The sequence below is a fragment of the Oscillatoria sp. FACHB-1406 genome, assembly GCF_014698145.1.
Taxonomy (GTDB): domain Bacteria; phylum Cyanobacteriota; class Cyanobacteriia; order Cyanobacteriales; family Spirulinaceae; genus FACHB-1406.
Genome location: NZ_JACJSM010000015.1, coordinates 57,672 through 115,342, shown reverse-complemented (window position 1 = coordinate 115,342; position 57,671 = coordinate 57,672). Strand labels below are relative to the sequence as shown.

At 47.0% G+C, this 57,671-nt stretch carries 53 protein-coding genes and 1 CRISPR repeat array (2 of these 54 cut by a window edge); of the genes, 23 read left to right on the top strand and 30 right to left on the bottom strand.

Going from position 1 to position 57,671, the window contains the following annotated elements:
- The 7 genes from H6G50_RS15525 to H6G50_RS15495 form a co-directional block, all read right to left on the bottom strand.
- Positions 1-163: the 5' portion of a cofactor assembly of complex C subunit B gene (locus H6G50_RS15525; protein WP_190717854.1), read on the bottom strand. 374 nt of this gene lie to the left of the window's left edge; only the first 163 of its 537 coding nucleotides appear in the window; the start codon lies at positions 161-163; its stop codon lies off the left edge, out of view.
- A gap of 396 nt (positions 164-559) precedes the next feature.
- A complete protein-coding gene (locus H6G50_RS15520; RefSeq protein WP_190717925.1) occupies positions 560-913 on the bottom strand; it encodes a PadR family transcriptional regulator in 354 nt (117 codons plus the stop codon).
- A 300-nt stretch (positions 914-1,213) separates the two neighbouring features.
- A complete protein-coding gene (locus tag H6G50_RS15515) occupies positions 1,214-1,462 on the bottom strand; it encodes a hypothetical protein (RefSeq protein ID WP_190717844.1) in 249 nt (82 codons plus the stop codon).
- A gap of 176 nt (positions 1,463-1,638) precedes the next feature.
- Positions 1,639-2,070: a hypothetical protein gene (locus H6G50_RS15510; protein ID WP_190717842.1), complete on the bottom strand. Its 432-nt coding sequence runs from the start codon at positions 2,068-2,070 to the stop codon at positions 1,639-1,641.
- Positions 2,071-2,335: 265 nt separating this feature from the next.
- Positions 2,336-2,746, bottom strand: a complete 411-nt coding sequence (locus H6G50_RS15505) for a hypothetical protein (protein ID WP_190717840.1) — start codon at positions 2,744-2,746, stop codon at positions 2,336-2,338.
- Positions 2,747-2,903: 157 nt separating this feature from the next.
- Entirely contained in the window at positions 2,904-3,215 is a 312-nt protein-coding gene (locus H6G50_RS15500) for a BMC domain-containing protein (RefSeq protein WP_190717838.1), read from the bottom strand.
- 210 nt (positions 3,216-3,425) lie between these two features.
- The gene (locus tag H6G50_RS15495; RefSeq protein ID WP_199303018.1) at positions 3,426-3,761 is read right to left on the bottom strand and encodes a hypothetical protein; all 336 of its coding nucleotides are present in this window, start codon (positions 3,759-3,761) and stop codon (positions 3,426-3,428) included.
- A gap of 138 nt (positions 3,762-3,899) precedes the next feature.
- Between H6G50_RS15495 and H6G50_RS15490 the strand changes: the two genes are divergently transcribed.
- Positions 3,900-4,283 (top strand): hypothetical protein, encoded by a 384-nt coding sequence (locus H6G50_RS15490; protein ID WP_190717836.1) that lies wholly within the window; start codon positions 3,900-3,902, stop codon positions 4,281-4,283.
- A gap of 224 nt (positions 4,284-4,507) precedes the next feature.
- On the opposite strand, the gene H6G50_RS15485 is transcribed toward H6G50_RS15490, so the two are convergent.
- From H6G50_RS15485 to H6G50_RS15475, 3 genes are all read right to left on the bottom strand, one after another.
- Positions 4,508-4,927 (bottom strand): hypothetical protein, encoded by a 420-nt coding sequence (locus tag H6G50_RS15485; protein WP_190717834.1) that lies wholly within the window; start codon positions 4,925-4,927, stop codon positions 4,508-4,510.
- A 125-nt stretch (positions 4,928-5,052) separates the two neighbouring features.
- Positions 5,053-5,646, bottom strand: coding sequence for a Uma2 family endonuclease (locus tag H6G50_RS15480; protein ID WP_190717832.1), 594 nt, complete (start codon positions 5,644-5,646; stop codon positions 5,053-5,055).
- 172 nt (positions 5,647-5,818) lie between these two features.
- Positions 5,819-6,412 carry a Uma2 family endonuclease gene (locus H6G50_RS15475; RefSeq protein WP_190717830.1) on the bottom strand — a complete coding sequence of 198 codons (594 nt, stop codon included), beginning with the start codon at positions 6,410-6,412 and terminating at the stop codon, positions 5,819-5,821.
- Positions 6,413-6,626: 214 nt separating this feature from the next.
- Between H6G50_RS15475 and glyS the strand changes: the two genes are divergently transcribed.
- From glyS to H6G50_RS15435, 8 genes are all read left to right on the top strand, one after another.
- The gene (gene glyS / locus H6G50_RS15470; protein WP_190717828.1) at positions 6,627-8,771 is read left to right on the top strand and encodes a glycine--tRNA ligase subunit beta; all 2,145 of its coding nucleotides are present in this window, start codon (positions 6,627-6,629) and stop codon (positions 8,769-8,771) included.
- A 298-nt stretch (positions 8,772-9,069) separates the two neighbouring features.
- A complete protein-coding gene (aroB, locus tag H6G50_RS15465; protein ID WP_190717826.1) occupies positions 9,070-10,176 on the top strand; it encodes a 3-dehydroquinate synthase in 1,107 nt (368 codons plus the stop codon).
- A 287-nt stretch (positions 10,177-10,463) separates the two neighbouring features.
- The gene (locus H6G50_RS15460; RefSeq protein ID WP_199303016.1) at positions 10,464-11,000 is read left to right on the top strand and encodes an NADAR family protein; all 537 of its coding nucleotides are present in this window, start codon (positions 10,464-10,466) and stop codon (positions 10,998-11,000) included.
- A gap of 118 nt (positions 11,001-11,118) precedes the next feature.
- Positions 11,119-11,406 (top strand): hypothetical protein, encoded by a 288-nt coding sequence (locus H6G50_RS15455; RefSeq protein WP_190717825.1) that lies wholly within the window; start codon positions 11,119-11,121, stop codon positions 11,404-11,406.
- An 86-nt stretch (positions 11,407-11,492) separates the two neighbouring features.
- Positions 11,493-12,830: an AAA family ATPase gene (locus H6G50_RS15450; RefSeq protein ID WP_190717822.1), complete on the top strand. Its 1,338-nt coding sequence runs from the start codon at positions 11,493-11,495 to the stop codon at positions 12,828-12,830.
- On the top strand, positions 12,827-13,531 hold the full coding sequence (locus H6G50_RS15445) for a Rho termination factor N-terminal domain-containing protein (RefSeq protein WP_190717820.1): 705 nt from the start codon (positions 12,827-12,829) through the stop codon (positions 13,529-13,531). The genes H6G50_RS15450 and H6G50_RS15445 overlap by 4 nt, the downstream gene beginning before the upstream one ends.
- A 61-nt stretch (positions 13,532-13,592) precedes the next feature.
- Positions 13,593-14,243 carry a Uma2 family endonuclease gene (locus tag H6G50_RS15440; RefSeq protein WP_190717819.1) on the top strand — a complete coding sequence of 217 codons (651 nt, stop codon included), beginning with the start codon at positions 13,593-13,595 and terminating at the stop codon, positions 14,241-14,243.
- 337 nt (positions 14,244-14,580) lie between these two features.
- Positions 14,581-14,799: a DUF4327 family protein gene (locus H6G50_RS15435; protein WP_190717817.1), complete on the top strand. Its 219-nt coding sequence runs from the start codon at positions 14,581-14,583 to the stop codon at positions 14,797-14,799.
- A 74-nt stretch (positions 14,800-14,873) separates the two neighbouring features.
- Here the strand turns inward: H6G50_RS15435 and H6G50_RS15430 are convergent, their stop codons facing one another.
- Entirely contained in the window at positions 14,874-16,079 is a 1,206-nt protein-coding gene (locus tag H6G50_RS15430; protein WP_190717814.1) for a protein kinase, read from the bottom strand.
- Positions 16,080-16,122: 43 nt separating this feature from the next.
- Positions 16,123-18,153, bottom strand: a complete 2,031-nt coding sequence (locus tag H6G50_RS15425) for a serine/threonine phosphatase (protein WP_190717812.1) — start codon at positions 18,151-18,153, stop codon at positions 16,123-16,125.
- A gap of 140 nt (positions 18,154-18,293) precedes the next feature.
- Between H6G50_RS15425 and H6G50_RS15420 the strand changes: the two genes are divergently transcribed.
- Positions 18,294-18,443 carry a hypothetical protein gene (locus H6G50_RS15420; protein ID WP_190717810.1) on the top strand — a complete coding sequence of 50 codons (150 nt, stop codon included), beginning with the start codon at positions 18,294-18,296 and terminating at the stop codon, positions 18,441-18,443.
- 156 nt (positions 18,444-18,599) lie between these two features.
- Here the strand turns inward: H6G50_RS15420 and H6G50_RS15415 are convergent, their stop codons facing one another.
- Together H6G50_RS15415 and H6G50_RS15410 are read right to left on the bottom strand one after the other, a co-directional pair.
- Positions 18,600-19,664, bottom strand: coding sequence for a fatty acid desaturase (locus H6G50_RS15415; RefSeq protein WP_347239943.1), 1,065 nt, complete (start codon positions 19,662-19,664; stop codon positions 18,600-18,602).
- 150 nt (positions 19,665-19,814) lie between these two features.
- Entirely contained in the window at positions 19,815-20,846 is a 1,032-nt protein-coding gene (locus tag H6G50_RS15410) for a fatty acid desaturase (RefSeq protein WP_190717808.1), read from the bottom strand.
- A gap of 388 nt (positions 20,847-21,234) precedes the next feature.
- Between H6G50_RS15410 and H6G50_RS15405 the strand changes: the two genes are divergently transcribed.
- Entirely contained in the window at positions 21,235-21,921 is a 687-nt protein-coding gene (locus H6G50_RS15405) for a Crp/Fnr family transcriptional regulator (RefSeq protein WP_190717806.1), read from the top strand.
- A gap of 156 nt (positions 21,922-22,077) precedes the next feature.
- On the top strand, positions 22,078-23,814 hold the full coding sequence (locus H6G50_RS15400; protein ID WP_190717804.1) for a M61 family metallopeptidase: 1,737 nt from the start codon (positions 22,078-22,080) through the stop codon (positions 23,812-23,814).
- A 96-nt stretch (positions 23,815-23,910) separates the two neighbouring features.
- Here the strand turns inward: H6G50_RS15400 and nadA are convergent, their stop codons facing one another.
- Positions 23,911-24,876 (bottom strand): quinolinate synthase NadA, encoded by a 966-nt coding sequence (gene nadA / locus H6G50_RS15395; protein ID WP_190717803.1) that lies wholly within the window; start codon positions 24,874-24,876, stop codon positions 23,911-23,913.
- A gap of 174 nt (positions 24,877-25,050) precedes the next feature.
- Here nadA and crtI point away from each other — a divergent pair, with 174 nt between their 5' ends.
- Positions 25,051-26,577: a phytoene desaturase family protein gene (crtI, locus tag H6G50_RS15390; RefSeq protein WP_190717801.1), complete on the top strand. Its 1,527-nt coding sequence runs from the start codon at positions 25,051-25,053 to the stop codon at positions 26,575-26,577.
- A 99-nt stretch (positions 26,578-26,676) separates the two neighbouring features.
- Here the strand turns inward: crtI and H6G50_RS15385 are convergent, their stop codons facing one another.
- The 3 genes from H6G50_RS15385 to H6G50_RS15375 form a co-directional block, all read right to left on the bottom strand.
- Positions 26,677-27,777 carry a DUF2278 family protein gene (locus tag H6G50_RS15385; protein ID WP_190717799.1) on the bottom strand — a complete coding sequence of 367 codons (1,101 nt, stop codon included), beginning with the start codon at positions 27,775-27,777 and terminating at the stop codon, positions 26,677-26,679.
- A gap of 90 nt (positions 27,778-27,867) precedes the next feature.
- Positions 27,868-28,761 (bottom strand): DMT family transporter, encoded by an 894-nt coding sequence (locus H6G50_RS15380; protein ID WP_190717797.1) that lies wholly within the window; start codon positions 28,759-28,761, stop codon positions 27,868-27,870.
- A 6-nt stretch (positions 28,762-28,767) separates the two neighbouring features.
- Positions 28,768-29,430 (bottom strand): Uma2 family endonuclease, encoded by a 663-nt coding sequence (locus tag H6G50_RS15375; protein ID WP_190717794.1) that lies wholly within the window; start codon positions 29,428-29,430, stop codon positions 28,768-28,770.
- A gap of 305 nt (positions 29,431-29,735) precedes the next feature.
- Between H6G50_RS15375 and H6G50_RS15370 the strand changes: the two genes are divergently transcribed.
- Positions 29,736-31,985, top strand: a complete 2,250-nt coding sequence (locus tag H6G50_RS15370; RefSeq protein ID WP_190717792.1) for an ATP-binding protein — start codon at positions 29,736-29,738, stop codon at positions 31,983-31,985.
- Positions 31,986-32,066: 81 nt separating this feature from the next.
- Here H6G50_RS15370 and H6G50_RS15365 read toward each other — a convergent pair whose 3' ends face one another.
- Together H6G50_RS15365 and H6G50_RS15360 are read right to left on the bottom strand one after the other, a co-directional pair.
- Entirely contained in the window at positions 32,067-32,441 is a 375-nt protein-coding gene (locus H6G50_RS15365) for a hypothetical protein (RefSeq protein WP_190717790.1), read from the bottom strand.
- Positions 32,413-32,997, bottom strand: a complete 585-nt coding sequence (locus H6G50_RS15360; protein ID WP_190717788.1) for a type II toxin-antitoxin system antitoxin SocA domain-containing protein — start codon at positions 32,995-32,997, stop codon at positions 32,413-32,415. The genes H6G50_RS15365 and H6G50_RS15360 overlap by 29 nt, the downstream gene beginning before the upstream one ends.
- Before the next feature lie 228 nt (positions 32,998-33,225).
- On the opposite strand from H6G50_RS15360, the gene typA reads away from it, so the two are divergent.
- On the top strand, positions 33,226-35,016 hold the full coding sequence (typA, locus tag H6G50_RS15355; protein WP_190717786.1) for a translational GTPase TypA: 1,791 nt from the start codon (positions 33,226-33,228) through the stop codon (positions 35,014-35,016).
- A 249-nt stretch (positions 35,017-35,265) separates the two neighbouring features.
- Here typA and H6G50_RS15350 read toward each other — a convergent pair whose 3' ends face one another.
- Entirely contained in the window at positions 35,266-36,582 is a 1,317-nt protein-coding gene (locus tag H6G50_RS15350; RefSeq protein WP_190717785.1) for a pitrilysin family protein, read from the bottom strand.
- Positions 36,583-36,672: 90 nt separating this feature from the next.
- Positions 36,673-37,317: an ATP-dependent Clp endopeptidase proteolytic subunit ClpP gene (gene clpP / locus H6G50_RS15345; RefSeq protein WP_190717783.1), complete on the bottom strand. Its 645-nt coding sequence runs from the start codon at positions 37,315-37,317 to the stop codon at positions 36,673-36,675.
- Between the two features lie 149 nt (positions 37,318-37,466).
- On the opposite strand from clpP, the gene H6G50_RS15340 reads away from it, so the two are divergent.
- Positions 37,467-38,204 (top strand): response regulator, encoded by a 738-nt coding sequence (locus H6G50_RS15340; RefSeq protein WP_190717780.1) that lies wholly within the window; start codon positions 37,467-37,469, stop codon positions 38,202-38,204.
- A 118-nt stretch (positions 38,205-38,322) separates the two neighbouring features.
- Here H6G50_RS15340 and H6G50_RS15335 read toward each other — a convergent pair whose 3' ends face one another.
- Together H6G50_RS15335 and H6G50_RS15330 are read right to left on the bottom strand one after the other, a co-directional pair.
- Positions 38,323-39,321, bottom strand: coding sequence for a saccharopine dehydrogenase-like oxidoreductase (locus H6G50_RS15335; RefSeq protein WP_190717778.1), 999 nt, complete (start codon positions 39,319-39,321; stop codon positions 38,323-38,325).
- A gap of 359 nt (positions 39,322-39,680) precedes the next feature.
- The gene (locus tag H6G50_RS15330) at positions 39,681-42,131 is read right to left on the bottom strand and encodes a sucrose synthase (protein ID WP_190717776.1); all 2,451 of its coding nucleotides are present in this window, start codon (positions 42,129-42,131) and stop codon (positions 39,681-39,683) included.
- Between the two features lie 300 nt (positions 42,132-42,431).
- Between H6G50_RS15330 and H6G50_RS15325 the strand changes: the two genes are divergently transcribed.
- The gene (locus tag H6G50_RS15325; RefSeq protein ID WP_347239942.1) at positions 42,432-43,643 is read left to right on the top strand and encodes an esterase-like activity of phytase family protein; all 1,212 of its coding nucleotides are present in this window, start codon (positions 42,432-42,434) and stop codon (positions 43,641-43,643) included.
- A 50-nt stretch (positions 43,644-43,693) separates the two neighbouring features.
- Here the strand turns inward: H6G50_RS15325 and cysE are convergent, their stop codons facing one another.
- The 4 genes from cysE to H6G50_RS15305 all read right to left on the bottom strand — a co-directional run bounded on the left by cysE (position 43,694) and on the right by H6G50_RS15305 (position 46,523).
- Complete coding sequence (gene cysE / locus H6G50_RS15320; RefSeq protein WP_190717774.1) at positions 43,694-44,449, bottom strand: serine O-acetyltransferase; 756 nt, start codon at positions 44,447-44,449, stop codon at positions 43,694-43,696.
- Positions 44,450-44,602: 153 nt separating this feature from the next.
- Positions 44,603-45,475, bottom strand: coding sequence for an ABC transporter ATP-binding protein (locus tag H6G50_RS15315; RefSeq protein WP_190717772.1), 873 nt, complete (start codon positions 45,473-45,475; stop codon positions 44,603-44,605).
- Positions 45,476-45,639: 164 nt separating this feature from the next.
- The gene (locus H6G50_RS15310) at positions 45,640-45,894 is read right to left on the bottom strand and encodes a TIGR02450 family Trp-rich protein (protein WP_190717770.1); all 255 of its coding nucleotides are present in this window, start codon (positions 45,892-45,894) and stop codon (positions 45,640-45,642) included.
- 8 nt (positions 45,895-45,902) lie between these two features.
- Complete coding sequence (locus H6G50_RS15305) at positions 45,903-46,523, bottom strand: rhomboid family intramembrane serine protease (protein ID WP_190717768.1); 621 nt, start codon at positions 46,521-46,523, stop codon at positions 45,903-45,905.
- 614 nt (positions 46,524-47,137) lie between these two features.
- On the opposite strand from H6G50_RS15305, the gene H6G50_RS15300 reads away from it, so the two are divergent.
- From H6G50_RS15300 to H6G50_RS15290, 3 genes are all read left to right on the top strand, one after another.
- Complete coding sequence (locus tag H6G50_RS15300) at positions 47,138-48,028, top strand: MBL fold metallo-hydrolase (RefSeq protein WP_190717766.1); 891 nt, start codon at positions 47,138-47,140, stop codon at positions 48,026-48,028.
- Positions 48,029-48,074: 46 nt separating this feature from the next.
- The gene (locus H6G50_RS15295) at positions 48,075-49,028 is read left to right on the top strand and encodes a bifunctional riboflavin kinase/FAD synthetase (protein WP_190717764.1); all 954 of its coding nucleotides are present in this window, start codon (positions 48,075-48,077) and stop codon (positions 49,026-49,028) included.
- 120 nt (positions 49,029-49,148) lie between these two features.
- The gene (locus H6G50_RS15290; protein WP_190717762.1) at positions 49,149-50,063 is read left to right on the top strand and encodes a MoxR family ATPase; all 915 of its coding nucleotides are present in this window, start codon (positions 49,149-49,151) and stop codon (positions 50,061-50,063) included.
- A gap of 127 nt (positions 50,064-50,190) precedes the next feature.
- On the opposite strand, the gene fetB is transcribed toward H6G50_RS15290, so the two are convergent.
- Complete coding sequence (gene fetB, locus H6G50_RS15285) at positions 50,191-50,970, bottom strand: iron export ABC transporter permease subunit FetB (protein WP_190717760.1); 780 nt, start codon at positions 50,968-50,970, stop codon at positions 50,191-50,193.
- A 97-nt stretch (positions 50,971-51,067) separates the two neighbouring features.
- Between fetB and H6G50_RS15280 the strand changes: the two genes are divergently transcribed.
- Together H6G50_RS15280 and c2c8 are read left to right on the top strand one after the other, a co-directional pair.
- A complete protein-coding gene (locus H6G50_RS15280; RefSeq protein WP_190717758.1) occupies positions 51,068-52,234 on the top strand; it encodes an aminotransferase class I/II-fold pyridoxal phosphate-dependent enzyme in 1,167 nt (388 codons plus the stop codon).
- 782 nt (positions 52,235-53,016) lie between these two features.
- The gene (gene c2c8, locus H6G50_RS15275) at positions 53,017-55,167 is read left to right on the top strand and encodes a type V CRISPR-associated protein C2c8 (RefSeq protein ID WP_190717757.1); all 2,151 of its coding nucleotides are present in this window, start codon (positions 53,017-53,019) and stop codon (positions 55,165-55,167) included.
- Positions 55,168-55,305: 138 nt separating this feature from the next.
- Positions 55,306-55,908: a CRISPR direct-repeat array (repeat unit 37 nt; unit sequence GTTACAATCAATTCCAATACCTCTTAGGAATTGAAAC).
- A 369-nt stretch (positions 55,909-56,277) separates the two neighbouring features.
- On the opposite strand, the gene H6G50_RS15270 is transcribed toward c2c8, so the two are convergent.
- Entirely contained in the window at positions 56,278-57,030 is a 753-nt protein-coding gene (locus H6G50_RS15270) for a DUF561 domain-containing protein (RefSeq protein ID WP_190717755.1), read from the bottom strand.
- 440 nt (positions 57,031-57,470) lie between these two features.
- On the opposite strand from H6G50_RS15270, the gene H6G50_RS15265 reads away from it, so the two are divergent.
- A protein-coding gene (locus H6G50_RS15265) for a serine/threonine-protein kinase (protein ID WP_190717753.1) crosses the window boundary here: on the top strand, positions 57,471-57,671 show its start. The gene runs 891 nt beyond the window's last position; 201 of the gene's 1,092 nt are visible here — the first part of the coding sequence; its start codon is at positions 57,471-57,473; its stop codon lies off the right edge, out of view.

Here is a 57,671-nt window from a genome sequence, read left to right as displayed (position 1 = left end):
CGAAATAAGCTTGCAATTGAGAGAGAAAAACGTCCTCCGGAAGTTCTGCCGCCAATTGAATTTGCTCGGTGCGGGGTTTAACAGAGGCGCGAATGAAGAAGAATAGCCCCACGAGCAATAAAATTGTCAGGAAGAACGTTGAAGAAAGAATGGGAGAGTTCACAGCGGTTTTATGGAAATACTGGGTTTAAAACTTCGCCCTTATCGGGCGACTTTGTAATCTAATGCTAACAGGTTGCCGACCGCGAGAGCGAGAGGCAATTGGTTTAACGTTTTCCTCCGGGATTTAGGAATTTTTAGCATTTAAGATTGTAAAACTCAATATCAATTATCGCCTTTAGGCAAAATTCAGCCCGATAATTATTGCAATTTTATGGCAGTAAGGCTTAAAAAAGAAAAGAAATAAAAAAGGCGATCGCGGGTTTCCCAATTGGCAACGCGGATCGCTTCGCTCTCTTAAAAATCAATATTTTTTTCCTTCCGGTAGCTGGTTAGCTTTCAACAGCCCAGAGGGTTCAGATAGGCGAAATGTTTGCAGAACCTAGCCGCAGGAAAAGCCCTACATTGCTTTGCTCTCAGTGGTGATGTACTCTTGCCACAAACGAGCCAATTCTTCGGCTTGTCGGAGCGCCCGTTCGTCAACGCGATACATCCGGCGGGGTCGTCCTCGCCCTTCGACTTTCTTCCAATATCCCGCGATCGTTCCTTCTTCTTCTAAAAATTTCAGCGCGCCGTATAAGACCGTATCCGAAAGTCGGTAGGTCGAATAATCTTGTTCGAGTTGTTCGATCAGTTCGGTTCCGTAAGACTCTCCTTGCAGAAGAATGTAAAGAATATAACAAACTGCCAACTCTTTATTGAGATAATGAGGCGGCGGACTGTGGAAAAACTTATAGATATCTTCAAACTTCATTGTGTGACCCATCCATCATATTTCCCATAACGAGCAGAGCCAAGGTTATCTGCATTTTAATAGGGATGCACCAAATTAAGGGCGAGTGGGTTGCCCCCCTCTTGTTCTACCTTAGCTTACAAAGGTCAATCGGGTCGAGCAATTAGAAAATATACAGATCGCGATTCTACTGTTTAAATCCGATCGCTCCTTAAATACCGAAATAGACTCCTCCGAAGTGCAACAATTTGCCGAATCCATACTAACCCTCGAGCGCGAGTGAATACCGAACTTGTCGGCGGCGGTCAAAATCAGTAGCAACTAGCGCCAATAATCGCCCGCTCGAGAGCGGGGTGCGCTGAAATCGCGCTCGGCAGACACTTTCTCGCGCAGTCGCTTGACCGAACGACGCAAGGTCAACAAAGCGATCGTGTCTTGAGACTGCACTCTCGAAGTGGCGCTTTGAGAGAGGTTGACTTTTTGGTAAGCAGCAGAACTCAAAGCTAGCGCGATCGCGCAACTGAGGTAAGCGAGGTGCTGTCTCCAGGTCAATCGATTAAAATGTGCCATAGCTGTTAATAGACCGCAGCTAAATTTTGGGGGGCCATTCAAGCTACCGAGCAAGCGCTCAATACCATCTACAACCCTTTCCCCCTTGACTCCCGATTTCCCGAAAAAGTTCTTGAAGTAGAATAATAATCGCGATCGCGCCTAAGCGAGCGGTTTTCCAAATCTTGCACCTTCAATCAAAACACTTCTACTTGTCCGTCGTCTCTGAGATAAACTGCGTTATTCCCCCTCGCTCGACTGGCGCGAATTTCAATTCTTAGAACTTGCGCGGCGGGTTGGCTGACGCTCGCTTGCAGCGTACCGCCCTCTCCCGTCCAAAAGATCAGCGAAAAATTCGGGCTGAGGGTACTGCCGCGCAGGACGTAAAGCGACTGTCTGGAGGCGATACTCAAAAAATTTGTCTTGCCCACCTGCTGAATGAAAATGGGAATATAGGTGAGGTTGACAACTTCAATGGAAACGGGCTGTCCGGGAACAAACTGCATCGGAGCCGGACCGCAACTGGTAAGGGCAACACAAGTCCCAGCCAGCAAGGTAGGCGGCGGCGCTGCTAAGAGGAGCGATAAAGTTAAGAGGGGGGTTGTCAAAGGCAGTCGAGAGAGAGTCATGTCGCTTCGCTCCAATTCGTAATTGTTAATTCGTAATTCGTAATTAATATCCGATCGATAAATTAAGGGGCTTGGAATACGATGCGACGCATTTTTTTGTTTTCCATAACTGAAGTTAGTGGCTCTGAAACCCGAATGAATTAATTGTCAGTTTTGCCCGTAATTACGAGTTACGAACTACGAATTATTTTGTCTAAAGAGCGATCGCATATCGGCGTAAATCTTCAGAATTAAATTCTAATCCCTCATCTGTTGAATTGCGCTCTTATTTCAGCAATCTAGAGACTTCCGCGTGCATCAATGCAATATCCGGGTCGCGTTGAATGGCTTGATAGTATCGTTTTTCGAGAGAGGTTCCTTCGCGATTCGGTCGTAGGAGAGTCTTTGCTTTTTCAAGAAATCCTTCAGCTTTTTCGACGGTCATCGGTTCTTTAGCTTTAGGATCGAAGGCTTCATCAATTTCGACAATAAACTGCGAAATCGGGCGCAACCAACTAAACCAGTCGTGATTGACGACTAATTGAAAGAACTCACCGCTACTGCGAATCCGACCGAAAAATTGTTCGTAAACCACCCGCTCGGAGTTGAGTAAGGCTTTGTGTAAGCGCAGAATCGCAAGGCGGACTTCGCGGAGGCGTTGAAAGGTGAAATCGAGGGATGTATTTATTTCAGTCATCAGTTATCAGTTATCAGTTATCCGGGAGTGACAATATCTTTAATTGATAGCCAAATCAAAACCCCCGGCGAGCGACAGAAAAAAGAACTTGAGATTTTCAATCTTTCAATCTTTGGGCATCGGGCAATTTATCAACGCTCGACTATCTATTGATTACTTATCCCCAACGGAATCGTTCGAGGTCTTCGGTATATTCAATGGGGAGGACGGCAACGACATTTTCAGGGGGGTTGGGGACGATGTAGTGCGTAATGACTTCGCCGCCGTAAGTCGCTTCTCCGGCTGCAATTCCCGCTGCTTGCGCTCGCGTTACTTCAGAAACATGACCGCGAATCGCGATCGCGAAACGGCCGCTTTCGCTTTTATCGCAAAAGACGAGGGTAACGCTGGCTGCTTTCACGCAAGCATCGGCGGCGGCAAGAACGGCAGGAAAACCTAAAGTTTCGATGATACCAACAGCGTCTGGCATTGCGGGGTGTTTGAAGAGAATAACGTGCAATCTCCATTTTACCGCTATGCCGCCCTAATTCGGTCGAACCGTTACCCTCCACTGGCTGAAAAAGAGCGATTATACCAATTAAAAATTAAAAATTAAAAATTAAAAATGAAGAATTCTAGATATATTAAGGGTTTCAGCCTCAAAATGTGTCGTCCGAACTCGGAGAATTGGTATTAGGGGTTAAGGAATTCCTGGAGAAGAACCGACCAGTTGAATTTTGAGGTCGGGAAAGAGATTGACAAATTGAACTTTGAGGTCGGGAAAAATATCGACGATTTGCCATTCACCGCATTCATTGGGAAAATTTTCGACAAATTTTACCTTTAAGTCCGGTGCTGAAGGGACGACCTGAACTTTTACATCGGGAAAAGCTTGCACGACTTGCACTTTTCCGTAAAGATCGGCACCCTTGAAGCTACAGCGATTGGGGTTAATTTGCGAGATTGCGGGGAGGGCGAGTAAAATCATAGCCGCGATCGCAACGCCCCAGAAAACAAATTTGCGCTCCAGTAACATGACCGTTCGGAGGTAAGGGTTCTTTTAGCTTATCTTAACAAAGCCTCTCGAGCCGGGGATCGCGCTTCTAGAAGAGCGACGGGCTTGCGCTACACTTAAGAGAATACGAACAGAGGCTCCCTAGGAAAGGAGGCAGGGATGGATCGAGACTTTCGGAGGTTTTCACAATTTAACGGCTCGGGGATTGGTTGTTGGCTGACCCTATTGCTGGTGTGTTGGGCATTAGGCGCGATTGGTTTGGGTTGGTTGGTCAATAGCTTTTTTATTATCTTTGGCCTCCTGCTGATTTCCCCTGTTATCGCTTGGTTTATTTTTCGGTGGTGGGTTCAGCGCAACCTCATCGAAGATGAATGTCCTGTCTGTAACTTTCAATTTTCGGGCTTTAATGGGGTGGACTGCCGCTGTCCGAGTTGCGGGGAACCCTTAAAGGTGGAAGGCGGGCATTTTAAGCGTTTGACTCCGCCCGGTACGATTGATGTCGAAGCGATCGAAGTTTCTGCCCAATCGCTGGAAGATTCTTAAATAGCTATCGTTAAGGCAGTGAGGACAAATTTGGGTAGGGGCGAATGCCATTTCGCCCGGTTTTCGATCGCTGGCCTTGTCCTCGTCGATGTGTCTGTTGCGATCGCTTACAAACATCGTGAATTGAGAAGGGAAAAGCTCCACACTTTGCCCCTCTCTTCAAAGTTTTTGCTGTAGCCCGAAGGAAGCATTAAAAGCTCTAAATCTACCGTTCTCACCAAGATTTATTGCGAGATGGAAATCGTGTAACCATTCGAGCTACCACTAAGATCGCCAACATAGATTCTATATTGTCCCGGCATCCATAATCCGGGAATTGTTGGGGCTTGTCCGCCTGCTGTCACTGCACAAAAGCGCCCGTCGGGTCCGTCTATCAATAAGGTTGGTTGTCCGCCAGAAGACTGAACCTTAATGTTCATCGAGTTGATGCGTTGGGTAACGTTAAGGACGTGGTTGGGGGTTGCGGCAATTTTACCGCAGTCTGGCGTACTCACTGTTCCGCCGGATTGTCCGGAAAGAACGACCGAGGGATTGGGACTGGTGGCTAAGGCGACAGTTTCCGCAGCGCTGGGAAGTGCTGTCGATCCTAGCACGAGGGTGGCTAGGGCAGCAGGTACAAAGCGTGCATTGAGCTTGAGTTTCATAATGCCTTTCCCTCCCTAGACATCAGTGTTTTTACACTTTCAGTATGGACGGGAATCTAGGGGAAATTGGCAGCGAGTGTACTGTTTGTGAAGTGTCCCTTCGGAATCTACGGCCAATCCCTTCACTATTTTTGCAGAGTTTGTTGAAAAGTCTTAATTGCTTCAACATGATTCGCCATGTTAATGCAGCGCAAGAATAGATCGAGGTCGATTCCCTTCACGGCTTCACTCTTGGAAATCTTTTCGTAATGCAGCCCGTCGTCCTCTCTCCGCAGATGATAAATTTCCAATAATCCATCTTCCCAAAACCAAACTTCTGATATTTTCAAACGTTTGTAAGCTTCCAATTTATCGATGCCGCCGCTCGAAAACACGACCTCAATGACTAAATCGGGTAGCTTGCGATCGGGCGCAAGTTTATAAGATTTATCAGCTTCTCGCTTGACAGCAACGCCTTCGCTTTCTAAAGTCATTGAGCCGGTGGGTGTAAAATCAAATCCTCCCATTAGCAGAAAGAGTTCTAGCAATGCACCAAGTCTTTCTTTAATTGTTTCGTGGGGTTCTCCCGGCATTTTGACAATCTCCAGAGTTCCATCTAGAAAAGAAATTCGATATCCCGGACGGTCTAATAATTGTTCGACAGCTTTGAACTCTCTCCAAGTCAGTTTTGCAAACAGGAGAGGAGATTCTTTTTGAGGAGTTGCGATCGCGGCTACCATTAGGAGTCTCCAATAATGTCACTTCTGTTGAGAATTGAAGTCAAGCCTTGCAATCTTTGATTATAACATTTATAAATTTTAAAAAGCACAGAATGGATGGGAATCTAGGGGAAATTGGCAGCGAGTGTACTGTTTGTGAAGTGTCCCTTCGGAATCTACGGCAAATCCTTCACTATTTTTGCAGAGCTTGTTGAAAAGTCTTAATCGCTTCAACATGATTCGCCATGTTAATGCAGCGTAAGAATAGATCTAGGTCGATTCCCTTCACGGCTTCACTCTCAGAAATCTTTTCGTAGTGCAGCCCGTCGCCCTCTCCCCGCAGATGATAAATTTCCAATAATCCGTCTTCCCAAAACCAAACTTCTGGTATTTTTAAACGCTTGTAAGCTTCTAATTTGTCGATGCCGCCGCTCGAAAACACGACCTCAATGACTAAATCGGGTAGCTTGCGATCGGGCGCAAGTTTATAAGATTCATCTGCCTCTCGTTTGACAGCAACGCCTTCGCTTTCTAAAGTCATTGAGCCGGTGGGTGTAAAATCAAATCCTGCCATTAAAAGGTATAACTCTAGCAGGGCAGCGATTCTCTTTTTAACAGTTTCGTGGGGTTCTCCCGGCATTTTGACAATCTCCAGAGTTCCATCTAGAAAAGAAATTCGATATCCCGGACGGTCTAATAATTGTTCGACCGCTTTGAACTCTCTCCAAGTCAGTTTTGCAAACAGGAGAGGAGATTCTTTTTGAGGAGTTGCGATCGCGGCTATCATTAGGAGTTTCCAATAATGTCACTTTTGTTGAGAATTGAAGTCGAGCCTTGCAATCTTTAATTATAACATTTCTTGATTTCAAAAAGACCCTATATATAGCGATCTAAAAATATCTTTTCATTGAAAGTTACGAAATTATTAGATTTTGTCTCGTGAGTTGCTGCCATTCTTGGTAAACTAATCTAGCCCGCGTGTTTGTTGAAACGGTTCGCCCATGCCTACGTTGTTATTAGAAGTCGGTACTGAAGAGTTACCCGCAGATTTTGTTGCCAGCGCGATCGCGCAATGGCAAAAGCGCATCCCCAAAAGCTTAGAGGAACAGTCCCTCGTCCCGGACGCGATCGCGGTTTACGCAACACCCCGCCGTCTCAGCGTTCTCCTCGAAGGACTTCCCGCCCAACAAAGCGATCGCGCCGAGGACATTAAGGGGCCGCCCGCTGCTGCTGCGTTTAAGGATGGCAAACCAACTCCCGCTGCTGAGGGGTTTGCGCGCAAACAAGGCGTTTCTTTAGAGGCGTTGGAAGTACGCCCGACGGAGAAAGGCGAGTTTGTTTTCGCGCGCAAGGAAACGCCGGGACAGCCTGCGACGGAGATTTTACAGCGCCTAATTCCGCAATGGATTGCCAGCTTGGAAGGGCGCAGGTTTATGCGTTGGGGTGATGGGGATTTGCGCTTTCCTCGCCCAATTCGCTGGTTGGTGACACTGTTGGATGAGGAAGTGTTACCCCTGACTCTCGTAAACGGTTCGGACAAGATTGAAAGCGATCGCGTTTCGCGGGGACATCGCGTGCTACATCCGGAACCTGTCGTCATCTCCAACGCGGCGGATTACCTCGAAACCCTGAGAGGGGCAGGTGTTGAAGTCGATCCGGCGGTACGGCGTAGCGCGATCGAACAGCAGATTGCAGCGGCGGCACAGCAGTTGCACGGTTATGCGGAAGTGTACCCAGAATTGTTGGATGAAGTCGTTAATTTAGTCGAATGGCCGACGGCGGTGGCTGGGAAATTTGATGAAGAATTTTCGAGCTTGCCAACCGAAGCGATCGCAACCGTGATGGTGACGCATCAACGCTATTTTCCCGTTAAAGAAACGGCGGATAAAAATAGCGTGCTACTGCCTAACTTTATTGCAATTTCTAACGGCGACCCGGCTAAATCCGATATCATAACAGCCGGAAACGAACGAGTCATTCGCGCGCGTTTAGCTGATGCGCGATTTTTCTACGATGCTGACTGTTCGGAACCGTTTGAAACTTACCTTCCTCAACTCGATACCGTGACGTTCCAAGAAGATCTAGGAACGATGCACGATAAAGTCGAGCGCTTAATTGAAATTGCCGAAGAAATTTGCAAGCAACTCGATCTGCCACAACAAGAACGGGAATGGGTAGAACGGGCAGCGCTGTTGTGTAAAGTCGATCTCGTTTCGCAGATGGTCTATGAATTCCCTGAATTGCAGGGGGTAATGGGACAAAAATACGCCCTAGCTAGCGGCGAACCGGAAGCAGTGGCTACTGCAATTTTCGAGCATTATTTACCGCGTGGTGCGGACGATGTGCTGCCAGAGTCCGCGATCGGTCAAATTGTGGGTATTGCCGATCGCTTGGATACTTTGATTTCAATCTTTGGCTTGGGAATGCTGCCGACGGGTTCTTCCGATCCGTTTGCCCTGCGGCGCGCTGCAAATGCGATTATTAATATTATTTGGCACGCAAACTTAGGGATTAATTTAGATGAATTGCTGGCTCAATTTGGTAAGGATTTTGCGAGCAATCATGAGGACAAAGAATCGCCTTATCCTGCATTGCAGGAGTTTTTCGTGCAGCGCATTCGCACGCTATTGCAAGATGAGTTAGGAATTGATTATGACTTAGTGAATGCGGCGATCGCGGAGGAAGATGCGGAATATTGCGATCGCGCCTTAAACGATCTCCTAGACGTTCGCGATCGCGCCGTTTTCTTACAAACCATTCGGGATAATAAAACCCTCGATAACATCTACGAAACCGTCAATCGTTCGACGCGCCTTGCTGTTAAAGGCGACCTCGATACGGAAACCCTAGAACCCGAAAATCTTATCGATCCGAGTTTGTTTGAAAAAGGCTGCGAGCGCGATTTTTACGAAGCACTCGTTCAACTTGTTCCTAAAACTAAAGCAGCCCGAGACGAACGCAACTATCAACTTTTAGTTGATAATTTGGCACAAATTGCACCTGTCGTCAGCAACTTTTTTGATGGCGAAGATAGCGTATTAGTGATGGCAGAAAACCCCGACGTTCAAAAAAATCGATTGAATTTGCTCGGATTGCTACGAAATCACGCTCGCGTTCTTGCCGATTTTGGGCGAATTGTCAAGTAAATAGATGAAGGGTGAATGATGAAAGGAGAGAAGGATATTGAGTCTACCCGATTTAAATTGCGATTTAGCTTAATTCATTATTCATGAATGGCACTGACTTAAGGCTGGTGGGCGCTGCCCACCCTACGAAATATCAATAACGACGTTGTATACAACGTCTCTACGGCTATTTTTCAACTCTTATTTCAGTGCCATTTCATTATTCATAACTCTCAATTCATAATTCACCACTCATCGCTTATAATTTCCCATTCATCACTCCTAATTCATAACTCATAACTCATAACTCATAATTCAAATGTCTTCGACCATTCGCGTTGCACTACCTGATAATTCCTACGATCTTACGATCGCGCCCGGTCTTTTAGATCGCATCGGCGCAGAAATGAGTCAGCTTAAACTCGGCAAAAAAGTTTTACTGGTTTCCAATCCTGCTATTTTTAAACTATACGGCGATCGCGCCCTTAAATCGCTAAAGGAAGCCGGATTTGACACCAGCTATCATTTAATTCCCCCTGGAGAACGCTACAAAACCCTAAATTCGATTCAGAAAGTCTACGATACCGCGATCGAAAAACGCTTGGAACGTTCCTCAACCTTAGTCGCATTAGGGGGTGGCGTAATTGGAGATATGACAGGATTTGCAGCAGCAACTTGGTTGCGAGGGATTAATTTCGTTCAAGTTCCGACTTCGCTCTTAGCGATGGTAGATGCTTCGATTGGCGGTAAAACGGGAGTCAATCACCCCCAAGGAAAAAACTTGATTGGTGCATTTTATCAACCCAAGTGGGTTGCGATCGATCCCAATGTTTTGGAAACGTTGCCATCGCGAGAATTCCGCGCGGGGATGGCAGAAGTTATTAAATATGGGGTGATTTGGGATGTGGAATTGTTCGAGAAACTCGAGGCTGCAAAACATCTCGATCGCTTCCGAACATTTGACCCAGAACTGCTAAATTTTATCTTACTACGCTCTTGTCAAGCGAAGGCAGATGTGGTCGGGAAAGATGAAAAAGAAGCGGGGTTGCGCGCGATTCTCAACTACGGTCATACGATTGGTCACGCGATCGAAAGTTTAACGGGATATCGTAGCATCAATCACGGCGAAGCAGTCGGAATTGGTATGGTTGCGGCTGGAGAAATTGCCCTCGCATTGGAAATTTGGACTGAAACAGAAGCGCAACGGCAGCAAGAACTAATTATTAAAGCAGGACTTCCGGTAAAAATTCCCGCCAATGTAGAAGTTTCTAGCATTTTAACAGCTTTGGAACTCGATAAGAAAGTTAAAGGCGGTCGCGTTCGATTCATTTTGCCAACGCGCTTAGGAGAAGTGACAATGAGCGATCGCGTTTCGCCAGAGATTCTACTTCCGATTTTACAACACTCGAACAACGCTTTTTCATAAAAATGAGAAGAAGTTTTACGAAATTGAGCTAACTGACCCGATATTGACGATACTAAAGGTGGGGACTTCTGCACTTTCTTAGGGAATTGCGTCGGGTCTCTTATTGAAGACGTTGGGTGTTATGTGCTTCAATCGCATTTGTATGAAATTCGTCAATTAAAGCAAATAGCCGGTTTAGAAAGTGGATTTCTTGAGACAAAATATCTTCATTAGTCAAAAACTGATAGTCTAAATATTTTATCAATAAAAATATGAATAATGTTAAACAATAAATTGATACTTGTAAATTGATTCCTGAAGAAGCTATGAATATAAAAAATGCTTCAATTGTCGATAAAGTTGAACTTTATTTTTATAAACAATTTACTTTTTTTGTGGACTATACCTCGCCTTTTTCGCAGTGGTATATTGTGCCTTTCACTTTAAATGGCATTACCTATAACTGTGCCGAGCAATTTATGATGTACCAGAAAGCTTTATTGTTTGGCGACCTTCAAACCGCTAAAAAGATAATCGCTGCTAAGCATCCTCAACAACATCAGGAATTAGGGAGAATGGTTCAAAACTTTGACAGCACTATCTGGAGTCAATACTGTCAACAAATTGTTTATCGAGGAAATAAAGAGAAATTTTCACAGCACGAACATTTATTAGATCTGTTACTGAAGACTCGTGGAACTCTACTGGTAGAAGCTTACCGTCACGATCGAAAGTGGAGCGTGGGATTGGATCGAAACGATCCTAAAATTTTTGATATCAGTCAGTGGCCGGGTAAAAATTGGATGGGGTTGATACTGACTAAGCTTAGGGAAGACTTAATGTGAGATATTGTTGATAAGCACCTAAGCAAAATAAATTACTCACTTGCAAATCCTGAAACCCTTGGCTTTCCTGCTTTTTGGCTCATGGTTATGTGTAAATAATTTTGCATACCTGCTTATTATGCTAGCTATTGTTTCGCCCGAAAAAATTCAAAGAAGCGGATTGACTGGAAAAAAGTGGACGGAAACAGAAGTGCAACGGCAGCAAGAACTAATTATTAAAACAGGACTTCCGGTAAAAACTCCCGCCAATGTAGAAGTTTTTAGCATTTTAACGGCTTTGGAACTCGATAAGAAAGTTAAAGCCGGTCGCGTTCGATTCATTTTGCCGACGCGCTTGGGAGAAGTGACAACGAGCGATCGCGTTTCGCCAGAGATTCTACTGCCGATTTTACAACACCAGCAGTAAATTAAAAATCTTTTCTTTTTGGGAATAAGTTTTGAGAAGTGGGCATAATAGAAGGAGCCACGACCGGAAGCTAATCCACTTCAAACATGACTTCTATCAGTCTTCAGCCTGTCCTGCACAATCTTCCTGCTAATGCTCCAGAAGCTATCGTTGCTTCTAACTTTTCCTACGAGCTACTAAAAGCATTAGGTTTTGAATCCAACGAAATTTATCCAGAATATCAGACAGGAGACGGAAAATCGGCTGTCGATCTAGCAGTTAGAAAAAATAACGGAAACAATATATTCTTGCATACCAAATCTAATCCTTATCTCCTTGTAGAGTTAAAGGGAAGAGATGTAAACTTAGCGAGTGGTAGCCCGCAATATAAAAGCACTGTTGCTCAAATAAAACGCTACCTTCTCGGCGCAAGCTGTAAAAGCGCTCAGTGGGGAATTATTACCAATGCAGACCACATTCAATTGTTTCGTAAACACGGCAAAGTTATTTATCCTGCCACGCCTTGTTACGTTTTAGACACAAATAATATTGACAATAGAATTGCTGAAATACGCCACAAAATTGAGAGTGCTAGCCGAGCGCTGACTGTCACAGTGTATAATAATAAAGGTGGCGTTGGAAAAACAACAACTACCATTAATTTAGCAGGGATACTGACCTTAGCCGGAAAAAAAGTATTGGTAATTGACTTCGATCCAAACCAACACGACTTAACTCGTGCATTAGGAATTTCGTTAAGTCAAGGGAGCGTATATGATTTTCTCACCGAACGCAATATTCCGGTAGACAGCGCTCTTTGCTCTTATGAATTTTTCTTCAAAACCAAAAAATTGCAAGTTGCATTTGATGTCATTCCGGCGGATGAGAAGTTTTCTAATACTACCGATGACCAACTGCTGAAACTGATGACGCGCCATCGTTTACATCAAGTGTTAGAATCAGTAAGAAATGAATACGACTATATTTTAATCGATTCACCTCCTAACTGGAGAATTTTGAGTCAACTGGCAGTTTTTGCAGCAGACGTAATTTTGATTCCCACAAAACATAATAGTCTCTTCTCCTTGCAGAATGCTGCTGTTGCTATTAAAAAGTTTATTCCTGAAATTCAGGCTGAAAAAAAAGATGGAAGTCCAATTGCCTTGCCAATCTTTTTTAATGGAGAGAAGATTACAAATCCTCAATTAGAAGCGGCTCAGCACGCCATTCATAAAATCATCACGGATGCACGGAAAGAGAAAGTCGATTTGCTGCCATACTTCTATCCCAGACATACGAATGCAAAAAAAGACCTTCATGTTGCGATCGTGCCGAGTTATGCGGGAATTGCAAGCTCGGCATTTTCCAACACTCCTGCGGTTTATCGCGATAGAACCGCTCACGAATATTATAAAAATTTAGCTAAGGAGTATTTCTTACAATGAGTGCAGTTGAAGATATTGGGAAGCTCATGTATCTCTATTTGGATGATATCGAGGCTGGAGGAAAAACGGAAGCTTCAACATTCTCGATTAAAGCCTCGGCTCGCTTGCTAACTGAAAAAGGCGGCACGAATTGGGTTCCAATTATTGTTAAAGAGATTGGCAGAGATAAATATCAGGTTATCGGAAATTCGTTTGTCTATACTGTTGCTGAAGAAGCCGCCTTAGAACGAGTCTGGTGCATTATTGTCAATCCAGAGGGCGATGCAGAAGAAGTGGTGAAAGTGCTATCAGGCGAGCAGATGCCAAAGATTAATCTTTCAACGGCATCGAGAGATGAAATAGCCTCGGCTCTGGAATATTTAATTAAACAACCCGCCAGCCCACTCAAAACTGTAAAACTTGCTGTTGCTACCAATCGAATTGACGAAGCACCGCGCCAAAGCTGGAAAAATTTTACCCCGATTACAACTTTAAAATGTGGCATAACTAAGGGAAAAAAACTCGATGCGTTGAAGCAAGTTTTTTATCTCGAACCCGAAGCAACTTCCGAACCCATTAATAAAGTCGTTAATGAAGCTGAGTTACTGAGTTCGCTCTCCGTAGCAGAGCTAAAAACGAGGGCGAAGCAACAGGGGATTAAGGGAATTAGCAAGATGAAAAAAGATGCTCTTATTTCTGCGCTGAGAAGCTTAGAAATGTAGGTCGAGACGGCTATTTTCTATTATGATAGCGAAGGAATGGTAGTTCAAGGGAATTGATATTATGCTAGCCATTGTTTCGCCCGAAAAAATTCAATTACCTCCCGGTTCTGTCGTGCGGTTGCCTGCGACTTGGCAAGAGTATCAGAGTTTGTGCGATCGCAGAGGCGATGGCTCGATCCCGCGTTTAAAGTATCGTTCCGGAGAAGTATTGCTAATGTCACCCTTGCCGGTTCACGGAAAAGATGCTCATCTGTTGGCGAGTATTGTCACGACTCTTTTAGATTTCGAGGGGCGAGAATACGATGCGTTTACTCCCGTGACGATGACTTTGCCGGAAGAAAGCGGCATCGAACCGAATTATTGTTTTTATATTAATAACTGGCAAGCGGTGTGTGGAAAGAAGCGGATTGACTGGAAAAACGATCCGCCGCCAGATTTGGTTATCGAAATCGATGTTACCAGTTATTCGGATGTGGCGGATTATCTTCCTTATCGCGTACCGGAAGTTTGGCTGTTAAAAAAGCAGCAACTCTTGATTTATCGGCTAGATGGAGCGAATTATCAGCTTCAAACTCAAAGCGTTTACTTCCCCGATCGCGATCTACAGGATGCGATCGCGCGCTGTATTGAAATCGCTTATGGGCGCAACACGAGCGCTGCGATTCGGGATTTAAGGCAACAGCTTGCCGCAGGGCGATCGCGAAACGCTTAAAGATTCAAGCTGAAGACAGAAAATTTTAACAGAGATGAGCGATCGCGTCACGAAATTATTAAATTACACCGATAGCGTCATACTGTGCTAAATTAAAGATTAAATTCCCTAAATCTGATGCAAAGGGCGAGAGGAACGCAAGCTCGTTCCCGTGAGAAAGTAGTAATTTCCGAACATTTTTCAAAAAAGACTTGCATCGATCGCCCTAGATGCGTTACAACTATGCTGGATATTAAATTCCCGATGCCTTGACTTCTACGCATGGGTAAAGCATCAGAGCCGGGAAAGCAGCCCTAAGAATTTTTGTACTATCCAATATTAACGAAATTTTGAGAGTATGATTCAGCAACTCGCTCACCCGATGGTGAAATTTCAACGTCAATTACAATCCTTAGTCGATTCCAAAGCCTTAAAACCGAACGATAGCATCTGGAAAGTCGCTCTGCTTTATGGTGACGACTGGCAGTATTGGAAGAACGAACTGCTTGATTTTGGCTTTACGATGCAGGATGCAATTGGCGATGTCCTCGTCGTCGAAGCTTGGGATGAAGATTGATCCCGCGATCGCAATCTCATCGGGTTTTCTGGTGAGTTCGAGCTAGAGCAAAACAATACTGGGATTTATAAGGCTTACAAACAATCTGTTAAAGCAGCAAACAACTCTTTAGCGGTTTGATAGCGCCGCCGCAGTTGCGGTTCGCTAGCTGTCTCAATAACGTGCTGGAGCTTTGCATTGATGCTAGGGATGCTGCCAACGCTCAAACGGAAGTCGCGATCGACCGATTTGTAATAGCGGATGGGGGATTCCCCCGAAAGCAAAAAAGTCAGCGTCGGACCGATCGCAAACAGATCGGATTGGGGACAAGGCTGCCCCCGATCCTGTTCTGGCGCGCTGTATCCTTCCGCACCGATGCGCGTTCCCATTGGCGTACCGATTTCCTTCACCGCGCCAAAATCGAGCAACACGATGCGATTATCGACGTTGCGAAGCATCAAATTAGCGGGTTTCACGTCGCGATGGACGAGGGGCGGATCGAGGGAGTGGAGATACCCCAAAATATCGCAAGTTTGCAGCATCCATTCAATGGCTAGTTGCGGTGCAACAGGCCCCTTTTGATAGATGCGTTGTTCGAGATTTTGCCCATGAATCAACTCCATCGCCAGGTATTTCTTACCCTGCTCGATAAAGAAATCGTAATATTTCGGAATGCCGGGATGCGCTAAGTTCTTGAGAATGCGCGCTTCCCGCTCAAAAAGCTCCTGCGCTTTCGGAACTTTTGCCATATCCGCATTCATTTCCTTAAGCACGAGGGTAATCGGTCGTCCGGAAATCGACCCCGCTTTATCCCATGCGAGGTACGTCGTCCCCATCCCGCCGCGCCCCAAAACGCGCAACACTTGATACTGACGCACGAACCGTTCTTCCTCAACAATGGGCTGACCGCAATGCACGCAAAATAGGGTATTAGGAGCATTACCCGCGTGGGTGCAGCCAGGGGAGACGGGGGGCGCAGCAACCTCGGACAAGTCGATCCGCAATAGAGGGCCACCTTTTGCGAGTTGGAGGAGGGCGTTGTCGGGAACAAAGGCTTGAGAAACCAACACGCCATTGAGAAACGTCCCATTCGCTCCGCGTCCGAGCAACTGCCATTGGTGCTGTCCCGGCGTGCGGGCGACCGAGCGCAACTCGGCGTGATAGCGCGAAACTTCCAAGTTGCGATCGAGAACGATCTCATTATCGTTAGCGCGGCCGATGCGAATTGCCTCGGAGTCGCGAAAAGCCCAAGTTTGAGTGGGGTTGTGAGTTTTCGGGTCTAGGAGCGCGATCGTAATCATAACGTTGCGGGCAAGGGACTAAGGCAGCGACTCGCGCGACATTTTAAAAGCGCGGGTAGTCCGTACTGGGTCGCACCTTTAAACGAACCAGCAAACCCGTAATGTTATCGTGACCGTTGCGATCGTTAGCGAAGTCAATCAGTTCTTGCAAACCGCGATCGATGTCAGCTTTGGAACTGATGAGAGGGGTAAGATAGGTCTGAAAGTGCGTTTCGAGTAAATCGTTGTCGGATAGACCATCGGAACACAACAGAATCAGAGTATCTTCATTAATTTCCAAGAAAGTGACATCGGGCTTGACAAAATTACTGCCGCGAGGACCGATCGCTTGAGTCAGTTGATAAGCATCGGGACGAGCGTAAGCAACCGCCGGTTCGACTCCGCGTTGAATCTCGCGCTGACCGACTTCGTGGTCGGTGGTGAGTTGTTCGATTCCGTGCTTGCGGGTGATGCGATAGATGCGACTGTCGCCGACGTGCGCGATCGCGACTTTAGTATCGCGAACCAAAGCCATCACCAACGTCGTTCCCATCCGTCCGCTCCCAGAGCGTTCGTTTTGCTGGTTGATTTCGTAAATTTTTTGGTTGGCTGTCAATACACCTTCGATAATCGTATCTTTATCGGGCAGTCCGCCATCCTCTGACCAGTTGTTCTTAAAATATTCCTGTAAAGTGTCTACAGCCATAGCACTGGCGACTTCTCCGGCGGCGTGACCGCCCATCCCGTCGCAAACCACGTACAACCCGCGAATGCGAACTTGCTTGCTCATCGCATTTTCGTCTTTGGAAATATTCGCGGTGATGCCAAAGCAGTCTTCATTGTGTTCTCGCTGGCGACCGATATCGGTACAGCCCGCTTCCAAGACGCTAAGCAGTTGCATGGGAAGAACGACAGTCGGCGCGTCATCGCTGCTGCTTTTTGGGGCGGTAAATCGCTCGGATGTCTGAACTAAGGGGATAGTGTTGGCTTCGGAGCGCTCGGCGGCAGAAGGGACTTGCGTTATCTCTTCCTCGAAAGCTGAGGGATTTTCGTATTGGGTGGCGATCTTTTGGAGGTTAGGGCGCACTTCATCTACAGTGGTGTAGTTGCCTTGTCGCACCTGTTCCAAAAACCGAGGTAACGGATCGTAAATCGTCCGTCCCGATTTGCCAAACAGCTTTTGCCACATTTTGCCCAAGTGTTGAAGAGTTAATTGGGTGTTGGCGGGATCGGGATAGAGGCGTTGCAGGCAGAGGGTTTGGTCTTCGTCGAGCCGCAAGTTCGTTTCTTCGAGCAGGCTTTGAGCGCAACCGACTGGTGCTAAGGCTTGCCAAAGTTTCAGCATTTCGTCGAGCCAGTAGAGCAATTGTAGGAGCGAATTCCCTTCATCGCCCCAACGGTCGATTAATAGCCCCCAATTTCGACGGTCTTCGAGCAAAATTGTCTCAAAGCCGCCGAACTTCCAAGCATCGTGGAGGGGGGGAATTGCGGGGGCGAGGGAATCGTGAAGGGTCAGGTAATGGTAAGCGATCGCGGGTATCTCTTGCATAGCCTGGGAATCTTCGGCAGAAGCGGACGCATTTTCTGATTCTTCCTGGCTGCGATCGAAAACTGTTTCTAAAAAAGTTGGTTCGGAGGGTTGAGAATCCGAGACGTGCGTCTCAAACGTTCCGGCGGGCTGTTTCTGCCAGTCGAGCCAAGTTTGACGTGCCTCGGCAGCAATGCGGTAACGTTGCTGGGGATCCACTGCTTCTCCACTCAGTTCGGTTGAAGCAGCAGCTTCGGGCTGCGGCGACGGAACGGCAGAGACAACGGCTTCTGCTACCGGCGCGCTTTCGGGGTTCGGCACGGGGGCTTGGGGGCTTTCCACTGCTACCGGCGCGCTTTCGGGGTTCGGCACGGGGGCTTGAGGGCTTTCCACTGCTACCGGCGCGCTTTCAATCGGAGGGGAGACGGGGGCAGAAACGCTCTCGGCGGTTGGTCTTTGCGCTTGTTCGACGATCGCCACCAACCAAGTTTCTAGAGACGTTCCGCATTGTTCGCAAAACTTATTAATGCTTGGATTTTCAAAATCACAATTGGGACAAACAAGCATAGTGCTACTTCCTAATACTCCCTTCCATTGAATTCAATGCAGCGCTCGACAATCTTAGCTAGCCGGTGATGCTATTGAGTTGTATTTTACCCGCCCCAATCGATATTCGCATCCTGCACCGCTAAAGAATTTCGGGGCTTTTGCAGGACGAGTTGCCTTTGGGGCGATCGCGGTTTGACCCAGCTATTTATCAATATGGTAGCGCTTTCGGAGAAACGATTGCCTCAATTGAGGGCATTTACGGCTCAAAGGTTTACCGAAAGAAGTGGGACAGCGCGATCGCGGATTAAGGGAATCTCCCGCCACCGCGCCCGTCAGCCAGAGTGGATGTTTTTCAAATCGACATATGGATAACGAACAATCGAGCATTAATTGGAAACTTAATTCCCCCTAAAAAACGATCGTCTCTTCTTCGTTATCCATTGTCCATTGTCCATTATCAATTATTATCTCGTTTTGCGGTAATACACCGTCGCTCCCGTATCCGAGACAATATGGCAATTGCGGTAAGAGCGCCAGAACGACTGCCAAATCGGGCGATCGGATTTGCGGTAATAATCGCCGAGAAGCGGTTTAATTGCTTCTGTCGCTTCCTTGAGATGGTAGTGCGGCATATTCAAGAAAATATGGTGGGCGACGTGGGTTCCAATATTGTGATGAATCTCATTAATGAAACCGTAATCGCGATCGATCGTCGAAAGCGCCCCTTTCAAGAAATTCCAATTCTCGCCGCGATACCAAGGAATATCTTCTTCTGTATGATGTAGAAACGTCACTAAGTCAAGCCACATCACGAAAATGAGATAAGGCATGAAATAGTATTTGACAAACCATAAAATGCCCCATTGATAGGTTAAAACGCCTAGCAAGACAATCATTGCAATACAGCAAATCGTACTGGTTAAAACTTGATTTTTTTCCGAAGGTTTAAACAGCGGGCTGCTAGGATCGAAATGGGTTCCTTGTTTGCCGGGAGAGCGTTTGAACAGATACACCGGGTACATTAACAACGGAATATCAAAGCGCGCAAATCGTTCCAATCCCGTCATTTTTTCGTACCGACTTTCCGAGATCGGATACCAGCTTTCATCGTTCTCCAAACTCCCCGTATTGTTGTGATGGGTACGATGGCTGATGCGCCAGCCGTGAAAAGGAACGAGGATTGGAGTATGCGACAAATGACCGATGAGATCGTTGAGCCATTCGTAACGGGAAAAAGAGCGATGTCCGCAGTCGTGTCCGACGACGAACAGCGCCCAAAACATTGTCCCTTGCATCAACCAGAAAATCGGGAAAAAGTACCAAGAATCGAGGTAAGCCGCGATCGCGTACAGTCCTGCAATAATTCCGATATCTAGGAAAAAGTAAGCTAACGAGCGAGGCACAGAAGGCTCAAAACAGTGTGGCGGAATCGCATCCTTGATCTGTTTGAGGGTAAACGGTAGCTGTTCGGAAAGTTCAACGGCTTCTACAGCCGGTAATGTTTGGGATTTATTAGTGTTAACGATCACAGAAAATTGAGTATTCTGAAAGGATAATACGGTCGTTACATAGCCGCTTTAGAACTGGGGCATAGCCGTGCTATGCCCTATTTGTTGCGCTAACAAACCCGCTCGATTTTCGAGATTGACCGAATAAAGAGCGGCGACTTCAGGAGCGTCCTACTGAGGAAACTTTTGATAGCCTTTACTACCATCGTACAAATGGCAGTAATCGGTGATTTCCTGCATTAGCTCCCAGGAAAACTTACTTTCTTTTAAATTTTCTCCCCAGTTTTCCTTCAAAATTTGATGAGCTTTGCGGAGGTTGTACCAAGGAATCGCCGTCGAAACATGGTGGGGAATGTGAACGTTAATATCGTGACAGAGAAATTCAACCCAACGCGGGTACTCGCAGTGAACCGTTCCGAACAACTGCGCGCTTGCTTCATCCCATTCCTGAACCGGAGCAAAGTGGATATCGGGGCGCGTGTGGTGAACGATGGTGAACGTACTCATCCAGAAGTGGTACACCAACCAAGGTAGCAACCAAAACTTGACAAAACCCCAAATCCCTGTTAAAGCAATCAGCGTTGGAAACGCGATCGCAGCCCCAATAACCACAAACAAGACTGAAAAACGCACTTGTTCCCGTTGCTTACCCTTAAATTGCGTCCAGTCAAAATGCAGCTTAGCCCAATGCGCGATCGAACCGAGCCACCAAAAACGTCCCCGGATTTGTCGGTATCCCCAACGCAGCAGCGGCGGTAAACTCTCGTAATACTCCACCGTAAACGGATCCCAGGCATTATCAACCTGAACCTTATTTGTATGTTTGTGGTGGTGATTGTGGAGAATGCGCCAAGCGTGGAACGGATAGATTAACGGCAGAAACGCTAAATGCCCTACTAAATTATTGATCCACTTGCGGTTCGCAAACGAGCGATGTCCGCAATCGTGTCCGATGACAAAAAAACCCGTTAAAGCGGTTCCGGTAAAAATCCACAGCACGGGTAAGAGGTAAAACGGGGCAACTGCTAAACCCCAGTATCCCAAACCAACGAGCGCGACATTGAGTGCGACTTTCAACCAAGCTTTGCGCCGATCCTTCAAAAACACTTCAGGAGGTAAGGTTTTAAGGATATCCCGGAGGCGCATAGGAGCATCCGAGGTGGCAGATTCCCAGGGTTGAGGTTTTTGTACTAATGCAGTCATGTAAATGATTATTGAGGGTATTGCGAAGCTTTGAGAAGATTGAACTTCATAAACCTTTACATATATACCATAATTTGCGGTTTTGCCAGAATAGCGCCGTAAAACAAATTTTCCTCAAAGTAAAGCTAAGTAACACCAAAGCAAACCCTTTAAGGCTGATAACTCCCCAGTATCAACGAATCGGGCTTTGCTGCGTCAGATTTTTGATAAGATATCAGGGCATAGAAGTTCGAGATGCAATGCAACAATGTTTGGTTCAGTCCGCAACCGAGTTCCCGAAGCACTTAGCCATCGACTCCTTACCTGACGATCGCGCGATCGTGCAAGAATCCGCTTCGCGGCGCGACTCCATTCCGAGAACGTATTGCATAGGAGTTATAAACTGCTAATGGAAACCAAAGCGTTTAGCGAGCGTTTTCCCCTCTTTAACACAGTTAGCCCGGAAACCCTAGACTGGTTACTCTCCGTTGCCGTCGAACACGACTATCCCGCCCATCGCGCCGTCTTAATGGAAGACTCTTGGGGAAATGCCGTCTATTTCATCGTTGACGGTTGGGTGAAAGTTCGTCGTCTTGCCGGAGAAAGCGCCGCCACCCTCGCTATTTTAGGGGAAGGCGACTTTTTTGGCGAAATGGCCATTTTAGACGAATCTCCCCGCTCCACCGATGTTATCGCCCTTTCTGATGTCGAATTAGTCAGCATTTCCGCTCAACGCTTCATCCAAGCCCTCTTCAAAGATCCTCAACTCCATCACCGAATGCTGCAACTGATGGTGCAGCGTTTGCGCCAAACCAATATTCGCTTTCAAATGCGAAATCAACCGCCCGCCATTAAGCTCGCCAAAACTTTAGTAACTTTTGCTGAAAATTACGGTAAAACTACTGAAAGAGGGGCAGAAATTCTGAATATTTCCCACTCAGACCTCGCAGATGTTTCGGATATTACAATCGACGAAACTCGTAAAATCTTAGAAAAATTAGAAGCTAAAGGTTGGGTCGAAATTCAATCGGCTAAGAATATTTTGTGTTTAGTTAACCTCAAACAACTGACTCACTTGAGCGGAAGAATACAATAGAGACTGAATCCCGATCGCTCGCTCCTCAAAAAAATAAAAGTTGAATTTACGCTCCCGAACGTCCCACAACTTTTAATATTTTTTGCTAAATTTTAAATAACTCATTAATGATTAATGGCTCGTTACTCATAATTTATTCCTCATCATTTATCCTTCATGCTTCACTATCAAGTCGCAATGTCCGTCCCCGAATCTCACCTCTTTGAAGTGACATTGCAGATTAATGATTGGAACTCTCCGGTTCTCGATTTGAAAATGCCCGTGTGGACTCCCGGTTCTTACCTCGTTCGGGAATATGCTCGTAACGTTCAAGATTTCAGCGCTTGGGATGCGGAAAAGCAAAGTCAGCTTCCCAGTCAAAAACTCAGTAAAAACCACTGGCAAATTTCCACCGAAAAAACTTCAACCGTTAACATTCGCTATCGAGTGTTTGCGAACGAACTTTCCGTTCGCACCAATCACCTTGATGCAACGCACGGCTATTTCAATGGGGCAGCCCTCTTCTATTTCGTTCCCGGACGCGAAAAACAGCCAATCCGCATTACAATTATTCCCCCCAAACCTAACTGGCGCGTCAGCACGACTTTACCAATCCTTTCATTGTCTGGCGACAGTTACAGCTTTGAGGCGCGCGATTTCGATACGTTAGTTGACAGTCCCTTTGAAATTGGCACTCAAGAAATTCATGATTTTGAAGTCTTAAATAAGCCTCACCAGCTAGCGATTTGGGGGAAAGGAAATATTAACCCAGCATCAACGATTGAGGATATCAAAAAGCTTATTAACGTTGAAGAAAAAATCTTCGGAGGTTTGCCCTACGATCGCTATTTATTTATCCTTCATTTATCGGCGATGGGGTATGGTGGGTTGGAGCATAAAGACTCTTGCTCGCTCAATTATCCTCGTTTTGGCTTCCGCCACCCCGAAAAATACAATCGCTTTATTCAGCTTGTCGCTCACGAATTCTTTCATCTGTGGAATATAAAGCGCATCCGCCCCAAAGCTTTAGAAACCTTCGATTACGAACAAGAAAACTATACGACATCCCTATGGTTTAGTGAAGGAACAACAAGCTATTACGATTGCTTAATTCCAGCTTGGGCAGGTATTTATGACGTTAAAACTTTCTTAGATATTCTGAGTAAAGAAATTACGCGCTATTTACTGACACCGGGGCGAAAAGTTCAACCGCTGAGCGAGTCGAGTTTTGATGCTTGGATTAAACTTTACCGCCGGGATAGCAATAGCGATAATTCGCAAATTTCCTACTATTTAAAAGGGGAAATGGTTTCGCTGCTGCTGGATTTGTTAATTCGATCGCGCCACAAAAATCAGCGATCGCTCGATGACGTGCTACGGACTCTGTGGGAACAGTTTGGCAAAGATGAAGTAGGTTTTACGCCCGAACAGTTGCAGCAAGCGATCGAATCCGTTGCGGGTGTCGATTTAAGCAGCTTTTTTGCGGCATTTATTGACGATACTGAAGCTTTACCTTTTGACACCTATCTCGAACCTTTTGGGTTGCAATTAAAAGCAGTTGAGAAAGGCGAAGCAATTCCTTATACCGGAATGAGAGTTATCCCAGAAAATGGGAAAGCAAAAGTTCAGTTTGTCGAAGCGATGTCGCCCGCAAACTTAGCAGGAATCGATCCCGACGACGAATTACTCGCGATTAATGGCTTCAAAGTAACGGCAGAATCGTTAAACGAACGCTTGCTAGACTATCGAGCGGGAGATGAGATTGAAGTCGCGGTTTTTCATCAAGAAGAATTGCGGATTCATCGCCTTCGTTTAGAAAAACCTCAGCCTCTTGTTTATCAAGTTACAAAGATGAAATCGATATCTGAAGAGCAAGAGGAATTATTGAAAGGGTGGCTCGATGTTAGGATTTAAGGGAAATCGCCCGACTCAATAAATCTAAAAGCCTACTCTCAATTTTATCTTAAAAAGTAGGGTGCGTTAGCCTTGCGTAACGCACCATTCTCTCAACTAAATACTCATCTCTAACATCCGTTGAATGGGTTTCAACGCTGCCACTCGAATCTCTTCTGCCATTGTGATTTCCGGTTGGCGATTCTTCATCGCTAAATACAATTTCTCCAGCGTATTTAAGCGCATATGCGGGCATTCATTGCACGCACAATTGTTAGTTCCGGGGGCTGGAATAAAGCGCTTATTCGGTGCAGCTTTCTGCATTTGATGAACGATTCCCGGTTCGGTGACAACGATAAAAGTATCCGCAGCACTTTTTTGAGAGTAATGCAGCAATGCAGTCGTTGAACCGATATAATCGGCGTGGCGTAAAACCGGCGGTTCGCATTCAGGATGGGCAATGATTTCAGCTTTGGGATGTTCGATTTTTAGTTCGATTAACTTTTTCTCAGAGAAGGTTTCGTGAACGATACAACTGCCTTGCCATAACACTAAATCCCTGCCCGTTTGTTCCATCACGTAGCGTCCGAGGTTGCGATCTGGCGCAAAAATAATCGGTTGCTCTGCCGGAATTTGATTGACAATTTTTACGGCATTTGAACTGGTGCAAATAATATCGCTCATTGCCTTAATTTCTGCCGAGCAATTGATGTAAGAAACTACAATATGGTCGGGATATTGTGCCTTAAATGCTGCAAATGCTTCGGGGGGGCAGCTATCGGCTAGAGAACAACCTGCTTCTAAATCGGGCAGCAGTACGAGTTTGTCCGGATTGAGGATTTTTGCTGTCTCTGCCATAAAGTGAACGCCTGCAAAGACAATGACATCGGCGTTGGTGGTGGCTGCTTGTTGGGCGAGTCCGAGGGAGTCGCCGAGATAGTCTGCAATGTCCTGAATGTCAGAATCTTGGTAGTAGTGGGCGAGGACAATGGCGTTCAGTTCTTTTTTGAGTTGTTCGATGGCAGCAAACAAGTCGTCGGGAATGCTATCGGTTGTGGGGCGCGGTAAAAGGGTTGTAAACACAGTAGTTGCGGGTTGAGGCTGAAATTATAGTTAAGTTTACTATAACTATTATAGTTAAACTTACCAAAAATGGGACCGGCGATCGCGCCGCGCAGGTTTTTCGGGGTTCCCGAGCAATTCCCCGGGGTAAAATGGCACAATTAGTAGAACTGTCAGCGAAGCGCAGTCAGTAGGATGTCTAAGAAAATTGTCATTATTGGTGCGGGGCCGGGGGGTTTAGCTACTGCAATCCGGCTTGCTGGGAAAGGGTATGAAGTGGAAATATTTGAAGCGTGCGATCCCGCAGGGATCCGCGTAGCGGCACGCGTCGGCGGTCGGATGCGAGGCTTTGAAGATGGCCCTTATTCCTTCGATACCGGCCCCACCATCTTACAACTCCCGCGACTGTATGAAGAACTCTTCGCCGACTCCGGCCTGCAATTCTCCGATTACATCCGCCTCAAGCGCCTCGATCCCTTCATGCGCGCCCGGTTTTGGGATGGAACCCATCTCGATTTAACCTCAGATTTAACCGCCTTCAAAGCCCAACTCGCCACCCTGCGTCCCGACCTCCCCGCAGCTTTCGATCGCTGGTATCTCGAACACCAACGCAAAAACGAACTCGGTTACGGCCCCTATCTCGGTTCTCCGGTGCGTTCCATTTTAGGCTACCTGCGCCCGGACGAAATCCTCGCCGCGCTTCAATTTCGCCCTTGGGAAAGCTTGTACCAACATTTTTGGAACTACTTCCAAGACGATCGCCTGGTCTATGCCCTCAGCTATCCCTCAAAATACTTGGGAATGCACCCCACCGTCAGTGCTAGCGTTTTCAGCTTAATTCCCTACCTCGAATTTGCCGATGGCGTGTGGCATCCCGAAGGCGGTTTCCGCAATCTTGCCAAAATGATGGGGAAAGCAGCAGAAGATTTGGGCGTTCGCATTCATCTCAATTGTCCCGTTCGCCAAGCGTGGATTGAAAATCGTCAAGTTCGGGGAGTCGAACTCGCTAGCGGCGAACGGATTACCGCCGATGCGGTAGTGGTGAATGCGGATTTCGGCCACGCGATGCAAACCCTCATACCGGATTCAGAACGCGGGCGTTATAGCGATCGCAAACTGGAGCGCTTCCAATATTCCTGCTCCACCTTTATGCTTTACTTAGGCATCGATCGCCGCTACGAAAACCTCCCCCACCATCAAATCTACCTCTCCGAAAATATCCGCCGCCGCGAACGTCCCTGGATGGACGATTCCGCCCTCGACGAAGAAAACCCGCCCTTCTACGTCTGCAATCCCACCCTCATCGATACCGACAACGCACCTCCGGGACACAGCACTCTCTTCGTTCTCGTTCCCATTCCCAACACCGCTTACGGAGTCGATTGGAGTGCTAAGCAAAAATCCTACCGCGATTTTATCCTCTCGCGGATGCCCCTGTTAGGGTATGAAGATGTCGAACGGCACATCGTCCGCGAAACCTGCTACACCGCGAATACTTGGCGCGACGACTATTCCGTTTATCGCGGAGCCGTGTTTAACTTAAGCCATAACTGGACGCAACTGGGCCCTTTTCGCCCGCCGATTCGTTCCGAAAATACGCGCGGTTTATACTGGATTGGCGGGGCAGTTCATCCGGGAAGCGGCTTGATAACGATTCTCGAAGCGGCGCGGAGTGCGACAACATTTATCGATGAAGATATTGGAGTCGCTAAGGTTGCTTAACTCGAGCCGTGGGGTATAAGGCGGCGTTTAATTTCGAGGAGATTTCTAAACCCGCACCCTTGCAATCCTATTGTTTTGGGTTCTCTCGATACTTCGTAATTAAAATGTAATAGTCCAGCCCGGTTCGACAATTGCTGCGCGCGTGTAGGATACGCCATCCACTTTTATCCCTTGCGCGTCTAATAACGTAATCAACCCACCCTTATTCGATAACTTTGCTTCCTGCCCGGTCAATTTTACAACCGTTGTTTCGCCCGAATTTAGGGTTAAGTTTGTCAATCGATGCTTACGCTTCAAACTATCCGCGATCGCCCATCCCTTTAACTCTACTGCTTCCGGAGAATAATTCATCAAAGTCACTGATGCTTTGCTGATATCATCGCCGATAGGATTGACCAAAGCAGCAATAATCTTAATTCTAGGGCGAAGTTTGGGTTGCTGGGGAACCGGAGATTCATTACCAACGCGTGCTGCTACGCGGATCCTTGCGGGATCGCGCAACGCATCGCCATTAATATCGTCTGTATGAGAAGCTTGAGAGGCAAATTTAAAGAACATCGCCACCCAAGGTTGAGCGGAAGAAGGAAAGTGAATTAATAATCCTCCATCTTGCCAAACTCCATTTTCTCTAGAAAAATCCTTCTTTTTTTTATGGCTGGGTTTGGGACTTCCCTGATTTTTATGTAAATTATGAACGCCGCAACTCGGCTGGAACCCAAAGATTTTATCTTCTCCTTTGTCCGGTTCCCAAGGCTCCCCAAAGGCGTAAATAATCGCATCTTCTGTTTTAATCGCCCGCTCGATATAACTGTTAATAAATTCATTAAGATCGTTGGGATTTTTTTCGCTGCCGCCTGAACGTTGGAACGGCAAGGGCTGCATTTGAGTAACATTTAAGAGATTGCCTCGGATATAATCTAGGGCAATTCCTCCCGGTTTTCGATCGGCTTTTTTGATGTTAGTAAAACCCCAGTCTAATTTATATAATTTTTCTGTGATTGGATGTTGAAAATTAGGGACGATCGCATAAAGAAGATCGTAAGGTGCTTCAGTCGAACGAACATTGAGGGCTAGGCGGTATTGACCTATATTGTCCGTAACAAGAATTTGGTAGTGCGGAGAATTTCGCTCCGTTTCGATTTTTTTCGCGATCGCGCGACATTTCAAAACGCCATATCCTCGATCTAAACCTTGCCCCATACTTTATCTCCGGCTTGTTGCAAAATGTTACAATAGCTAGCCCTTAAAGGAGCTTAATTCTAGGATGCTACAAGCCGATCGAAAATGACATTACCCGCGATGGGTACTTTTTTCTGAGGGGACGTGATTTGTTAAAATAATACCTGTAAGGATCGCAATCGTACTCAGGAAATGCACCGGCGCGATCGGTTCGCCCAAAATCAGCCAAGCCGCAAAACCGCTAAAAACTGGGATCAGATAATAAATCAAAGCCGCACGAGTTGCCCCCGCTAAAATAATGGCTTTATTCCAGGCAACAAAGGCAACGACGGATGCTAAAATTCCAATATAAAGTAACGCTAAGCTCAGCGTAAAATTAAAATTAACGGGAGGCGAACTGCTGATTTCTATGGCGTAAAAAGGCAGTAAAAAAATCCATCCCAAACCAAACGTAAAAAGATGAAACGTCGCTAGCCGCATTTCTGAGGGTTTTCGCTTTAAAAGCATTGTATAACCCGCAAAAACTACCGATGCAAGAAGCATATAAACATCTCCCTCCGCAAAAGAAATACTCGCTAACTTTTCCCAAGAACCGCCCGAAACAAGCAGGATAACCCCCGAAACCGCGATCGCAAGACCCAATCCCCGCCGAAGCGAGATTTTTTCCCCATAAAACCAGCGCGAGAAAATCACGATAAAAATGGGTGAAGAGGTGGCAATCAAAGCCATATTAACGGCTTGGGTAGTACGACCGGCAATGTAAATTAAAGTGTTAACATTGGTAATCCCCAGTAAAGCAGTTACACTGAGATAAGCAAAATGTTTTCTAAAAAGTTTTCGATCTTCTAGGAGCGAAGGTAAAGCAAAAGGAAGGAGAGCTAAAAATGCGATCGACCAGCGAAAAAAAGCTAAACTAATCGGTGGAATTGCGGAATTTAAGCCTCTAGCAATGACAAAGTTGCCCGCCCAAATCAGGGTAGCCGCGATCGCATAAATATATCCCATACAGATTCAATTTGAATTAAACTTGTCGTGCCAGCGTTCTCTCAGCTTCCGCATCGCCCCAATCTCATCTTCCTTCGCCATCGCTAAGAAATCATAAAGCCATTCTTTTGGCACGTCGGGAAACGTCGGACTGCGATCGACTTCCACATAAGCCCCTGATTTTAAATTATAAATGCGCCAGACTTTTCCATTAAACCGCCAAAACTCCGGCACGCCCAAAGCGGCATAAAACTGATTTTTAGCAATATCCGTGTGAGTAATATCAACCTCCACCACTAAATCCGGCGGCGGATCTTCGGAAAAATCGACATTTCGCCCCTTTACCAATGCCTGGTTTTGGATGTAGTAAGCATTATCGGGTTCCGCCCCTTTTTGAAGCTGGGGATAGTTCATTGTTGTTGAACCCATCGTCTTAATCGATAAGTCCATCAATTCCACTAGACCTCGAATAAAATACTCGATTAAGCAGCGAAAAAATTCATGGTCTTCTAAGGGCATGGCAATTTCTAAAATTCCGCGATCGTAGGTTAAACGCGATCCGCGCGATTGCGGCAAGATTAATAAAAGTTGTTCGTAAGTATCCCAAGAAATACCTCGAAAAACAACCCGTTGCTCGCCTTGATTTTGTTGAGTCGCTGGGGGTTCGGATGCTGTAATACTTTCAACCATAAGAAGATGGAAGAAATCCTTTTGTAAAGCCACTCCCATATTATACACAGAAGATATAATACTCCTGTCTATCTCGAGATCGTGTGTTACGCTAAAAAGATTTCCGAACACTCAAGCTAAAAATCAATGCAAATGCTACTTTATCTGCATAGGATTGATAGCCGTTCAATTTTATTGAGGCTATAAAGCTTTCTCTATCTGAGTTTAAGCTGCCCTGTCTCTCCTCTAGCCCCTTTCTTATCGTGTGTCTCCAGCCCCATTTTTCGGGGAACCTTAGCAGTCTCTATTTTTAGTAACTGAATATTATGCTGAGAAAATGGATTCATCAAGTTTCCGACACTGTTACTTCGCAGCAGTCATCACTTGCACGAGTAACCTTGATGCAAATGACCTCCTGTATTGCAGCGGTTGTCTTACTATCTTGTACGGTGAGTTATTTCCATTTAATGGAAGTATTGCAAACAAGAGTTCGCTTAGAACTAGGAAAATATGTCGCAGAACGGGGACAGCGCGAATCACAAATTTTTCAACTGGCTGAAAGTAACCAAGCCCTAACTAAGGAAGCATTTTTAAGTAATCTCCAAGCACAAGCCGATCGCGATCCTCAAGCAGAGTTCGATCGCCTATTTTATACTTGGTCGGATGGAACCGTGCGGAATGCCCCCCAAAACCAGCCGACTAAAACTTTTGACACGCTCAAACATCCAACAGTATTTATCGGCAAAGGCGTGAAATTAACTCCGGATGTAAAGCGTCGGGCGATTGCAATGTACGAGGTTTTAAGCGCTTATGCTCCAGCCTGGAGAAACCAATTTGTCGATACCTGCATGGCCGCACCCGATAACATTAATGCGTGTTACTGGGTAAATGTTCCGCTTAATTTAGACATTCCCGCCGAGACAAACATTACAACCCAAGAATCTTTCTACATTGGAGATAAAGCGCATAACCCAACCCGAAAACCCGTTTGGACGGGAGCTTACTTAGATTCGATTTCAGGATACTGGATGGTCAGCTTAACTATACCGATTGATAATTCTCAAGGAAATTATATTGCCAACGGCGGTCATAACATTAAACTGAATAAGTTGATTGATAGAACTGTAAATAATTACTTGAGAGGCACTCAAAATATGATGTTTCGGGAGGATGGGCGGCTGATTGCCCATCCAGACTTACTCGAGGAAATTAAAGCAGGTAAGGGGGAATTGACGATTCAGAAGTTTGGAGATCCCCATCTACAACGAGTTTATGAATATGTCAAGGCAATGACTCCCGACCAAAAAGTAATTGATAATCCAGTCGATCGCGAATTTATAGCAGTTAACCGGATTAAAGGTCCTGACTGGTATTTTGTTACGATTTATCCAAAATCGCTACTTATTGCTGAGGCTTCCAAAACAATCCAAGTCATTTTCCTGACAGGTTTTTTAACGCTAATCGTCGAAATTATCTCGATCTGGTTGGTGCTGAAAAGCAAGCTCTTACGTCCCCTGAAGCAATTAACTGCTGCAACTCACAAAATTGCTAACGGAAATTTTGAGGTATGCCTCAATGTCAAACGTCCTGATGAAATCGGACAATTAGCAGGTTCATTTAACCACATGGTTCAGCAATTGCAATATTCATTTCGGTTGTTGGAACGCACGAATGAAGAACTGGAAATACGAGTGAAAGCTCGTACTAATGAACTTTCCCGCGCCTTAGCTCATCTGAAAAATACCCAAACCCAATTGGTTCAAACTGAAAAAATGTCGAGTTTGGGGCAGTTAGTTGCTGGTATTGCTCATGAAATTAATAATCCTATCAATTTTATTCATGGCAACTTAGGTCACGTTAATAACTATACAAAGGATATGCTAGTCGCCATAAAGCTCTACCAAAAGTATTCTGCTCATTTGGCAAATGAAATTCAGGAGAGTGTTGAAGATCTCGATCTTGATTTTATTGCCAACGATTTACCTCGTCTTTTAAGTTCAATGAAACAAGGAACCACTCGCGTTCGCGAAATTGTTCTAGGTTTGCGCAATTTCTCTCGTTTGGGTGAATCGGACTTTAAGCCCGTCAACCTACATGAAGGTATTGATAATACGCTACTCATTTTAGACCATCGCCTCAAGACAACAGATGCAGATAACAACACCAAACATCCAGCTATTCAGGTTCAAAAACAATATGGCGACTTACCGTTAGTTGTCTGTTATGCAGGACTGATGAATCAGGTGTTTATGAACCTCTTAATTAATGCGATCGATGCTTTAGAGAAGACACCAGAACCAACAATTATTATTCGTACCGAGCGGTTAGATAGAGAACGAGTTAAAATTGCGATCGCGGACAATGGCGTTGGAATTCCTAAAGATATTCAGGCTCGTATTTTCGATCCTTTTTTTACCACTAAGCCTGTCGGAAAAGGGACAGGGCTGGGATTGGCAATCTGCTATCAAGTGGTGGTGGATGGGCATGGGGGCAAGTTATTCTGCGATTCTACGCCGGGAGTCGGTACGGAATTCGCGATCGAAATCCCGATCGATCTTGCTAACATGGTTACTTGATAAGCAATAGAAGCAAATAATATTCAGGATTTTTCCGGTTGTTATTGTATTTTAAGCTTTTACTTCGTCAAGCTTAAAAAATTAATTAATTATGTCTTGAATCAACCCTTTTAATTCTCGATCTGGCGGACGCTTTGAAAATTGTTCGTGGCTATAAATCCAGACAAGTTTTATCATTTTTGTTGTTGTATTTACCAAATACATGAGTCTAACTTGTCCAGAAGCTCCCTTGGAAATCTTAAGATCGAGTTTATGAAACGTCCATTCTTCAGATAGCTTTAGTTTTCCCGGCAAAGGTTCATGACGAGAATTTTGAGGGTAAGGGTTATCAATTAAATTTTCTAAGTTCTTAGCAACAAGCTCGACCAATTTATTTTTGTGAACTTTCGCTAGCTTTTTGAAAGAACGCTTAAAGTTCTCAGAGTCTTCAATCAAGAAGTGAGTTGAGCCAGTCACGCACTTCTCCTTTTTGAATTTTAATTGAAGATTGAGAGTTACAAGCATCCTCTAATGTTGCTAGCATAACGGCTCGATAAGCTGGATGTTCTCTCTCTATTAGCTCGAGTTTTTGAGCGCCTAACGCTTTCATATCTTCGAGAAGAATTGGCTCGGTAGAACCGGCATCCGGTGCTAATCCTTTTCTCGCTTTTTTCCAAGGGAACTCTAGGTGGGTCATGTCGCTCAGCAAATAAGCATGGTAGCCTCCGAAATATTCCCATACTTCTTCCAATAGCTCCTGCGATTCTTTAGGAAGTTGTTCTCCAATTGCTGTTGGAATTGGTAGCTGATTTCCTTCAAAGTCGCGATAAAACTTATAAGCAGGAGGACAAACAGGACCATATCGCCATGCTTGAATTTCTTCGTTAAATAATGGCTCATCGTACAACGCCAGATGCAAGCTTTGGGCGTAATAAAGAAGCTTTTGAACTTTCATATTTGTCATTTCAGCTTCTATTCCGTCCTCGTAAGCTCTCGCAATGAAGTAGCGAGCCACACTGAGGCAATCTATCATCAGAATCTAACTCGTAAATATAGATAAAATTTGAATTTTAATTAACGTTTTAAGAGTAACTCACGCCCTCCCATTATAGCAAAAATAGTACACAAATACTATCAAGACTGAGAATTGCCCGTGTCGATCGCGCCTTTGTCGGACGGGGGGAGCATTCACGATCGCGCCGCCATGCGCTAAAATATTAAGAAATCTTTAGATTAATTACATTAACTCCTTAAGCTACCCATGTCGCTTCCCATCCGCAACGTCGCCATCATTGCTCACGTCGATCATGGCAAAACCACGCTGGTCGATGCACTGCTCAAACAATCCGGAGTCTTTCGCGAAGGAGAAGCCGTTCCCGATTGCGTCATGGACTCTAACGACCTCGAGCGGGAACGAGGTATTACCATCCTCTCGAAAAACACGGCAGTTCGCTACAAAGACCTAGCAATTAATATCGTCGATACCCCCGGACACGCAGACTTTGGCGGCGAAGTGGAACGGGTTCTCGGTATGGTAGATGGTTGTATTCTAATTGTCGATGCTAACGAAGGGCCGATGCCGCAAACGCGCTTCGTACTCAAAAAAGCCCTCGAAAAAGGTTTGCGCCCCATCGTCGTCGTCAATAAAATCGATCGCCCCAACGCCGATCCCGACAGCGCCGTCGATAAAGTTTTCGACCTCTTCGTTGAGTTGGGCGCAGACGACGACCAGTGCGACTTTACCACCCTTTATGCTTCCGGCTTATCCGGCTTCGCCAAAGCCAGCTTAGACGATGATAGCGTCGATATGCAGCCGCTATTTGAAGCGATCGCGCAGCACGTCCCCCCGCCAGCAGGCGATCCCGAAAAACCGCTTCAGTTGCAAGTCACCACCCTCGACTACTCCGATTATCTCGGCCGCATCGTCATCGGTCGCATCCACAACGGCAAAATCAAAGCCGGACAACAAGCCGCACTCTATAAAGATGATGGCTCCGTTGTCAAGGGTAAAGTTTCAAAACTTCTCGGATTTGAAGGCCTCGCCCGCATCGAACTGCCCGAAGCCTCTGCCGGAAACATCGTCGCCGTCGCCGGTTTTGCCGATGCCAACATTGGCGAAACGATTACCTGCCCCGACGAACCGCAAGCGCTACCGTTAATCAAGGTAGACGAACCCACCTTGCAAATGACGTTTTCAGTCAACGACTCGCCTTTCGCGGGCTTAGAAGGGCAATTCGTCACCTCTCGGCAAATCCGCGATCGCCTGACGCGCGAACTTGAAACGAACGTCGCCCTGCGCGTTGAAGACAGTGACTCCGCCGAAAAATTCCTTGTTTCCGGGCGGGGCGAACTGCATCTGGGTATCCTCATCGAAACCATGCGTCGCGAAGGCTACGAATTCCAAGTCTCGCAGCCGCAAGTCATTTACCGCGAAGTTGGCGGACAACCCTGCGAACCTTTTGAATACCTCGTCCTTGATGTTCCCGAAGAATCAGTGGGCGCTTGCATCGAACGCCTCGGACAGCGTAAAGGCACGATGCAGGATATGCAAACCGGAAGCAACGGACGCACCCAACTCGAATTTGTCATTCCCGCGCGAGGGTTAATCGGTTTCCGAGGCGAATTCATCCGCCTGACGCGCGGCGAAGGAATCATGAACCATAGTTTCCTGGAATATCGTCCTTTAATCGGCGATCTCGAAACCCGTTACAACGGCGTAATGGTAGCTTTTGAAGAAGGCGTTGCAACCTTCTACGCGCTGAAAAATGCTGAAGATCGCGGCGTATTCTTCATTACGCCGGGAACGAAGGTGTATAAAGGCATGATTGTCGGCGAACACAACCGCCCGCAAGACTTAGACTTAAACGTCTGCAAAGCGAAACAATTAACCAACCATCGTTCGGCAACGGGGGATGAATTGGTGCAATTGCAAACGCCGGTGGATATGAGTTTAGAACGGGCGCTTGAATACATCGGTTCCGACGAGTTAGTCGAAGTTACGCCAGAATCGATTCGCCTGCGGAAAGTAGCGAAGAAGCTGGCGAAACGTTAAACAACAATTCCACCAAAACTTGGTAAGGGCATTGCATTGCAATGCCCTTATTTATGGCTTGGGTGAATAATTGACAATTGACAATGGATGAATGGCACTGACTTAAGACGGGTGGGCGCTGCCCACCCTACAAAATTATCTGTAGAGACGTTGTATACAACGTCTCTACAGGCGATAATAGAGCAATTAACGGCTCCGAGCGTTATCCATTGTCCATTATCAATTATTCAAGACGTTATCCATTGTCAATTATCCATTATCAATTATCTCGCCAGCCGTTGCGGGACGAGCAACTACAATGCCATAGGCATCGGGAGTGAGGTGACGACGGGCTGCTTCTCGAATATCGGCGGGGGTTAAGGTGCGAATGCGAGCGGGATATTCAAAGGCAGGTTCGAGATTGCGGAGTTGAGAGTAGTAGTACCCGTAAAGATTAGCCCGATCGCTCGGACGTTCGTTACCGAAGACAAAACGATTGGCGACTTGAGTACAAATACGGTCTAAATCCGATTCCACCACGCATTCTTCTTGGAGAGAACGTAGGTGTTCCGCGATCGCAGCCTCCACCTTCTCCACATTCTCCACCGGCAAGCGCGCGCCGACATAAAATAATCCTTGCGTCCCCTGCGTCATATTGCTCGCCCCAATCGAAGTCACCCACTGCCGTTCTTCGCGCAAATCTCGGAACAGGCGCGACATTCGTCCCTGCCCTAAAATCGCCGAAATGACATCGAGAGCGTAAGTCTCATCCAACTGTTGCATTCCTGGAACGCGCCAGACCATAATTAATCGCGCTTGCTGCAAGCGATCGTCTTCGTATTCGTGGCGCGTAACTTCACTAAAGGGCGCTTCAGGAATGAAAGTGGGTAACTGAGGCGCGGTAAAAGGCAATCGCGACTGCATGGAAACAGCGCGATCGAAACCCGCCGCCACGACCTCAATTAACTCATCCACCGGCAAATTTCCTACCGCTGCTGCCGTCATCCTTTCGGGACGATACCATTGCGCGTGAAAGTCTCGCATTTGCTGCGCTTGCAACTGCTCGATAACCGCGCTCGAGCCTAAAACAGGACGGCGGTAAGGCAGGCGCTCGAAGCAAAGTTCCATCGCGCGCGAGTGGGTGCGCCGATTTGGATTATCTTCAGAACGGCGAATCTCTTCCAAAACAACCAAGCGTTCGCGATTGAAGGCTTCATCCGGAATGCTGGGATTAAGGAGCGTATCCCACTGCAAGGGCGCTAACTCAGCAAAATCCTGCGGTGCTGCCGTGATGTAGTAGTGGGTATATTCTTGGCTCGTCGCTGCATTCGTTGCTGCCCCCCGTTCCTCAATACGACGCTCGAATTCGCCGCTCGGAAGGTTCGGGGTTCCCTTAAAAATCATGTGTTCGAGAAAGTGCGCCATTCCGCTAATGGCATCGGGTTCGATCGCGGCTCCTACTGTCATCCAGATGTTAAAGTTAACCGCATTAACGGGCATTTGTTCGGCAATGATGGTTAAGCCATTGGGTAATTGGTGAATCGTAGGAGCGTTGAGGGCAGGAGTATCGAGCAGCAGAGAGGGCATTAGGTGGGAGACTTTTTGAGTGGAGAGCTTGGGATTGGTGAAATTGCGCGAAGCGGGGCTAGCTTTTTGACGAGCTAAAGCAGGGGTTGATTAGTTATTGGGAGGATTGCTCGCAGAAGGACGGCGATCGATCGTTTGGTCGATTAAACCGTAAGCTTGCGCCTCAGCGGGGGACATAAAGAAGTCGCGATCGGTATCTTGTTCGATGCGCTCTAACGGCTGCCCGGTTTGCTCGGCGAGGTGATGGTTGAGCATTCCTTTGAGATAGAGAATTTCTTTAGCTTGAATTTCAATATCCGTAGCTTGCCCTTGCGCGCCGCCGAGGGGTTGGTGAATCATAATGCGGGAGTGGGGCAGGCTCATGCGCTTGCCTTTTGCGCCGGAACTGAGCAAGAATGCGCCCATACTTGCAGCCAAACCGACGCAAATGGTCGAAACGTCGGGCTGGATTTGGTTCATGGTATCGAAAATTCCCAATCCTGCCGAAACGGAACCGCCAGGAGAGTTAATGTAGAGGTAAATGTCTTTCTCGGGATCTTCGGCTTCGAGGAAGAGTAGTTGCGCGACGATGAGGTTTGCCGATTCGTCAGTGACGGCTTGCCCTAAGAAGACGATGCGATCGCGCAGCAGGCGAGAATAGATATCAAAGGCACGTTCGCCGCGACCGGAGGTTTCAATAACAGTAGGGATCATTGACTTTATCGAGTTCTTCTGCAATTTTCTGGAGTCCGGCATTTTTGCGGATTACTCTTGAGTGTAACTGGAAAAAAAGCAACCCAGCAACTTTTGAGTGGTGAGATTACCAGGCCGTAGCCATTGTTACAAAATCCTGACATTAGCTCTGCTACGCTGAAGCCTACGCTCGATAAGGACTGTAGGCTATCGTGGGATCTACTCGCATTCTCGTGGTTGAAGGCAATCCTCATTTGCGATCGCTGTTAGGCTGGCATCTTCAACAAGCTGGCTATCGGGTTCAGCAATCGGCTAACCTCCACCAAGCCAGAAGCCTATATTACAATTTTCAGCCTTCTCTAGTCGTTCTCGATTCCGATCTTCCCGATGGAGACGGGGTTGAACTCTGCCGATGGCTGTACCAGCAAAAGCAATCTCTCGTGTTGTTACTCTCGGCGCGCACCAGCCAAAACGATATCGTCAGAGGCTTAAAAGCGGGAGCGGACGACTACATCACCAAACCGTTTGGGATGCAGGAGTTTATGGCGCGAGTGGAAGCGCTACTGCGTCGATTGCGCGCCCTCTCCGTTCCCTTATTTTTGAATTATGGCGACCTGAAAATCGATCTCGTTCAGCGTCGAGTGCAACTACGAGAAGAGTTGGTGGATTTAACGCCTCAAGAGTTCAGTTTGCTCTACATTTTGGCGCGGGCGGAAGGCGCGGCCTTGAGTCGGACGGAATTGCTGCGTCGCGCTTGGCCGGATGCCATTGATAACCCCCGCACCATCGATACCCACGTTCTCTCGCTGCGCAAGAAGCTCGAAACCGATCCGCGCCAACCGAGTTTGATTCAAACGGTGCGGAATGTGGGCTATCGTTTCAATGCAGAGCCGGTGGAGGGAGATGAGAAAACCAGTTCGGCGATTCCGGCGATCGCGGCGGCGAATTAAGCTTAGGCTACATTAGCAGCATTTTAGTAAACTTTGCCAAGCGAATTGCAAGGACGTTCGAGGGAACGTCCCTACAAAATCATATCTTGACAAAACTTACAATTCGTGCAGCAAAAATCTAACGCACAAATTGAGGCATCACTTCCGCTGCTGTTAAAACGCCGTACATTCCGCGACGGTGGAGGGAGATTCCGGCTTTTAAGTAACCGAAGGCAGGCCCGCAGACATTGGCTGCCATGCTAGTTTCGTCGCCGAGGGTGAAGGTATGGGTAGAAGTTTTACCTTCAAAGGTGCGCCCGGTAACTTGGACGTTGGTACTTAAAGGTTTTTTGGGGTTGCGCGTATCGACGACACCGCCCACCGTCACGCGATCGCGCGAACAAATTCCCGCCAACTCTAACATTAAATCGTCGGCGTGTTCCATATTCTCCAGCGCCAGAATACCATTAGTTTTATCTAACAGCGCTTCCACTTCCGCATCGCTCATCGCTCTGGCTCGCTCCACATCGTAACCGGGCATATGGGCAATATCTTCGCGAATCGTAGCGCGGTAAGCCTCCCAATTGGCGATACCGACTCCAAAAGTGATTTTAACGCTGTGAATCTCCGCATAACTTTGTGCCGCGATCGCCGCCGCCGCCGTCAGCAGTCCCGGCGTTGCACCGCACCCCGTCATATAGGTAATTCCCGCCGCTTGCAACTCATCTTTGAGGGCGAGCATTTGTTCCATTGCGCTAGTACGTTTGAGTGCATCCACCAGTACGCCGCGCCAACCCGAACGCGCGAACTTCCTGGCTACATCTGCCATAAACGTATTGGGTAAGTTGGGCAGTGCTAGGAAATATCCTTCAGCGTTCGACCGTTCGATTAAATCTTGGATGCTATCTTGGCTGAGATGCCCTTGGGGTTCCAGATATCCCACCGAACCGCGATCGCGATAAACTGCGATACAGCGATCGGCATCTAATCCCGCCGGATCGTAAATATAGCCCTTCTGGTCGGCCGCCGCCACCCAACTCATTTCCTGCCGAGGTGCAAGCACTCGAGCGGCTGCTTGTCCCAATCCTCCAAACCCTAAAATGCCGACTTTCATTGCCGGATTGCCAAGCTCTGACATAATCTTTGCTCTCTGTTCGACTTCAAGTTTCTATTATCGGCTTAGAGAGCCAGTCCGGTAGAAGGACTTAACAGAAGTCTTCAATTATGCCGTTACAGCCCTACGCAATCAGTAGGAGGGCGTAAAAAAGTTAACCCAAACTGTAGGGGCGGGTTTACCCTCATTGGTGTCAAACTTAAGCCTAAACTTGCTCGCACAGCCCGCCTTGGGTTCAAACCCAAGGCTAATAACTTAAGTTCTCTGAAGAGGATTGGGAAATTCAGATGGCTCCAACCCGTTTGAACGGGTTTCAGCTATCAGCCAGGAACTTGAGTTCCTGGCGGGCTAAGTGTTTCACTTGCAACGTTCCTACAACACTATCAACTATCAGCAGTCAACCGATCTTGCGAGTGTTGTTCGAGCAGTTGTTCGGCGCGCGGTCGATAAATGAGATAGAAAAGGGCTTCGAGATAGCGCATTAAAGATTCTCGGTTTTCTGCTGAAGCAGAGTTCCAGAAGCGGTAGATTTTGGCGAGGAGAAGTAGTTTTTTGGTGTGAGCGGACCAATTGTATTTTTCGCGGACGTGGGCGATCGCGCGATCGCTAATTTTGCCCCAATACTCCGGATCGCGATCGCATTCGCCAATAAAATTCAAGATTTTTTCTGCCGTTCCCGCTAAATCTGTCGGATTAATCGCAAAGCCATTTTCACCATCTTGAATCACTTCGCTCGGACCGCCAAACTGAGTGGCAAAAACGGGCAAACCGGACAGCATTGCTTCCAAAATGACTAACCCAAAAGCCTCAAATCGCGCCGGATGGACGAACATCCCGCCACAATCGGCAATCACGCGATAGGCTTCGCCCACATCTGGACTGGTAAGACGCAATCCCAACCAACGAATTTTACCTTTTAATTGGTAGCGATCGATGTATTCATATAAACGCTCGATTTCGCTTTTTTCCTCAGAACTGGTTGTCTGTTCTGCCCGCGTTTTACTGGTTAGCAAAATTAAATTGCATTGCGCTTGCAGTTCTGGGCTGCTGCCGAAACATTCTACAATCCCCGTTAAATTTTTTGCGGCTGTCGGCGGGGCAATAACAAGAATTGGACGTTTGTCTGGGTCGTCTAGATGCCCCACAATATCCAGGTCTTCGCGAAGGAATAATATATCCTTCACTCGCTGCGTTTCATCAGCCGTGCGTTTTGCACTTTCATTGTAGGGGAAGAAAAGATTTTCGTTGACTCCCGGCGGGATAACATTAAACTTCGGGCTGAAGAGATCGATGCCGCTAACAACATGATACAGTTGGGGCATACTAAACAATTGATACGATTCGTAATATCCCAAGCTTTCTGGCGTGCCAACAATTTCTTGGTAGGTACTCGTAACAATAAAATCAGCCGCATTCATCCCGATCAAGTCCGCAGTAAATTGCAGGGAAAAATGATACTGCGATTCTAAATCCGGCCAGTAAAGGTTGCTAAATAAATAGCGCGGTTTTTCTAAAGTATGAGCGATATTACAATAAGTCGATCCTAAACGTCTTGAAAGTAAGAATGCAACTAAATTACCATCAGAATAGTTGCCAATAATCAAGTCTGGTGCAGCTTTAAGTTCAGCTAAAATCGCTTGTTCTGCATCGATCGCGAATGTTTCTAGATACGGCCAAATTTCAAAACGAGGAATCCAGTTTTGAGTAACTTCGGGGTTATATTCTCGGAAAGGAACGCGCAGAATCCAGGCATTCTCCGTACCTTGAATTTTTTCTTTGGGCAAATCGCAGGAACTCCCCTGGCAATTGGGAATCAGGCGAGTCAAAACAATAACTTCCGGTTGCAGCAAGTTATCTAAACCGGCGAGTTTCAAATCTTCTCGGAGTTGAATTTCGAGGCTGCGCGCTTGGTTAAGGACATAAACAACTTGTCCCGTCGTTTCGGGACGACCCAATACATCTTCTTGAGCGACCCAACCGTGAATGGAAATGAGAACGACGCGAAAGACGAGGTTAATGCGAGAGATAAACGCTTCTAAAACGGCGTGGTCGGGATAGTCGATGAGACGGTCGAGCAATTCGAGGGTTTCTCGCACCCGGGCGGCGCTATTGCCCCATCCCGGCTCAAATCCGAGATTTTGTAGCTCGAAGCGAAAGGTGTCGTAGGGTTCGGCGTTGGGATACTGACCGACTAAAGTTAGGGCTTTTTTAACTTGTTCGGAGAGTTTGTCGGGAGTGCGAATGCGATCGTTAATGAGCAGCGGCGTGTTGTTATACTGGTGCGATCCGCTACGCGGATCCCCTTGGGCGCGCAACACGCCCAAAAGCGCCTCTAACCATTGTTCGGGTTCGGCAAATAATTGACTGGAAAGGTAACGGTTGAGAAACTCCAGACCGTTACCGATGTTGCGGGGATCGCGAATTGACGGCGAGGAGGCATAAAAGGGGCTAAAGTCGATTTCTAACAATCCCGAAGAGGGACGGTTGACAAAATTGTCTCGCAGGTGAAGCAAGGCTTGTAGGGGCATTCGCTCGAAACTGCTCAAATCTCCGCTCAGTCGCAGTACCAATTGCGAACCAATACGCGGTCGCAGGATGGCCCAGGTACTCTCGCGATCGAGAATAATTTCATGAGTATAGTGCAAAAGTTCGCCTAAGACCGAAGAATGGAAGAAGTAAGCGGGCTTTTCATGACGGACGCAGTAATCGGCAAAGACCTGGAGAATTTGGTTGCGCAGGAGATATTGTTCCGACTCGGCGCGCAATTGGCTCAAGAAGGCTTGGAGGTCGATCTTTTCGTCGCTATTGAGGACTGCTTTGAGAAGTTCAGACATTGTGAATTTTGGAGTTAAGAGAGTTAAAGAGCTAGCGTGAAAAGGAGGAACGGGGTTTGGTAAGGTGCTACTCTGCAAGGAGCCGCCTTATGGTGCGCGTTCTAACGAGATACGAGTGTTGAGATCTAAGAGATAACAGCAATTGCGAGCGCTAGGGCAGTTATTATGGATTTCTTTAAGTTCTGGTAGGGTTCCGCTCTGCATTTTGCCTCCAACGAGGTTTGCTTTTTACCCTCACAAGCGGTCTAATGAGATTGAGTCCGAGCGTCAATACACACTGGTTTTAAGGAGAATATATCCGTGCGGGACTGCTTTTTTGCGTTCATCCGTCACCACTGGGCAAAGACTGCTCTTATTTTACTGGCTGCGCTGCTGACTGCTTGCGGGACGATTCCTCAAGTGCGCGCCGAACAGCGGATTTTTCTGCCCCTCTCTCTAGAATTTTTAGGGTCTTACCAACTGCCGGAAACGACGTTTAAAGACACGCAGGTTGGCGGATTGTCGGCGTTGAGTTACGATCGCGCCACCTCCAGATTCTACGCCCTCTCAGACGATCGCTCCCAACACGGCCCCGCCCGATTTTACGCCCTTAAGCTTCACCTCGATCGCGACGAAAACGGCAAAACACACTTAGAAAAAGTCGAGATTGACGGCGTAACTCCCCTCAAAACCGCGACGGGCGAAACTTACGCCCCCGGTAGCATCGACCCGGAAGGCTTCGCCATTTCTCCGCGCGGTACGGCGCTGATCTCCAGCGAAAGTATCCCCAGTCAAAATGTTACCGCCGCGCCCCGCGAAGCGGTTCCCTGCGCGATCGCCGAATATAACTTCGCCACCGGACAACTCCTCCAAACCTTACGCCTCCCCGAACGCTACCTTCCCGACGAACCCGACCAACCGCCGCGCGGAACCCAAGAAAACCTCGGTTTTGAAGCGCTAACCCTCAGCACTCCCAGCACTTCCGCCGAAGACCCCTTTCGCCTCTTCGCCGCCCCAGAATATTCCTTGTTCCAAGACCGCGAAGAACTCACGCCAGAACGCGGTCCCCGCCTGCGCTTCTTGCATTACGTCATTAACCCCTTCGGCCCTCCGGCCTACATCTCAGAAAACCTTTATACCCTCGACCCCGCCCCCACCGGCAGTTTTAGCAACGGTTTAACCGAGTTAGTCGCCCTCGAGCGCGAAGGATTTATGCTCTCTTTAGAGAGAACCTACGGTATTACCGGCAGTGGGGCAAAGATTTTCCAAATTTCTGGAGGCGATGCTACTGATACTAGCCGCATTCCTACCCTTGCGGGCGATACCTGGAAAATTCGATCGCTGCGCAAACAATTGTTGCTGGATTTGAGTACGTTGGGAATACCGCTGGATAACTTTGAGGGGATGGCGTTAGGTCCGCGCCTACCGGATGGAGGTCAAATGTTGCTGTTAGTCAGCGATGATAATTTTAATGAGAATCAAGTGACGGAATTTTTATTATTTCGGTTAGTGGAGCAAGGCAACTCAATGTAACCCCGAATTAGGGCAAATCTGCCCCGATCAAGCGGCTTAACTCGTTGCTTCTAAATCCCCGCCCCATTAAAAAACTCTTGAATCTCTTTATCCTTCACGTAGCAATAACGCGCGGCAGAAAGAGCGTGAGTTTCTTCGAGGGCGGCGCGAGTGCGAAGCTCGACTCCCGATTGTTTATCGTTGAGTTCTTGAACTTGCTGCTCGAGTTGTTCGATGCGATCGAGTAAGGTACGAATAATGGTTGCTTCCGAGTCGGGCAAGTTTCCGTGTCCGAGGGGATCGACGCGCACGCCGGAACGATACACGATGCGTCCGGGAATGCCGACGACGGTACAATCGGAGGGAACATCGCGCAGGACGACGGAACCCGCACCGATACGAACGTTGTTGCCGATGGTGATATTGCCGAGAACTTTAGCGCCGCCGCCGATGACGACATTTTCGCCAAGGGTGGGGTGTCGTTTCCCACTTTCCTTACCCGTACCGCCGAGGGTTACGCCTTGATAAATCAGGCAGTAATCGCCAACAATAGCGGTTTCGCCGATTACGACTCCCATCCCGTGATCGATGAATACGCCGCGCCCGATTTGTGCGCCGGGGTGGATTTCAATGCCAGTAAAGAAGCGTCCGAGGTGGGATATGAGGCGAGGAATAAAGGGAACTTTATGTTGGTAAAGCCAGTGAGCGACGCGATGAAAGAGGAGGATTTGCAACCCCGGGTAGCAGAAGATAACTTCTAACCAGTTGCGGGCTGCGGGATCGCGCTCAAAGATGATTTGAAAGTCAGCGATTAAGGTCGATATCACGGGTAGAGTAGATCCGAATAAGGCTGAGACAGTTCATAGATTTAGATGACTTATACTTTAACGTTTTTCCGGTTCATTTTCTAGCAGCCCAAAGGAGTATCTCTCTAGTTCGATGGAACCGAATCCTGGGGGCGATCGCGTTTTCTAATCTATCTAATCTAATTGATGCCCCGTCAATTTCACAAAAATATCTTCTAAATTCGAGGCGCGCACCATCATCCCGGTTCTATCCGGCAAGCCGTCGATATAGCCGTTAGCCGCTTCTAAAGTGGGGAAAAAGCTCGATTCGATCCGTCCGGCTTCGCGCGTTCCTTCGCGATCGCCCATTTGCTTTAAAATTACCGCTTCGCCATACTTAGCGCGCAATTGTTGCAAAGTTCCCAACTCTATTAATTTACCGGCTTCCATAATTCCGATCCGCTCGCACAAAAATTCGACTTCTTCCATGTAGTGCGTTGTCAACAAGATCGTCATGCCTTGCTGGTTCAAGTTTTGAATAATTTCCCACAGTCGGCGGCGGTTCTGCGGATCTAGGCCAACGGTGGGTTCGTCGAGAAATAGAATATTCGGTTGGTGGAGTAGCGCCCTGGCAATTTGCAAGCGGCGTTTCATCCCGCCGGAAAGGGTTTTTACTAAGTCGTGTTTGCGATCGCGTAAATCGACGTAATCCAGCCATTGCTCGATGAGTTCCTGACGTTGGGATTTAGGAATATGGTGCATTCGTCCGTGAAATTCCAGGTTCTCCCAAACCGTCCAATCACTATCGACGCTGGTTTGTTGCAAGACAACGCCAATATTGCGCTTCACTTGCGCCGGTTGAGTTACGACATCGTACCCCGCAACGCGAATGATACCTTGCGTTGGGCGAGTCAAGGCAATCAGCATCCGAATTGTCGTCGATTTTCCCGCACCATTCGGGCCGAGTAAACCAAAGATTTCGCCCGGTTCGATCGTAATGGAAAGGTCGTTAACTACGGGAACTTTGTTGTAGAGTTTATAAACGTTTTCTAAGCAAACAGCAGACATATAATTGACAATGGATAATGGATAATTGATAACGAATGAACATCAGTTCGGGCTAATCCGAAGCGAAGGCTTTATTCTTCCGATTAACGAGAGCAAATATTATATTAAGCAAAACTTAGGTTTAATTAAGTCTGACGAGCGCCGTTCACCTTAATATTTAAGGCTTAAAATTCTTCTTCTTCGGGTTCGTTCATTTCTTGTAATGTTTTCCAACCGGCTTGCCAAAGATCGAGGTCTTTAAGCTGTTTGGCATTAATCCAAAAACGCACGCTCGGATCGCAAGAAGAAACGAGTTCGGCGAAAACCCACTGACCTCGATCTTGGCGATTGACGACTTGGAAATGCCGCCAACCGAAGGTTTTTTGCCGTGCCGTCCACTTGGATCCGAGCAAGTGCGGAAATTTTTGCTTTTTAACCATTAACGAAATTAATATCCCGATCGCTTTAAATAATCATCGACGTTACGTCGTTCGCGTTTCCTGCGTCCGATGAGGCGCGCGGCGAGAATGCCGCCGATAAACCCAAATAAGTGGCCCTGCCAAGAAATCCTCGGATCTGAGGGCAAGACTCCCCAAATGATACTGCGGTAGAAGAAGAAGACGACAACGGAGAGGAAGATCGAGACAAAGTTGCGCTCGAAGTAGCCGCGCAGCAGGAGAAAGCCTAAATAGCCGTAAATCAAGCTGCTAGCGCCAATGTGAATCGCGGAACCGCCAAAGAACCAGGTTCCTAAGCCGCCAATTAACATGGTAACGGCAGTCACGAGCCAGAAATCGCTAGTTTCTTGGAGCATCACCAACCAACCGAGAATGAGAAAGGGGATGGTATTGGCGATAAGATGGGCGAAGTTACCGTGGAGAAAGGGAGCGAAGAGGATGCCGCGCAATCCGATGAGGGTATGGGGTTGAATGCCGTAGCGGTCGAGGCTGCCGCCAAAAATGACGCGATCGCAAATTTCCACTACCCAAAAAATGGCGATAAATCCACACAGGATCGTCGCTTGCAGCTTCAACTCACTGGCGATTGATTTTTCGACTCGATCGTTCATGGGACGTGCTGAATAAAGGGAATCAAACTGAATATCTGAGGAGATTACTACATTAGACAAGCTAGCGATTGCGGATTCAGTAGACTTTGAGAATGCTTACAACGTCTAATGCTTCAAGCATACAAACTACCGCAGCAGATGTGAGCGAAATCACAAGGGAATGTTGAGCTAACTTCCGTCCCGAAAATCGGGAAAATTGTTAGGCTATAACTAGCCCGGGATCTAAACAAGATTCGGGAGCCGATTTGAGGGAATACCGGATGCCCTTCTCAGCTTCAAGCTGCAACTAAATTTGGATTAGTGCTACCCAGAGGCGCTCGGCGACTCGGAAAAACTGGAATTTAGCGGGGATGCCAAACGAGTCTATTGAGAGTGCGAATTTCAATTTTAGCAAATTCTTCAATTTTATTAGCCCTCAACCCGTGCTAAGTTTGGATAGCAGAAAAAATTCCTCAGCCGGATACTCATACTTTTAATTCTCCCTCGATCCCGATTCTAAATCGCCCGTTGCGATTCCCGGTTAACCCTTTCTAACCTTCTGTTTCGAGGTTCTCGGGCTACCGAAGCGATCGCTCGAAACCTTGCCTAAAGAAACTGAAGCTTCGCTAATATCCATGTCTAGCTATAATCAATTCCTTATTAAACTTTGGGGCGTGAGAGGGAGTATTCCCTGTCCCGGTGCCGATACGGTTCGTTACGGCGGGAACACCCCTTGTATTGAAGTGCGGGTGGCGGGTCAGTGCTTGATTTTTGACGGGGGTACGGGATTGCGAGTTCTGGGACAAGCGTTGCTTAAAGAGATACCGATGGAAGGACATATCTTTTTTACGCATACGCACTGGGATCACATTCAGGGTTTTCCGTTTTTTACTCCAGCTTTTATTAAGGGCAATCGCTTCCATATTTACGGCCCGATTTCGCAGAACGGTGCGACAATTATGCAGCGCCATCACGACCAAATGCTGCACCCAAACTTTCCAGTTCCTTTACAAATTATGCAAGCGGACTTACAATTCCACGATCTGGAATTAGGTCAGAAGCTCGAAATTGGCGAGGCTTGCGTTGAGAATGCCAAACTCAATCATCCCGGAGAGGCGGTAGGGTATCGGGTGAACTGGGGCAATCTGTCTTTTGCTTACGTTACGGATACAGAACATTTTCCCGATCGCTTGGATCCTAACGTACTGTTGCTAGCCAGAGATGCAGACGTTCTGGTCATTGATGCGGCTTACACCGATGAGGAATACTATTCGGAAAAGTCGAGTAAGGTGGGTTGGGGTCATTCGACTTGGCAGGAAGCTGTAAAAGTGGCTAAAGAAGCCAATGTCAAACAATTGGTGATCTTTCATCACGATCCCTTGCATAATGATGAGTTTCTCGATCGCATGGGGGAAGAAGTCAGCCAAGCTTTTCCGAATGCTATTCTCGCCCGCGAGGGAATGACGATTGAGGTGAACGCGCAAGAGTCTAAAGATCGGCCGCCCAAAATTCGCGAACGAGTTTAAGAGCGATCGCGCGTCGATACGGTCGTAATGTGTCAAAATGTAAAGCGTGTGGGTAACCTCTTCTACTGCCACGGCTTTAACGCCGACCGCAATTGCGCTGGGCAACTTCGACGGCGTACACCTCGGTCATTGCAGTGCGATCGCGCCGATTATCCACTACAGTGCCGCCAGCGATCGTTCTCTTCTTACATACCCGACCGTCGTTACCTTCAATCCCCATCCCCAAGAATTTTTCACCGGCAAAAGTAAAGCCCTCCTGACTCCCCTCGAAGAAAAAGTACAGCAGCTTGAAGCATTAGGGGTGCGACAATTGATTTTATTACCCTTCGATCGCGAACTCGCCGCTTTGAGTCCGGAAGCCTTTGTCAGTAAGATTTTAGTCGAACAATTAGGGGCAAAACTGGTTGCTATTGGCGCAGATTTCCGCTTTGGCGCAAAAAGAACGGGAACAGCGCAAGATTTACAAGCGATCGCGCAAAATTATGGGGTGGAAGTTGCGATCGCGACCTTAAAAAGTAGCACGGGCGATAGCCCCGAAACCGCCACCCCTCGAATCAGCAGTTCTGCCATCCGTCAAGCCCTTTTAGACGGAAAACTCGAACAAGCCAATCGCTTACTCGGTCGTCCCTATTCTTTCATCGGCACTGTCGTCACCGGACAACAACTCGGCAGAACTATCGGCTTTCCCACCGCAAACTTACAAGTTCCCCCCAACAAACTTTTACCCCATTACGGTGTTTACAGCGTTAAAGTTATTTTGCCCTCCCAGCAAACTCTTCTGGGAGTCGCTAATATTGGCTGTCGTCCGACTGTAGATGGCAGTACCGCGCCAACGATTGAAATTCACCTATTAGATTGGTCGGGAGATTTATACGGTCAAACTTTAACCGTTCATCTCATGCAATTTTTGCGTCCCGAACAAAAATTTTCTTCTTTAGATGCCCTTAAGGCACAAATTGCCATCGATTGTCAAGCCGCTATACTAATGAATAGTGAATGATGAATAATGAATAATGAATGGTAAATGATGAATTACGAATTACGAATTACGAATTACATTTCGGCAAGCTCAATGACCGCGAATTACTAACTACGAATTACGAATTACTAATTACTAACTATGAACCACTCTATTACTAAACTAACTGATAATCTCGCTCAAACTCTGGTTGGTAAAGCCGATGCAGTTCGCTTAGTTTTAGTCGCCCTACTCAGTGGCGGTCATGCCTTACTCGAAGACGTGCCGGGAGTCGGAAAAACGCTGCTGGCAAAATCCTTAGCGCGATCGATTAACGGCAAATTTCAGCGCATTCAATGCACCCCCGACCTCTTACCGACCGATATTACCGGAACTAATATTTGGAACCCCAGTAGCCGCGAATTTGAATTCATGGCGGGGCCTGTTTTTTCTAATGTTTTGCTGGCTGACGAAATTAACCGCGCTACACCGCGTACCCAATCAGCATTGCTCGAAGTAATGGAAGAACAACAGGTAACGGTGGATGGTGTATCGCGTAAAGTACCGCAACCCTTTTTCGCGATCGCAACACAAAACCCCATCGAATATCAAGGTACATTTCCCCTGCCCGAGGCGCAAATGGATCGGTTTGCCTTGTCATTAACCCTGGGATATCCTACCGAAACCGAAGAATTGCAAATGTTGCAAAGACAACAGGGACATCAAGGACTAGACACCCTTCAACCTTGCATTTCCCTCGAAGAAGTATTTGAGTTACAAGAACAAGTGGGTCAAGTACAAGTTGCGACGGAGTTACAACAATATATCTTAAATCTCGTGCGCGCCTCGCGAACGGACAATGAAATTACCCTCGGTGTAAGTCCTCGCGGGACGATAGCGTTGCAACGCGCTGCCCAAGCGTTCGCCTTTCTGGAAGGACGAAATTATGCAATTCCCGATGATATCAAACATTTAGCGCCCCACGTTCTCGCCCATCGAATGATTCCGGCAGGCGGGCGACAAGCAAAAGCAATTGTGGAACGCTTATTACGGGAAGTACCAGTTGGTAATTCGTAATTCGTAATTCGTAATTCGTAGTTGGTAATTCGTAATTCGTAGTTGGTAATTCGTAATTCGTAGTTGGTAATTCGTAATTCATCATTTACCATTCATCACTCATAATTCATAATTCATAACTCATAACTCATAACTCATAATTTAACTGAGCATTGCGGTTAAAAAATTGCCGGAGAATTCCTTCGGTAATGACGAGAACGACGACAATATCTGCAAAGGCGATCGCGAGCAAAATAAGAATCTGATACAGTGCTGCATCAAAAGGATCGCTTCCTCCCAAAACCTGCCCCGTTAGCATTCCCGGTAGCGATACCAGTCCTACTACCATCATGCGATTAAGCATGGGAATAAGACTGGCGCGAATCGCTTCTTTGCGATAGCTAGATACCGCTTGTTCCGGCGTTGCGCCCAAACTGAGGTGCGTCTCGATTTCGCTGGGAGAATTGCGAAGGGTACTGACGAGGCGTTCTCCGGCGAGGGTGGCTGCATCCATCGCATTGCCGACTATCATGCCAGCGAGGGGAATGAGATATTGCGGATCGTACCAAGCGGGAGGCTGAATAATCAGGAGGATAATGTAGCTAAGGGTGAGGGCGGTACTGAGGAACAGGGAACCCCAAATCCAGGGAAATAAACGCTTGAGTTTTTTGGCGATGCGATTTTGAGAAACGATCGCGGCAATACTTATCATTACTCCTAATGCAACCAGAACGCCGCCTGCATTGAGGGTAAAGACGAAGGCGAGGATGTAACCGGCGGCGAGAAGTTGTAGAATGGTGCGTCCGGCGGCGATCGCGAGTTGCCCTTCCAGCCCGAGTCCCGAAAGACGAGACAGCGCGATCGCAGCAGCAATGAAGGCGAGGGAAAAAGCGAGATCCGAAGGGCCAAGTTGAATTACAGTATTCATCAGTCTGCGCACAGAAGAACAAATTTTGTCGAAATCACGACAAATGACAAAAGAGCAAAAATTTGATTGGATAAGTACAAATTACTAACGTAAGCGCGTGAAACAGATTCCCCCCCTCGACCTCACCAGACAGTACGAGCAAATTCGTACAGCCGTTGAAACCTCAGTTTTAGACATTCTTCAATCAGGACGATACATCGGCGGCGCAGCAGTCGCAGAATTCGAGCAGCAGTTTGCCGATTATACCGGCACAACCCACTGCATCGGTTGTAATTCTGGCACGGATGCTCTTTACTTAGCCCTTCGCGCCTTAGAAATCGGTGCGGGCGATGAAGTGATTACAACTCCTTTTACTTTTTTCGCAACTGCCGAAGTGATTACCCGAGTTGGCGCGACTCCGGTTTTTGTAGACATCGACGAAAGCTTTAATTTGGATTTAGAACAGATTGAAGCCGCGATTACGCCAAAAACCAAGGCGATTATGCCGGTACATTTGTTCGGGCAGCCGGTGGATATGACGCGATTGATGGCGATTGCCGAAGCGCACAATCTAGCGGTTATTGAAGACTGCGCCCAAGCGACGGGTGCGGAGTGGGCGGGGCAAAAAGTTGGCAGCATCGGGCATATCGGTTGTTTTAGCTTTTTTCCGACTAAAAATTTAGGGGCGTGCGGCGATGGTGGTGCGGTAACGACAAACGATAGCGCGATCGCGGCGCGGGTGAGAATGCTCAAAGAACACGGCATGACGGATCGCTATCACCACGAAGCCATCGGCCTTAATAGCCGTCTCGATGCCCTACAAGCGGCGATTTTAACCATTAAACTGCGCCATCTCGATGCTTGGAACCAAGGGCGCGATCGCGTTGCTACCCGCTACCAACAATTACTGCGCGCCCTTCCCGATGTCGTACTCCCTCAAGCACCTGCGGGCGGTACATCGGCTTGGAATCAATACACGATTCGCTTGCAAGAACGAGGCGGGGAAAATCTGCGCGATCCGCAAAGCGGATCCCTTCGGGCGCGCGTTCGCCAGTATCTCCAAGAATTAGGCATCAGTTCGATGGTATATTATCCCATTCCCTTGCACCTCCAGACGGTGTATCAACAAGGCAGCGATCGCGTCGGACAATTCCCCCGCGCCGAACGCGCCGCCCGCGAAGTTCTCTCCCTGCCGATGTTCCCCGAACTGTCGCTTGAAGAACAACAGCGCATCGCTGCCGGACTAAAGGATTGTTTAGTTGCCAGCGAAGTGCTAGCGAGTTAAGGGGCTATTTATCGAGCAAATCTTAACCTCCTGTAGGGTGGGCATTGCTATTCTGTATCAAAAGTTCAAAAAAGCGTTAAAAACTAGCAATGCCCACCCTCTAAGTTTTGGTGGGCATTGTTAATGAATCGAAGCATAGCCCGCCTTGGGTTCAAACCCAAGGCTAATAACTCAAGTCATCTAAAGATGACTCGGAAATTCAGACTTATACCAATTCTCATTGATTTTGCACGATTCCCGAAGAGGGCATAACAATGTGGCTGCCCCTACGACGAAAAATTTAGTGCATCGTAACTGAGAATTGGTATTATCCAACCCGTTTCAACGGGTTTCAGCTATTAGCCAAGAACTTGAGTTCTTGGCGGGCTAAGTGTTTCACTTTAGGTTGATACTTTATTAGTAAATTTCTATAAGTTTTTGGCTCGAAAGTCAGGGTCATTAATGTGAGGTTGCTATCGAGAGCGTGTAAGAGTCTAATCTAGAATAAAGCCGAAGCGGAGCCTAAAGCTCCGCTCCTACCTCTTAAGGTATTGCCATCGCCTTGCGATGGGGTCTTATATAAGTTCGCGGTTCTGTTTCTGCCTCGCCTCAAAAGTCCCCGCGCTTAGAGGGATAAGCATTGCTTTGCGTCAATGCCGCATCGGTTAATTCCGCTTCATCCTTAAATTTAAGGATCCCTACGATTCGCGCCCAAACGTCGCTATCTCACTTTATAATATATTTGTTTTCCGGGAAAATCAAGGGATCGTAGAACTAAAATTTAATTCTTTTTTGAGAGTTTTATGGAAAAGGAAGAGAGTTCTAAAGGGATGCTTGTTTTGGAGTTTAAATGCTATCCCACTCGCGAACAAGCAGAGTTCATCGATCGCTGTTTGGAAGTGCAGCGCAATGTCTGGAATCTTGGATTGCGAGCATTATGCGATTTTGATGAGTTCCGAGGGTATGCACCCAAAACCGTAAAACTTTTAGTTGGGTATCCCCCCGAAGATTTACTGGATAAAAAGGGGAAGGCACAAACGAAAGCGGGCGAATTTAAAAAGCACGTTGAAGATGTTGGCGACTTGAATTTACCTTGCTGTCCGTTACCGATTGAAAAACGATACGTTTACATTGACAATGAAACGAAATGCTGGGTCAATAACTATCGAGATCTAAAAAGTGACCAGCAAGACCAATGCGATCGCATCCTCGTTCCTTATTGCTCTCTTCTCGACCATCAAGCACTTCAGGAAATTAAGAAGCTTAAACGCTACAAAAATGTCACGCCGAAAAAGGATGGTACTTTACCGCTCATTCTCGACCATGAGAAGTGCGTTTATACAAATGCAGCATTTTTAAATGTCTGGGGCTGGCAGTGGCAAAAGGACGAGCAAGGAAAACCAATTGTTCTGTATCGGAAGCATCCCGACTGGCGCGAACCTAATCGTAGAGATGGCGAAGTATGGGGCGATGATGAACTTTATCCCGAAGTCAAGCGCGTCGATGTTTATTTGCGTTCTACGGGCTTTGGGCAGAAGGGTGGAATCACCAAAATGAACGACAATAAAATCCTAAAAGAAATGCGCTCTAGCGAAGTACATCCTGAATGGATTGATGCGGTAATTCCCATCCCTACTAAGTTTAGAGCAGGTACTCTTAAGAATTTAGCAACCAGTTGGCAAGAGTACGATAAATCTCGTTTTGGGTCTAATAATAACAAACGAGGTAAACCTAGATTTAAGCCCCGCAAAGAGACAATCGAGACATTAATTCATCCTAACCCTAAGACAAGCGTAAAACCCGATACTGATAAGTACGATAGACTCCGAGGCATTCCAGGATTTGCTAAATTAACAGTTGATACCCTCAAAGTTAAGGGTTTAACCAAGCGCTGGCGCAATCCTGAAACAGGGGAAATTCCCCTAATTGCCGTCTTTAAGATTTGCAAGCGAGTTTCGGGCTATTACGTTCAGCTTACCGGCGAGTTGCCCAGTCGGATTAAACCGACAAAATCGAAGAAGGCAGTAGGCATCGATCCGGGTTTAAATGCACTTTTGACGACGGATAGTAATAAAAAAATACAAAATCCTCGCTTTTTGCGGAACTCAGAAAAGCGGTTGAAGCGACTGCAACGCAAGCAAGCGAAAAAGTTAATCAAACGCTTGATTATCTGGTTAAAGGAACCGGGACGCACGGTAGAAGAAATTCGAGAAGTGAGTCCTCATATTTCCATTAAAGATGCTGAATCTTTATTACGCGAGCCTTTGCACAGTGAGAAGGATATTAAAGCGATTATTTCTCAATCGGCGTGCAATACTTTGAAGTATCGCCACTACGAACATTGGCAGGGTAAAAAACAAAGTCAACGCGAAGCCAAGTTACAGCAAGCAGAGAAGCGATTGCACGAACAAGTGAAGTTGTCGCGGCGCTGTCTCAACCATAAAATTAGCACTTATTTAGTACGGACATTTGGCGCGATCGCGATTGAGGATGGCGTACAATCAGCCAATCTCCGTAAAAAAGCGAAGAAAAAACTTCGCGAAGACGGTTCGGGATACGATCGCAACCGGAAACAGCAGAAATCCGGGCTGAGTAAGTCTTTAGTCGATGCTGCCCCCGGACAACTGATTAGTCTCATCGAACAAAAGTCTAAGGTTGCTGGTGTAGAGTTTAAGCGCATTGAGAGCAAAAATAGTACAAAAGAATGCCCCGTTTGCGGAAACATCGTCGATATTACACTAGAAGAGCGTTGGTATCGCTGCGATCGCTGTAATTACGAGGAAGATCGCGATTGTAAAGCCGCGATCGTGTTGCTACAACGGGCTAAGTTTGACGATAAGTATATTTACTCGGAAAATTATGAAGATGCGGGAGGCAGGAGGTGTAAATGGAACGAACAAAACAAACAACCCTCAAAAGTCCGCAGAAAGCGGGTTACAGGCGATGATGCGTGAGATTGCCTCCCGCACCAGATGGGGTAAGGGTTTCAGCGATTTTCGTGCTAAACTGAAACTCTGGAATCCATTACCGATATGCAAGCCCCGGAACCAGAGGCTGAAAGCCTTACTGAGTCTTGGCTCTACAGCATAGCGGTTACAATCAATTCCAATACCTCTTAGGAATTGAAACGCAACTCAACAGATAAGAGCCATTTCTTAGCGTTACAATCAATTCCAATACCTCTTAGGAATTGAAACCGCTACAATTGGGCGGTCGGATTATACCAACAGGTTACAATCAATTCCAATACCTCTTAGGAATTGAAACCTGAGTTCCGGACTGATTGTCCTGAGTTCCGGACGGTTACAATCAATTCCAATACCTCTTAGGAATTGAAACCTTCGTAACTCCCGGCACTTCTTCGATGAAATCGTTACAATCAATTCCAATACCTCTTAGGAATTGAAACATCGGTTAAAGTTGCGACTTTGCGACCGAAAGGAAGCGTTACAATCAATTCCAATACCTCTTAGGAATTGAAACGGTGGGAGGGATATTAATGGATACCCCAACACTGTTACAATCAATTCCAATACCTCTTAGGAATTGAAACGATAACGACGGAAACCTATATCTAGAAGAAAAAGGTTACAATCAATTCCAATACCTCTTAGGAATTGAAACGACGCAAAGAAGAATAGGCGATTTTTCATCAATTGTTACAATCAATTCCAATACCTCTTATAGCAATTTAGGATTGCGTTGCCTAGAATAAACTCTCCTAAATTATCAGGATATACGGTGCGTTACGCTTCGCTAACACACCCTACTGTATTGTTTAAGCTAAAATGAGGCTTTAGAAAAACTCTCGAAACCCCGATCGAGTAAGCAATAGAACGAGAAACCTATCGCACAGTTTTAGCTGAAACAATCCACTACGTTTTATGCTATGCAGCTTCACATCAATCTGGTATGACTTAAGAAAGAACAAATTGCCTGTAGAGACGTTGCAAGTCAACGTCTCTACAGATAACTTTGTAGGGTGAAGCAGCGCCACCAGCCTTAAAGCAGTGCCATTCTACCCTAATCCCTAATCCCCGACCCCCCCCTGCTAATCGAGCGAATTAAGCGCGATTTTCAACAGTTGCCGTCGCTGTCGCTAAGGCTTCGACTAAACTGCGGACGGCTGCAACCATTGCTACTTCGTCGCCGAGCTTGTTGATAGCCGAGCCAACGCCAACGCCGGAAGCGCCCGCCGCGATCGCCATCGGTGCGGTGACGCTGGAGATACCGGAAGCGCAGAGAACGGGAACGGAGACGGCGCGAGAAATGCTGTAAGCTGCGGCTAGGGTGGGGGCAGCTTTTTCGATTAAACCGAGGGTTCCGGGTGCAACGGGATGGCTGCTGGTTCCGCCTTCGGTTTGAATGATGTCCGCACCGGCTTCGACGAGGGCTTCAGCGAGTTCGACTTGGCGATCGAGTTCGAGGATGTGGGGAACGGTAACGGAAAGAAGAATATCGGGTAGGAGCGATCGCGTTTCGCGAGTCAGCGCTAAAACTTCTTCGGCTTCAAAGCGCCGTCCGATCGCGTAGAAGCTATCAAAGTTACCGATTTCGACTAAATCGGCCCCTGCTTCCACCGCACGAACCAATTTTTCCGGTTCCACTGCTGAAACGCAAATCGGTAAAGCAGTCAGTTGGCGTGCCATTTTGACGAGTTCTGGATCCGCAGCAATATCGACAAAGGTTGCGCCGCCCGCTGTAGCGGCTTTAATCGTGGCTGCGGTGCGATCGCGGTCAAAATTGTTCAAACCGCTAATAATTTTGAGAGCATTGCGTCCTTGAAAGGCTTGCTGTAATTTAGACTTCATTGTCATTGTCTTGCTATTTTTTTCGGGTGTTCGATCGATTCTCTCCGCACTGCTGGGGCGAAGATTCGGAGTTCGTCGCTTCAGCTTTAGGATACCTTAAAAAGCTGCCCTTCTCGGCTAAGACCCGTCAGAAGCCTTAACCCAACCCTACCTAAAAAGTCCTCAAAAATCTTTGACCGCCTGTCGCACTTATTTTTCTCGATCGACTTTTGTATAATCAAATTGGATGTTAATGTTTTAACAATTCCTGTCTTTTTAAACACCTCTAAGCACATTTACGGATAATTTGTGGTTTTCTCGGAGCAAGTCATTTAATCGAGCTTAAGTATTTCGTAAATTCACTTGTGAGATTTAGAAATATTTTATAATTTGAGATATGATTTGCGAGCAGAAAAATTACACTCGATATTATAACTCCGGTAAATTTTTACCTCGCTTAAAACACTATGCCTCTCCCGCTGAACAATTTGTCCGCTTTTCATAATGATGTATTTCAAGAAACACAACTCGGGCAGCTTTGCGGTCGAAAAGAACTGTTTCGGGAGCGCTATCTAATTTTGCGAATGTTGGGGCGCGGGGGCTTTGGCGTAACCTTTTTGGCGCGAGACTGGAGCTTACCCGGTAAGCCTCTGTGCGCGATCAAGCAA

Bases quoted from the DNA above. Each gene is read 5' to 3' on its own strand.
- H6G50_RS15520 (WP_190717925.1), bottom strand. From the start codon at position 913: ATGAAGTTTGAAGATATCTATAAGTTTTTCCACAGTCCGCCGCCTCAT.
- H6G50_RS15515 (WP_190717844.1), bottom strand. From the start codon at position 1,462: ATGGCACATTTTAATCGATTGACCTGGAGACAGCACCTCGCTTACCTC.
- H6G50_RS15510 (WP_190717842.1), bottom strand. From the start codon at position 2,070: ATGACTCTCTCTCGACTGCCTTTGACAACCCCCCTCTTAACTTTATCG.
- H6G50_RS15505 (WP_190717840.1), bottom strand. From the start codon at position 2,746: ATGACTGAAATAAATACATCCCTCGATTTCACCTTTCAACGCCTCCGC.
- H6G50_RS15500 (WP_190717838.1), bottom strand. From the start codon at position 3,215: ATGCCAGACGCTGTTGGTATCATCGAAACTTTAGGTTTTCCTGCCGTT.
- H6G50_RS15495 (WP_199303018.1), bottom strand. From the start codon at position 3,761: ATGTTACTGGAGCGCAAATTTGTTTTCTGGGGCGTTGCGATCGCGGCT.
- H6G50_RS15490 (WP_190717836.1), top strand. From the start codon at position 3,900: ATGGATCGAGACTTTCGGAGGTTTTCACAATTTAACGGCTCGGGGATT.
- H6G50_RS15485 (WP_190717834.1), bottom strand. From the start codon at position 4,927: ATGAAACTCAAGCTCAATGCACGCTTTGTACCTGCTGCCCTAGCCACC.
- H6G50_RS15480 (WP_190717832.1), bottom strand. From the start codon at position 5,646: ATGGTAGCCGCGATCGCAACTCCTCAAAAAGAATCTCCTCTCCTGTTT.
- H6G50_RS15475 (WP_190717830.1), bottom strand. From the start codon at position 6,412: ATGATAGCCGCGATCGCAACTCCTCAAAAAGAATCTCCTCTCCTGTTT.
- glyS (WP_190717828.1), top strand. From the start codon at position 6,627: ATGCCTACGTTGTTATTAGAAGTCGGTACTGAAGAGTTACCCGCAGAT.
- aroB (WP_190717826.1), top strand. From the start codon at position 9,070: ATGTCTTCGACCATTCGCGTTGCACTACCTGATAATTCCTACGATCTT.
- H6G50_RS15455 (WP_190717825.1), top strand. From the start codon at position 11,119: ATGCTAGCTATTGTTTCGCCCGAAAAAATTCAAAGAAGCGGATTGACT.
- H6G50_RS15450 (WP_190717822.1), top strand. From the start codon at position 11,493: ATGACTTCTATCAGTCTTCAGCCTGTCCTGCACAATCTTCCTGCTAAT.
- H6G50_RS15445 (WP_190717820.1), top strand. From the start codon at position 12,827: ATGAGTGCAGTTGAAGATATTGGGAAGCTCATGTATCTCTATTTGGAT.
- H6G50_RS15440 (WP_190717819.1), top strand. From the start codon at position 13,593: ATGCTAGCCATTGTTTCGCCCGAAAAAATTCAATTACCTCCCGGTTCT.
- H6G50_RS15435 (WP_190717817.1), top strand. From the start codon at position 14,581: ATGATTCAGCAACTCGCTCACCCGATGGTGAAATTTCAACGTCAATTA.
- H6G50_RS15430 (WP_190717814.1), bottom strand. From the start codon at position 16,079: ATGATTACGATCGCGCTCCTAGACCCGAAAACTCACAACCCCACTCAA.
- H6G50_RS15425 (WP_190717812.1), bottom strand. From the start codon at position 18,153: ATGCTTGTTTGTCCCAATTGTGATTTTGAAAATCCAAGCATTAATAAG.
- H6G50_RS15410 (WP_190717808.1), bottom strand. From the start codon at position 20,846: ATGACTGCATTAGTACAAAAACCTCAACCCTGGGAATCTGCCACCTCG.
- H6G50_RS15405 (WP_190717806.1), top strand. From the start codon at position 21,235: ATGGAAACCAAAGCGTTTAGCGAGCGTTTTCCCCTCTTTAACACAGTT.
- H6G50_RS15400 (WP_190717804.1), top strand. From the start codon at position 22,078: ATGCTTCACTATCAAGTCGCAATGTCCGTCCCCGAATCTCACCTCTTT.
- crtI (WP_190717801.1), top strand. From the start codon at position 25,051: ATGTCTAAGAAAATTGTCATTATTGGTGCGGGGCCGGGGGGTTTAGCT.
- H6G50_RS15385 (WP_190717799.1), bottom strand. From the start codon at position 27,777: ATGGGGCAAGGTTTAGATCGAGGATATGGCGTTTTGAAATGTCGCGCG.
- H6G50_RS15380 (WP_190717797.1), bottom strand. From the start codon at position 28,761: ATGGGATATATTTATGCGATCGCGGCTACCCTGATTTGGGCGGGCAAC.
- H6G50_RS15375 (WP_190717794.1), bottom strand. From the start codon at position 29,430: ATGGTTGAAAGTATTACAGCATCCGAACCCCCAGCGACTCAACAAAAT.
- H6G50_RS15370 (WP_190717792.1), top strand. From the start codon at position 29,736: ATGCTGAGAAAATGGATTCATCAAGTTTCCGACACTGTTACTTCGCAG.
- H6G50_RS15360 (WP_190717788.1), bottom strand. From the start codon at position 32,997: ATGATAGATTGCCTCAGTGTGGCTCGCTACTTCATTGCGAGAGCTTAC.
- typA (WP_190717786.1), top strand. From the start codon at position 33,226: ATGTCGCTTCCCATCCGCAACGTCGCCATCATTGCTCACGTCGATCAT.
- H6G50_RS15350 (WP_190717785.1), bottom strand. From the start codon at position 36,582: ATGCCCTCTCTGCTGCTCGATACTCCTGCCCTCAACGCTCCTACGATT.
- clpP (WP_190717783.1), bottom strand. From the start codon at position 37,317: ATGCCGGACTCCAGAAAATTGCAGAAGAACTCGATAAAGTCAATGATC.
- H6G50_RS15335 (WP_190717778.1), bottom strand. From the start codon at position 39,321: ATGTCAGAGCTTGGCAATCCGGCAATGAAAGTCGGCATTTTAGGGTTT.
- H6G50_RS15330 (WP_190717776.1), bottom strand. From the start codon at position 42,131: ATGTCTGAACTTCTCAAAGCAGTCCTCAATAGCGACGAAAAGATCGAC.
- H6G50_RS15315 (WP_190717772.1), bottom strand. From the start codon at position 45,475: ATGTCTGCTGTTTGCTTAGAAAACGTTTATAAACTCTACAACAAAGTT.
- H6G50_RS15310 (WP_190717770.1), bottom strand. From the start codon at position 45,894: ATGGTTAAAAAGCAAAAATTTCCGCACTTGCTCGGATCCAAGTGGACG.
- H6G50_RS15305 (WP_190717768.1), bottom strand. From the start codon at position 46,523: ATGAACGATCGAGTCGAAAAATCAATCGCCAGTGAGTTGAAGCTGCAA.
- H6G50_RS15300 (WP_190717766.1), top strand. From the start codon at position 47,138: ATGTCTAGCTATAATCAATTCCTTATTAAACTTTGGGGCGTGAGAGGG.
- H6G50_RS15290 (WP_190717762.1), top strand. From the start codon at position 49,149: ATGAACCACTCTATTACTAAACTAACTGATAATCTCGCTCAAACTCTG.
- fetB (WP_190717760.1), bottom strand. From the start codon at position 50,970: ATGAATACTGTAATTCAACTTGGCCCTTCGGATCTCGCTTTTTCCCTC.
- c2c8 (WP_190717757.1), top strand. From the start codon at position 53,017: ATGGAAAAGGAAGAGAGTTCTAAAGGGATGCTTGTTTTGGAGTTTAAA.
- H6G50_RS15270 (WP_190717755.1), bottom strand. From the start codon at position 57,030: ATGACAATGAAGTCTAAATTACAGCAAGCCTTTCAAGGACGCAATGCT.